The sequence below is a fragment of the Atlantibacter sp. RC6 genome, from assembly GCF_014193285.1.
Lineage (GTDB): Bacteria > Pseudomonadota > Gammaproteobacteria > Enterobacterales > Enterobacteriaceae > Atlantibacter.
Window position 1 is genome coordinate 681473 of sequence record NZ_JACHZE010000001.1, and the last position, 57671, is coordinate 739143.

General features: G+C 57.4%; 53 protein-coding genes (2 of these 53 running past the window's edge). 24 read left to right on the forward strand and 29 right to left on the reverse strand.

Translation table 11 applies throughout. The annotated features are described in order from the left end of the window. The 6 genes from FHW74_RS03315 to artJ all read left to right on the forward strand — a co-directional run. Nucleotides 1–202, forward strand: partial view of a lipoprotein gene (locus FHW74_RS03315; protein WP_183169133.1) — the end only. 335 nt of this gene lie to the left of the window's left edge; only the last 202 of its 537 coding nucleotides appear in the window; its start codon lies off the left edge, out of view; it ends in the stop codon at nt 200–202. A 215-nt stretch (nt 203–417) separates the two neighbouring features. Then, entirely contained in the window at nt 418–1146 is a 729-nt protein-coding gene (gene artP / locus FHW74_RS03320) for an arginine ABC transporter ATP-binding protein ArtP (protein WP_125291747.1), read from the forward strand. A gap of 20 nt (nt 1147–1166) precedes the next feature. Then, nucleotides 1167–1898: an arginine ABC transporter substrate-binding protein ArtI gene (gene artI, locus FHW74_RS03325; protein WP_161661512.1), complete on the forward strand. Its 732-nt coding sequence runs from the start codon at nt 1167–1169 to the stop codon at nt 1896–1898. Between the two features lie 7 nt (nt 1899–1905). After that, entirely contained in the window at nt 1906–2622 is a 717-nt protein-coding gene (gene artQ / locus FHW74_RS03330) for an arginine ABC transporter permease ArtQ (protein ID WP_183169134.1), read from the forward strand. Then, nucleotides 2622–3290 carry an arginine ABC transporter permease ArtM gene (gene artM, locus FHW74_RS03335; RefSeq protein ID WP_183169135.1) on the forward strand — a complete coding sequence of 223 codons (669 nt, stop codon included), beginning with the start codon at nt 2622–2624 and terminating at the stop codon, nt 3288–3290. Before artQ ends, artM begins: the two co-directional genes overlap by 1 nt. A gap of 208 nt (nt 3291–3498) precedes the next feature. After that, nucleotides 3499–4233 (forward strand): arginine ABC transporter substrate-binding protein ArtJ, encoded by a 735-nt coding sequence (gene artJ, locus FHW74_RS03340; protein WP_183169136.1) that lies wholly within the window; start codon nt 3499–3501, stop codon nt 4231–4233. Between the two features lie 726 nt (nt 4234–4959). Here artJ and rlmC read toward each other — a convergent pair. The 10 genes from rlmC to FHW74_RS03390 all read right to left on the reverse strand — a co-directional run bounded on the left by rlmC (nt 4960) and on the right by FHW74_RS03390 (nt 13812). Then, nucleotides 4960–6087 (reverse strand): 23S rRNA (uracil(747)-C(5))-methyltransferase RlmC, encoded by a 1128-nt coding sequence (gene rlmC, locus FHW74_RS03345; RefSeq protein WP_183169137.1) that lies wholly within the window; start codon nt 6085–6087, stop codon nt 4960–4962. Nucleotides 6088–6128: 41 nt separating this feature from the next. Further along, complete coding sequence (locus FHW74_RS03350; RefSeq protein WP_183169138.1) at nt 6129–6599, reverse strand: YbjO family protein; 471 nt, start codon at nt 6597–6599, stop codon at nt 6129–6131. Nucleotides 6600–6680: 81 nt separating this feature from the next. After that, nucleotides 6681–7526 (reverse strand): putrescine ABC transporter permease PotI, encoded by an 846-nt coding sequence (potI, locus tag FHW74_RS03355; protein WP_183169139.1) that lies wholly within the window; start codon nt 7524–7526, stop codon nt 6681–6683. Continuing rightward, entirely contained in the window at nt 7523–8476 is a 954-nt protein-coding gene (gene potH, locus FHW74_RS03360; RefSeq protein ID WP_183169140.1) for a putrescine ABC transporter permease PotH, read from the reverse strand. The genes potI and potH overlap by 4 nt, the downstream gene beginning before the upstream one ends. 9 nt (nt 8477–8485) lie before the next feature. Beyond that, nucleotides 8486–9619: a putrescine ABC transporter ATP-binding subunit PotG gene (potG, locus tag FHW74_RS03365; protein ID WP_183169141.1), complete on the reverse strand. Its 1134-nt coding sequence runs from the start codon at nt 9617–9619 to the stop codon at nt 8486–8488. A 118-nt stretch (nt 9620–9737) separates the two neighbouring features. Beyond that, nucleotides 9738–10850 (reverse strand): spermidine/putrescine ABC transporter substrate-binding protein PotF, encoded by a 1113-nt coding sequence (potF, locus tag FHW74_RS03370; RefSeq protein WP_183169142.1) that lies wholly within the window; start codon nt 10848–10850, stop codon nt 9738–9740. A 371-nt stretch (nt 10851–11221) separates the two neighbouring features. Beyond that, nucleotides 11222–11701: a YbjN domain-containing protein gene (locus FHW74_RS03375; RefSeq protein ID WP_183169143.1), complete on the reverse strand. Its 480-nt coding sequence runs from the start codon at nt 11699–11701 to the stop codon at nt 11222–11224. Between the two features lie 134 nt (nt 11702–11835). Then, nucleotides 11836–12738 (reverse strand): 30S ribosomal protein S6--L-glutamate ligase, encoded by a 903-nt coding sequence (rimK, locus tag FHW74_RS03380; protein WP_183169144.1) that lies wholly within the window; start codon nt 12736–12738, stop codon nt 11836–11838. Nucleotides 12739–12815: 77 nt separating this feature from the next. After that, nucleotides 12816–13538 (reverse strand): oxygen-insensitive NADPH nitroreductase, encoded by a 723-nt coding sequence (gene nfsA, locus FHW74_RS03385; RefSeq protein WP_183169145.1) that lies wholly within the window; start codon nt 13536–13538, stop codon nt 12816–12818. After that, nucleotides 13522–13812, reverse strand: a complete 291-nt coding sequence (locus FHW74_RS03390) for a DUF1418 family protein (protein ID WP_183169146.1) — start codon at nt 13810–13812, stop codon at nt 13522–13524. The genes nfsA and FHW74_RS03390 overlap by 17 nt, the downstream gene beginning before the upstream one ends. Nucleotides 13813–14008: 196 nt before the next feature. On the opposite strand from FHW74_RS03390, the gene FHW74_RS03395 reads away from it, so the two are divergent. Beyond that, on the forward strand, nt 14009–14275 hold the full coding sequence (locus tag FHW74_RS03395; protein ID WP_125291731.1) for a GrxA family glutaredoxin: 267 nt from the start codon (nt 14009–14011) through the stop codon (nt 14273–14275). A 39-nt stretch (nt 14276–14314) separates the two neighbouring features. On the opposite strand, the gene ybjM is transcribed toward FHW74_RS03395, so the two are convergent. Beyond that, nucleotides 14315–14677 carry an inner membrane protein YbjM gene (gene ybjM / locus FHW74_RS03400; protein WP_183169147.1) on the reverse strand — a complete coding sequence of 121 codons (363 nt, stop codon included), beginning with the start codon at nt 14675–14677 and terminating at the stop codon, nt 14315–14317. Nucleotides 14678–14966: 289 nt separating this feature from the next. Between ybjM and FHW74_RS03405 the strand changes: the two genes are divergently transcribed. Next, nucleotides 14967–16655, forward strand: a complete 1689-nt coding sequence (locus tag FHW74_RS03405; protein ID WP_183169148.1) for an aspartate:alanine antiporter — start codon at nt 14967–14969, stop codon at nt 16653–16655. A 162-nt stretch (nt 16656–16817) separates the two neighbouring features. Here FHW74_RS03405 and FHW74_RS03410 read toward each other — a convergent pair whose 3' ends face one another. Then, nucleotides 16818–17378, reverse strand: a complete 561-nt coding sequence (locus FHW74_RS03410) for a TetR/AcrR family transcriptional regulator (RefSeq protein WP_183169149.1) — start codon at nt 17376–17378, stop codon at nt 16818–16820. Between the two features lie 88 nt (nt 17379–17466). Here FHW74_RS03410 and FHW74_RS03415 point away from each other — a divergent pair, with 88 nt between their 5' ends. Together FHW74_RS03415 and FHW74_RS03420 are read left to right on the forward strand one after the other, a co-directional pair. Further along, on the forward strand, nt 17467–18678 hold the full coding sequence (locus tag FHW74_RS03415; protein ID WP_183169150.1) for an MFS transporter: 1212 nt from the start codon (nt 17467–17469) through the stop codon (nt 18676–18678). Beyond that, entirely contained in the window at nt 18675–19487 is an 813-nt protein-coding gene (locus FHW74_RS03420) for a Cof-type HAD-IIB family hydrolase (RefSeq protein WP_183169151.1), read from the forward strand. Before FHW74_RS03415 ends, FHW74_RS03420 begins: the two co-directional genes overlap by 4 nt. A gap of 28 nt (nt 19488–19515) precedes the next feature. Here the strand turns inward: FHW74_RS03420 and FHW74_RS03425 are convergent, their stop codons facing one another. Beyond that, entirely contained in the window at nt 19516–20751 is a 1236-nt protein-coding gene (locus FHW74_RS03425) for an MFS transporter (RefSeq protein ID WP_183169152.1), read from the reverse strand. 280 nt (nt 20752–21031) lie between these two features. Between FHW74_RS03425 and ybjG the strand changes: the two genes are divergently transcribed. Next, complete coding sequence (ybjG, locus tag FHW74_RS03430) at nt 21032–21640, forward strand: undecaprenyl-diphosphate phosphatase (RefSeq protein ID WP_183169153.1); 609 nt, start codon at nt 21032–21034, stop codon at nt 21638–21640. Between the two features lie 81 nt (nt 21641–21721). Beyond that, nucleotides 21722–22486, forward strand: a complete 765-nt coding sequence (gene deoR, locus FHW74_RS03435) for a DNA-binding transcriptional repressor DeoR (RefSeq protein ID WP_183169154.1) — start codon at nt 21722–21724, stop codon at nt 22484–22486. A gap of 41 nt (nt 22487–22527) precedes the next feature. Here deoR and dacC read toward each other — a convergent pair whose 3' ends face one another. Next, a complete protein-coding gene (dacC, locus tag FHW74_RS03440; RefSeq protein ID WP_183169155.1) occupies nt 22528–23739 on the reverse strand; it encodes a serine-type D-Ala-D-Ala carboxypeptidase in 1212 nt (403 codons plus the stop codon). Nucleotides 23740–23998: 259 nt separating this feature from the next. On the opposite strand from dacC, the gene FHW74_RS03445 reads away from it, so the two are divergent. Continuing rightward, nucleotides 23999–24625, forward strand: a complete 627-nt coding sequence (locus FHW74_RS03445) for a glutathione S-transferase family protein (RefSeq protein WP_183169156.1) — start codon at nt 23999–24001, stop codon at nt 24623–24625. Here FHW74_RS03445 and FHW74_RS03450 read toward each other — a convergent pair whose 3' ends face one another. Both FHW74_RS03450 and FHW74_RS03455 read right to left on the reverse strand, forming a co-directional pair. Further along, nucleotides 24626–25735 (reverse strand): PQQ-dependent sugar dehydrogenase, encoded by a 1110-nt coding sequence (locus FHW74_RS03450; protein WP_183169157.1) that lies wholly within the window; start codon nt 25733–25735, stop codon nt 24626–24628. Between the two features lie 101 nt (nt 25736–25836). Further along, complete coding sequence (locus tag FHW74_RS03455) at nt 25837–26220, reverse strand: biofilm formation regulator BssR (RefSeq protein WP_183169158.1); 384 nt, start codon at nt 26218–26220, stop codon at nt 25837–25839. Between the two features lie 189 nt (nt 26221–26409). Between FHW74_RS03455 and FHW74_RS03460 the strand changes: the two genes are divergently transcribed. Then, nucleotides 26410–27327, forward strand: coding sequence for a LysR family transcriptional regulator (locus FHW74_RS03460; RefSeq protein WP_183169159.1), 918 nt, complete (start codon nt 26410–26412; stop codon nt 27325–27327). 24 nt (nt 27328–27351) lie between these two features. On the opposite strand, the gene FHW74_RS03465 is transcribed toward FHW74_RS03460, so the two are convergent. Further along, nucleotides 27352–27534 (reverse strand): hypothetical protein, encoded by a 183-nt coding sequence (locus FHW74_RS03465; protein WP_183169160.1) that lies wholly within the window; start codon nt 27532–27534, stop codon nt 27352–27354. 161 nt (nt 27535–27695) lie between these two features. Here FHW74_RS03465 and rimO point away from each other — a divergent pair, with 161 nt between their 5' ends. Next, nucleotides 27696–29021, forward strand: coding sequence for a 30S ribosomal protein S12 methylthiotransferase RimO (rimO, locus tag FHW74_RS03470; RefSeq protein WP_183169161.1), 1326 nt, complete (start codon nt 27696–27698; stop codon nt 29019–29021). A gap of 40 nt (nt 29022–29061) precedes the next feature. Here rimO and gsiD read toward each other — a convergent pair whose 3' ends face one another. From gsiD to iaaA, 5 genes are read right to left on the reverse strand one after another with little or no spacing between them, the layout of a single operon-like run. Continuing rightward, entirely contained in the window at nt 29062–29973 is a 912-nt protein-coding gene (gene gsiD / locus FHW74_RS03475) for a glutathione ABC transporter permease GsiD (protein WP_183169162.1), read from the reverse strand. Nucleotides 29974–29975: 2 nt separating this feature from the next. Beyond that, the gene (gene gsiC, locus FHW74_RS03480) at nt 29976–30896 is read right to left on the reverse strand and encodes a glutathione ABC transporter permease GsiC (protein WP_183169163.1); all 921 of its coding nucleotides are present in this window, start codon (nt 30894–30896) and stop codon (nt 29976–29978) included. Nucleotides 30897–30941: 45 nt separating this feature from the next. Continuing rightward, on the reverse strand, nt 30942–32480 hold the full coding sequence (gene gsiB / locus FHW74_RS03485) for a glutathione ABC transporter substrate-binding protein GsiB (RefSeq protein ID WP_183169164.1): 1539 nt from the start codon (nt 32478–32480) through the stop codon (nt 30942–30944). 38 nt (nt 32481–32518) lie between these two features. After that, nucleotides 32519–34417 carry a glutathione ABC transporter ATP-binding protein GsiA gene (gene gsiA, locus FHW74_RS03490; RefSeq protein WP_221192214.1) on the reverse strand — a complete coding sequence of 633 codons (1899 nt, stop codon included), beginning with the start codon at nt 34415–34417 and terminating at the stop codon, nt 32519–32521. Beyond that, a complete protein-coding gene (gene iaaA, locus FHW74_RS03495; protein WP_183169166.1) occupies nt 34362–35324 on the reverse strand; it encodes a beta-aspartyl-peptidase in 963 nt (320 codons plus the stop codon). Before iaaA ends, gsiA begins: the two co-directional genes overlap by 56 nt. A gap of 206 nt (nt 35325–35530) precedes the next feature. Here iaaA and moeA point away from each other — a divergent pair, with 206 nt between their 5' ends. Together moeA and moeB are read left to right on the forward strand one after the other, a co-directional pair. Continuing rightward, on the forward strand, nt 35531–36763 hold the full coding sequence (moeA, locus tag FHW74_RS03500; protein WP_183169167.1) for a molybdopterin molybdotransferase MoeA: 1233 nt from the start codon (nt 35531–35533) through the stop codon (nt 36761–36763). 2 nt (nt 36764–36765) lie between these two features. Next, complete coding sequence (gene moeB / locus FHW74_RS03505) at nt 36766–37515, forward strand: molybdopterin-synthase adenylyltransferase MoeB (RefSeq protein WP_183169168.1); 750 nt, start codon at nt 36766–36768, stop codon at nt 37513–37515. Here the strand turns inward: moeB and FHW74_RS03510 are convergent. Next, nucleotides 37512–38582, reverse strand: a complete 1071-nt coding sequence (locus FHW74_RS03510; RefSeq protein ID WP_183169169.1) for a LacI family DNA-binding transcriptional regulator — start codon at nt 38580–38582, stop codon at nt 37512–37514. The two genes, moeB and FHW74_RS03510, sit on opposite strands and share 4 nt — an antisense overlap. 300 nt (nt 38583–38882) lie before the next feature. Here FHW74_RS03510 and FHW74_RS03515 point away from each other — a divergent pair, with 300 nt between their 5' ends. After that, nucleotides 38883–40184, forward strand: a complete 1302-nt coding sequence (locus FHW74_RS03515; RefSeq protein ID WP_183169170.1) for an MFS transporter — start codon at nt 38883–38885, stop codon at nt 40182–40184. A gap of 14 nt (nt 40185–40198) precedes the next feature. Beyond that, a complete protein-coding gene (locus FHW74_RS03520; RefSeq protein ID WP_183169171.1) occupies nt 40199–42565 on the forward strand; it encodes a TIM-barrel domain-containing protein in 2367 nt (788 codons plus the stop codon). Nucleotides 42566–42602: 37 nt separating this feature from the next. Here the strand turns inward: FHW74_RS03520 and asmA are convergent, their stop codons facing one another. From asmA to udk, 3 genes are all read right to left on the reverse strand, one after another. Beyond that, complete coding sequence (gene asmA / locus FHW74_RS03525) at nt 42603–44447, reverse strand: outer membrane assembly protein AsmA (RefSeq protein ID WP_183169172.1); 1845 nt, start codon at nt 44445–44447, stop codon at nt 42603–42605. 23 nt (nt 44448–44470) lie between these two features. Beyond that, the gene (gene dcd, locus FHW74_RS03530) at nt 44471–45052 is read right to left on the reverse strand and encodes a dCTP deaminase (RefSeq protein ID WP_144130456.1); all 582 of its coding nucleotides are present in this window, start codon (nt 45050–45052) and stop codon (nt 44471–44473) included. A gap of 89 nt (nt 45053–45141) precedes the next feature. After that, complete coding sequence (udk, locus tag FHW74_RS03535; RefSeq protein ID WP_125291704.1) at nt 45142–45783, reverse strand: uridine kinase; 642 nt, start codon at nt 45781–45783, stop codon at nt 45142–45144. Nucleotides 45784–46121: 338 nt separating this feature from the next. On the opposite strand from udk, the gene FHW74_RS03540 reads away from it, so the two are divergent. After that, complete coding sequence (locus FHW74_RS03540; RefSeq protein ID WP_183169173.1) at nt 46122–49451, forward strand: diguanylate cyclase; 3330 nt, start codon at nt 46122–46124, stop codon at nt 49449–49451. Here FHW74_RS03540 and alkA read toward each other — a convergent pair. Beyond that, complete coding sequence (gene alkA / locus FHW74_RS03545; RefSeq protein ID WP_183169174.1) at nt 49433–50287, reverse strand: DNA-3-methyladenine glycosylase 2; 855 nt, start codon at nt 50285–50287, stop codon at nt 49433–49435. The two genes, FHW74_RS03540 and alkA, sit on opposite strands and share 19 nt — an antisense overlap. Before the next feature lie 131 nt (nt 50288–50418). Between alkA and yegD the strand changes: the two genes are divergently transcribed. Beyond that, nucleotides 50419–51771 carry a molecular chaperone gene (gene yegD, locus FHW74_RS03550; RefSeq protein WP_183169438.1) on the forward strand — a complete coding sequence of 451 codons (1353 nt, stop codon included), beginning with the start codon at nt 50419–50421 and terminating at the stop codon, nt 51769–51771. A 22-nt stretch (nt 51772–51793) separates the two neighbouring features. On the opposite strand, the gene FHW74_RS03555 is transcribed toward yegD, so the two are convergent. Next, nucleotides 51794–52090, reverse strand: a complete 297-nt coding sequence (locus FHW74_RS03555; RefSeq protein WP_370527947.1) for a helix-turn-helix domain-containing protein — start codon at nt 52088–52090, stop codon at nt 51794–51796. 2 nt (nt 52091–52092) lie between these two features. After that, nucleotides 52093–52440, reverse strand: a complete 348-nt coding sequence (locus FHW74_RS03560) for a type II toxin-antitoxin system RelE/ParE family toxin (protein ID WP_183169176.1) — start codon at nt 52438–52440, stop codon at nt 52093–52095. A gap of 227 nt (nt 52441–52667) precedes the next feature. Here FHW74_RS03560 and FHW74_RS03565 point away from each other — a divergent pair, with 227 nt between their 5' ends. The 3 genes in view from FHW74_RS03565 to mdtC are tightly spaced (each overlapping or abutting the next) and all read left to right on the forward strand, a layout consistent with a single transcriptional unit that may run on beyond the window. Beyond that, a complete protein-coding gene (locus FHW74_RS03565; RefSeq protein WP_183169177.1) occupies nt 52668–53906 on the forward strand; it encodes an MdtA/MuxA family multidrug efflux RND transporter periplasmic adaptor subunit in 1239 nt (412 codons plus the stop codon). Beyond that, nucleotides 53906–57028: an MdtB/MuxB family multidrug efflux RND transporter permease subunit gene (locus FHW74_RS03570; protein ID WP_183169178.1), complete on the forward strand. Its 3123-nt coding sequence runs from the start codon at nt 53906–53908 to the stop codon at nt 57026–57028. The genes FHW74_RS03565 and FHW74_RS03570 overlap by 1 nt, the downstream gene beginning before the upstream one ends. After that, on the forward strand, nt 57029–57671 hold the start of the coding sequence (mdtC, locus tag FHW74_RS03575; RefSeq protein ID WP_183169179.1) for a multidrug efflux RND transporter permease subunit MdtC. Its footprint extends 2447 nt past the window's final position; 643 of the gene's 3090 nt are visible here — the first part of the coding sequence; it begins with the start codon at nt 57029–57031; the stop codon falls past the right edge of the window. It begins immediately after the preceding gene.

Below are 57671 nucleotides of genomic sequence, written 5' to 3' on the forward strand. Positions count from 1 at the left end.
GTCGACTATCCCGAATACCGATGCACGAAATATTCCGTTACGCGTGGCGTTAAACCAGGGTAGCGAGCGTTGGCAGGATGAAGTGCTGATGATCCGTGAAGGCCAGTGCTGGGCGGTGGACGATGTACGCTATCTTGGCGGTTCGGTGCATGCCCCGGCCGGTACACTACGCCAGTCGGTTGAGAACGATCTGCGCAGCTAGCCGAGGCTGCCAGCGGGATGGGAACGGCGGGTTTGAAAATAGTCTGACTTTACTGCATAAACTGGATTTTTATTCTCGCCTCCCTTCCGCCCCGTTATTTTGTGCTAAGTTTAAGGCGCAACAGGGGATATTTTTAAGTTTTAACCCACAAATATTGCATAACTATTCTGCTAACGTTACTATTCGCGGTCTCAATTGCTATTCAACAGTTTCGCATGAGTATTCAACTAAACGGCATTAATTGCTTCTACGGCGCACATCAGGCGCTGTTTGACATCACCCTACATTGCCCTCAGGGCGAAACGCTGGTGCTGCTTGGTCCAAGCGGTGCGGGTAAAAGCTCGCTGCTGCGCGTACTCAACCTGCTTGAGATGCCGCGCTCCGGGCAGCTCACTATCGCCGGTAATCACTTTGACTTTGTCAAAACGCCGGACGATAAAGCGATTCGCGAACTGCGCCAGAACGTAGGCATGGTCTTTCAACAGTACAATCTGTGGCCCCATCTGACGGTGCTGCAAAACCTGATTGAAGCGCCGTGCCGCGTGCTGGGCCTTAGCAAAGCGGACGCCCGCGCCCGCGCTGATAAACTGCTGGAGCGCCTGCGCTTAACGCCGTATGTGGATCGCTATCCGCTGCACCTTTCCGGCGGCCAACAGCAGCGCGTGGCGATTGCCCGCGCCCTGATGATGGAACCGCAGGTGTTGCTGTTCGACGAACCGACCGCGGCGTTGGATCCGGAGATCACCGCGCAAATCGTCAGCATCATCCGCGAACTTTCACAAACCGGGATCACCCAGGTTATCGTCACCCATGAAGTTGAAGTGGCACGCAAAACCGCGAGCCGCGTGGTGTATATGGAAAACGGCCATATCATCGAGCAGGGGGATGCGAGTTGCTTTACCCACCCGCAGACCGATGCGTTTAAATACTACTTATCTCACTGATGTTGATCGGGACAATGACAATGAAAAAAGTACTGATTGCCACGCTGCTTGCCAGCATGAGCCTGTCCGCCGCGGCGGCGCAGACTATTCGTTTTGCCACGGAAGCCTCTTACCCTCCGTTTGAATCCATGAACGACAAAAACGAGATTGTCGGTTTTGACGTGGATCTGGCGAATGCCCTGTGTAAAGAGATCGACGCCACATGTACCTTTACCAACCAGGCGTTCGACAGCCTGATCCCGAGCCTGAAATTCCGCCGTTTCGACGCGGTGATGGCGGGTATGGATATCACCCCTGAGCGTGAAAAGCAGGTGCTGTTCACCAACGCCTATTACGATAACTCCGCGCTGTTCGTGGGCCAGCAGGGTAAAGTCGCCAGCATCGACCAGCTGAAAGGCAAAAAAGTGGGTGTCCAGAACGGCACCACCCACCAGAAATTCATTAATGACAAGCACCCGGAAATTACCACCGTGCCGTACGACAGCTACCAGAACGCCAAGCTGGATCTGCAAAATGGCCGTATTGACGCGGTATTCGGCGACACAGCCGTGGTGACCGAGTGGCTGAAGAGCAATGACAAACTGGCTGCTGTCGGCGATAAAGTGACCGACAAAGATTACTTCGGCACCGGTTTGGGTATCGCGGTTCGTCAGGGCAACACTGAACTTCAGCAGAAATTCAATACCGCGCTGGAGAAAGTGAAGAAAGACGGCACCTACGAAACTATCTATAACAAATGGTTCCAGAAGTAATATCTGAATGAACGAAATGTTTCCTCTAGCAAGCGCCGCCGGGATGACCGTCGGCCTTGCCGTTTGCGCGCTGATCATCGGCCTGGTGCTGGCGATGATCTTCGCGGTTTGGGAGTCGGCTAAATGGCGGCCTCTCGCCTGGATCGCCACCGGCCTGGTCACGATGTTCCGCGGGCTGCCGGAAATTCTGGTGGTGCTGTTTATCTACTTTGGCTCGTCACAGCTGCTGCTCCTGCTTTCCGATGGCTTCACACTTAATCTCGGCTTTGCACAAATCCCGGTGCAGATGCAGATTGAAAACTTCGACGTTAGCCCGTTCCTGTGCGGCGTGATTGCCCTGTCGCTGCTGTATGCCGCCTATGCTTCGCAAACCCTGCGCGGCGCGCTGAAAGCGGTGCCGGTGGGCCAGTGGGAATCCGGCCAGGCGTTGGGTTTGTCTAAAGTGGCGATTTTCTTCCGGTTGGTGATGCCGCAGATGTGGCGTCATGCTCTGCCCGGCCTTGGCAACCAGTGGCTGGTGCTGCTCAAAGACACCGCGCTGGTGTCGTTAATTAGCGTGAACGATTTAATGCTGCAAACCAAAAGCATTGCTACCCGCACTCAGGAGCCGTTTACCTGGTATATCGTGGCGGCGGCGATTTATTTAGTGATTACGCTTATCAGCCAGTACATCCTGAAACTGATCGATCGGCGCGCCACGCGCTTTGAGCGGAGACCAGGCTGATGCTGGAATATTTACCCGAACTTCTTAAAGGCCTGCAAACCAGCCTGACGCTCACCGTGGCGTCACTGATTGTGGCGCTGATCCTGGCGCTGCTGTTTACTGTGGTGCTGACCCTGAAAACGCCGGTGCTGTCGCTGGTAGTGCGCGGTTACATTACGCTGTTTACCGGTACCCCGCTGCTGGTGCAGATATTCCTGATTTACTATGGGCCAGGGCAGTTCCCGACGCTACAGGAATATCCGGGGCTGTGGCATCTGCTGTCTGAGCCATGGCTGTGCGCCCTGTTGGCGCTGTCGCTTAACTCGGCGGCGTACACCACCCTGTTATTCTATGGGGCGATCCGCGCCATCCCGGAAGGGCAATGGCAGTCATGCCAGTCGCTGGGCATGAGCAAGAAAGACACCCTGGCGATTTTGCTTCCTTATGCATTTAAACGCGCCCTGTCGTCCTACTCCAACGAAGTGGTGCTGGTGTTCAAAAGTACCTCGCTGGCCTACACCATTACGCTGATGGAAGTGATGGGCCACGGGCAACTGCTGTACGGTAGAACCTATGATGTGATGGTGTTTGGCGCCGCTGGCGTTATCTACCTGATCGTGAACGGTTTGCTGACGCTAATGATGCGTCTGATTGAGCGCCGCGCGCTGGCGTTTGAACGCCGTAACTGATGCGACATATCCGGCCCGCGGCAATTTTCGCGGGCTGGTTTATGGATAATTTCTCCCTGCGGTTTTTTGCCCCTTCTCTTTCATCCCCCCTCTCGCATTTAAATATAATTATACATTTTTATTGCATATAAATTCATTAACTGGCATGGTGTATTCACGCCGGGTAAACGGCGATCCAGAATAAAAATTGACAGACGGGAGCACTACAATGAAAAAGTTACTTTTGGCGGCAATCCTTTCTACGGTGGCGATTTCTGCGGGCGCAGCAGAGAAAATCAGCTTCGGCTCATCGGCCACCTACCCGCCTTTTGAATCGCTGGACGCCAACAACCAGATTGTGGGTTTTGATATCGATCTCGCGAAAGCGTTATGCAAACAAATGCAGGCGGAATGTACCTTCACCAACCATGCGTTTGACAGTCTGATCCCGTCACTCAAATTCAAAAAATACGATGCGGTGATTTCCGGTATGGACATTACGCCTGAGCGCAGCAAGCAGGTGGCATTTACTGCGCCGTACTACGCCAACTCCGCGCTGGTGATCGCGAAGAAAGACACCTACAAATCTTTCGAGGATCTAAAAGGCAAGCGTATCGGCATGGAAAATGGCACCACGCACCAGAAATACTTGCAGGATAAGCACCCGGAAGTGAAAACCGTGGCGTATGACAGTTACCAGAATGCGATTATCGACCTGAAGAATGGCCGTATTGATGGCGTGTTCGGCGACACCGCCGTGGTCAACGAGTGGCTGAAAACCAACCCGCAGCTGGGTTCTGCGACGCCGAAAGTGACCGACCCGCAGTATTTCGGTACCGGGCTGGGCATCGCGGTGCGTCCGGATAATGTGGCGCTGCTGAAGAAATTTAACGATGCGCTGGCGGCGATTAAAGCGGATGGGACTTATCAGAAGATTAATGATAAGTGGTTCCCGGAACAGTAATTGTTCTTTGTTCAGTGGAATTGTTCCGTTCGGTGGAATAGTTCCGTTTGGTGGAATTGTTCCGCGTTCAGTGGAATAGTTCCGTTCGCCAGGCGTTCGTGGCTCAACGCGATGCCGTAGCACGCGAACGGGCAAAGGGGGATTCCGCATCCCCCTTTGCAATCCCCGCTCCCGACCAGCAAAATCGCCGCTGCGCGGTTCCCTCGGCTCCATCTCCTCGCTTCAGGTCGGTCGGGATACGGCATCCTGCCTTTCCCGACCTCAGCCCCGCATCCCTGCGGGGCTGACCTGGCTCGTCAATTGCGCCTCGGCGATTTTGATGCCGGAACAACACCCCTAACTTTAAGCCTTTTATTTTTTACTGAGCAGTCTTTGTCGCTGTGAGTCTTTTTCATACTTTCAGCGCCATATTTGTTTCATTGAAAACCTGAACGTATCGCGGGGGTTTTCCTCCCCATCGAAATCGCCGAAGCGTTCGCGGGAGGCCGGGGCTGGCGGCATGGATGCCGCCAGAGGGCGAGAAAGGCAGGATGCCGTATCTCGCCCGACCCGGAGCCGGACGCGATAAGCTGAGGGCACCGCGAAGCGGCGATTTCGCTCGGGGGAGCCGGGGTTGCCAGGGGGGCGGCGGCGAGCCCCACTGGCCCGTTCGCGTACACTGGCGCCAGAGATTGACACGAAAGCCTGGCGAACGGAACAATTCCACCAAACAAAAACAATCCCCCTTTACCCCCTCTGTAACAGCGTCAGCACCTCATAATGCCCGGTATGCGGAAACATATCGAACAACTGCGTCCTGACAATCCGGTACCCCGGCAGCAGACGAATATCCTGCGCCATCGTCCGCGCATTACAGCTCGAATAAAGAATAGTCTCCGGCGCCATCGCCGATAAAAACTGGCACAGTTCCGCGCCAATCCCGCGGCGCGGCGGGTTAACCACCACCAGATCGGGTTTATCCTGCTGGGCAGTGGCGAAACGGGTCGAATCCAGCGCCTGAAAATGGACGTCTGTCAGACCCAGCATCGCGGCGGACTGAGTGGCGCTGGCGATGGCCTCGGGCGCAATTTCAATCCCGGTGAGACGCATCTGCGGCGTGGCACAGTGCAACCCAAACCCGCCCACCCCGCAAAACAGATCCCACATATGCTTCACCGGCAAACCGCGCACCCAGTCGCGGGCCGTGGCGTAGAGTTGACTCGCCACCTGCGGGTTGGTCTGGAAAAAGCTTTGCGGACGGATCCACAGCGGCACGCCGTTGAAATTCTCCGCCAGCGCGCGCTCGGCGGTGAACACAATCTCCCGCTCTCCTTCCATAATCGCCATATGCACCGGCTGGATATTGGCAGAGATCACCTTGAGCTGCGGTAATTGTTCCCGCAGCCACGGCAACGCCGCTTCAAGCTGGGAGAGTTTGGCGTCAGAGCGCAGCACAAAACGCAGCATCATGCCGCCATCGAGCGTGCTTTCGGTGAGCAGCAGATATTTCAGCTCGCCGCGCTTACGCGCCACGTTATACGGCGTTAATCCGGCGCGGGCGATAAACGGCTTCAGCACGGTAAACACCCGGCGGAACGCGTCGGAATAGAGCGGGCAGTCGGTTAAATCCACCGCGCTGCCGTCGCGGTTGAGAATGCCGAGCAGCGGTTTCTCCACGCTGCCGCTGACCACCATTTTGGCCTTATTGCGGAACGCGCGCTCCTCCCCCGCCACCGGGTCGCACCACTGGCCAACAGGGAGATCGCCAAGCAACTGGCGGAGATCGGTCATTTTGTCCTGGAGCTGTTGCTGCCGGGATTTTTCAATCCACGCGCAGGAGCGACAGCGCCCGGCATCATAAAGAGCGCACTGCATAGCGAAACCTTAGAAACGGAGGGCGCAGGATTGTACCACCGTTATTGCAACTGGAAAAACCGGCGGCTCTGCACAGGCAAAAACAGCAGTATCAGGATCATGATATCCGGGGTTTTCTGCATCACCAGCGAATGAAGGATCTCCCGTTTGGTTTCTCCGGCAATGCTGAACAGTTCAGGATACCCCCAGCCCAGCGACGCGGCCCACAGATAGCCGCTGGCGGCAATTTGCGAGATCAGGTAAATCCAGCGTCCCCAGTTACGTCCTTTGATAATGGCGAACGCGCAGCGAAACTCAACGCACAGCAGCAACAGGCTGGAGAGAAACACCAGCGTCAGGCTCCAGGTCTGGACGCTGCGGTGGATAAAATCCATCGCGCCGCGCAGCCCCAGCATATTAAACACCATCAGCAGATCGACGCAGCGGGTAGTGATAATGGCAATAGCCGCAATATATACCAGTGTAGGTACATTGAGACGGGCGTGATTACGGTGTGATCGGGTAAAGATCATCGCTATGGTTCTGGCATCCCTGAATCACAGTGCCGCGACGAACGCGGCACTGTTAGCTAATAATTTCAGATTTTAGAGTCTTCAGCCGGTTCTTGCACGTTGGATGTCTTTCTGGCGTTGTTTTTCGGAGCGCGCCATCAGATACCATGCGAGCAAACCGATGATTCCCACCACCCCGAGGATAATTGACGCCAGGGCGTTGATCTCCGGGTTAACCCCCATACGCACGCTGGAGAATACCAGCATCGGCAGGGTTGTCGCTCCCGGGCCGGAAACAAAGCTGGCGATCACCAGGTCGTCCAGCGACAGGGTGAACGCCAGCAGCCAGCCGGAAAGAATTGCCGGCATGATCATCGGCAGGGTGATCACGAAGAACACTTTTACCGGCGTGGCCCCCAGATCCATCGCCGCCTCTTCGATGGAGCGATCCAGTTCGCGCAGGCGAGCGCTGATCACCACCGCCACGTAGGCGGTACAGAAGGTGACATGCGCCAGCCAGATGGTGAGCATACCGCGCTCTGAGGGCCAGCCGATGGCGTGGCCCAGCGCCACGAACAGCAGCAGCAGCGACAGACCGGTGATCACGTCCGGCATTACCAGCGGCGCGGTCAGCATAAACGCAAAGCCGTTGGCGCCGCGAAAACGCCCAAAGCGCACCATCACCACCGAGGCAATCGTCCCCAGCACCACCGCCATGGTGGCGGCCAGGGCGGCGATGGTCAGGCTCAGCCCCACCGCGCTCATCATCGCGCTGTCCTGGAACAATTCGCTGTACCAGCGCGTCGACCAACCGGCCCACACCGTCACCAGTTTGGAGCTGTTAAAGGAGTAAATCACCAGCATCAGCATCGGCGCATACAGGAAGGTAAAGCCGATCAGCAAAATCAAAATGCGCCACGGGGAACGCACGACGGGTAAATTATTCATACGTGATCTCCCGTGGATTTGTTCTGGTGCTTGTGGAACCACATAATCGGCACAATCAGGATCACCAGCATAGTGATCGCCACTGCCGAAGCCACCGGCCAGTCGCGGTTGTTAAAGAACTCCTGCCACAGCACGCGGCCAATCATGATGCTGTCCGGGCCGCCCAGCAGTTCCGGGATCACAAACTCCCCTACCGCCGGGATAAACACCAGCATCGACCCGGCGATAATCCCGCCTTTGGTCAGCGGCACAATCACCGTGAAGAAGGTTTTCAACGGGCGCGCGCCCAGATCCAGCGCCGCTTCCACCAGCGAGTAATCAATACGCGTCAGCGCGGTGTAAATCGGCAGCACCATAAACGGCAGATAGGCATACACGATGCCGATATACACCGCGAGGTTGGTGTGCAGAATGGTTAACGGCTGATCGATAACCCCCAACCACAGCAGCACGTTGTTCAGCACCCCGTTTTCCTTGAGGATGCCCATCCAGGCATACACGCGGATCAGGAACGAGGTCCAGGATGGCAGGATCACCAGTAACAACAGGATATTGCGCGTCGACGGGCTACTGTGCGCCACCGCCCAGGCCAGCGGATAACCCAGCAGCAAACAGCACAGCGTTGAGATCCCCGCCACCTGCAACGACTGCAAATAAGCCTCGAAATAGAGCGGATCGTCGGTGAGTTGCAGGAAGTTGGCGAGATTCAGCATGATCGACAACTGCGAATCCTCGACGCTCACCAGATCGGTGTACGGCGGGATTGCCCGCGCCATTTCCGCCAGGCTGATTTTGAACACAATCAGGAACGGCAGCATAAACAGCAGGATCAGCCACAGGTACGGCAGCGCGATCACCAGTTTGCGGCCATGGGCCATCTGCATCCGCGCCAGCCAGGCCTTAAAGCCGGTGACGTGCTGGACCTCGCGGCGTTCAGGTAAACTACTCATCACGCCTCCTTAAACTGTCAGAACCACACAACTGTCGGCGTCCCAACACAGACGCACTTCGTCGCCCCAGGTTGGCGCGCCTTTGCGGTAGCGATAAGCGTTCTGTAACTGGGCGGTAATCATCTGCCCGCTTTTCAGGCGCACATGGTAGATCGACAGATCGCCCAGATAAGCGATATGCACCACTTCACCCACGGCAAAGTTATAGCCGTCGGCAGGCGGCTCTTCGCAGAGCATCACTTTTTCCGGGCGCAGCGCCACGTGTACCGGTACGCCGTCCACCACCGAGGCGTCGGGGTCGACTTTCAGCGGGTGCATCAGGCCAGGGGAGTCAATCACCAGGCCATCTTCCTCACGGGATTTCAGCAGCCCGTCAAACACGTTCACCGAGCCGATAAATTCCGCGCTGTAGCGGGTCGTCGGGTGTTCGTAAATCTCTTCCGGCTCGCCAATCTGCACAAACTTGCCGCGGTTCATAATGGCGATACGTCCGGCCATGGTCATGGCCTCTTCCTGATCGTGAGTCACCATCACGCAGGTCGCGCCGACGCGCTCCAGAATATCCACCACTTCAAGCTGCATCCGGTCACGCAGTTTTTTATCCAGCGCGCCCATCGGCTCGTCGAGCAGCAGCAGTTTCGGGCGCTTCGCCAGACTGCGCGCCAGCGCCACACGCTGACGCTGGCCGCCGGAAAGCTGATGCGGCTTGCGTTTGGCGAACTCCTGCATATGCACCAGCGTCAGCATCTCTTCGACCCGTGCGGCGATCTCGCCACGCGGCAGTTTGTCCTGCTTCAGGCCAAAAGCGATATTCTGCTCCACCGTCATATGGGGAAACAGCGCGTAGGACTGGAACATCATATTGATTGGGCGCTGGTACGGCGGTACGCGGGATAAATCCACGCCATCCAGCAAAATCTGGCCATGAGTAGGGATCTCAAAGCCCGCCAGCATTCGCAGCAGGGTTGATTTCCCGCACCCGGAGGCGCCGAGCAGGGCGAAAATTTCGCCTTTATAGATAGTCAGGCTGACGTCGTCCACGGCATGCTGGCCGTCGAAGGATTTAGTCAGGTTGCGGATTTCCAGCAGCGGGGTAAGCGCTTTGCGGGTTTTCGCCTGTGGGCGGGGGATAGCGTCGTTCAATTATTGCTCTCCGGCAAAAGCATGAATATTTGTGCGGCCCGGTTGTCGCACTAATAATGGGGCAGAGACGGGTCGCCTCTGCCCCACGCCAGGGCAGTCCTGGCGTGACTGGCGGGAATTACTTGCCGCTTTTTACTTTGGTCCACGCACGGGTGCGGACGCGGTCGATTTTCGGATCCTGCACTTTCAGCGTGAACAGTTTCGCCATCACATCCGCAGGCGGGTAGATGCCCGGATTGTCGCGCACCTCGGCGCTGACCAGCGGCGTCGCTTCTTTGTTAGCGCTGGCGTAGAACACATAATCGCTGATGTGGGCGATCACGTCCGGACGCATCAGGTAATTCAGGAACTGATAGGCTTCTTCTTTGTTTTTGGCATCCGTCGGCATGGCGAAGACGTCAAAGAAAGCCAGCGCCCCTTCTTTAGGAATGGTGTAAGAAACATTCACGCCGTTTTTGGCTTCTTTCGCACGGTTAGCCGCCTGCCATACGTCCCCTGCCCAGCCGATGGCCACGCAGATATCACCGTTCGCCAGGTCGTTAATGTACTGGGAGGAGTGGAAATAACGAATGTTCGGACGCAGCTTTAGCAGCAGTTCGGTCGCCGGGCCGGTGTAATCATCGGCTTTTTCGCTGTTCGGATCTTTGCCCAGGTAGTTCAGCACGGTGGCGAACACCTCTTCAGGCGCGTCGAGGAAAGAGACGCCGCAGCTTTTCAGCTTCTCAAGGTTTTCCGGCTTCAGCACCAGATCCCAGCTGTTCAACGGCACGTCGCCGCCCAGCGCGGCTTTGACTTTATCGACGTTATAGCCGATGCCGGTGGTGGCCCAGAGATACGGCATGGCGTATTTATTTTCCGGGTCGTGCTTCGCCGTCAGTTTCAGCAACTCAGGGTCGAGGTTCTTCCAGTTAGGCAGCTTGCTTTTATCCAGTGGCTGGAATACGCCGGCGGCTAACTGGCGCTCAAGAAAGCTGGCAGACGGCACCACCAGGTCGAAACCGGTACTGCCCGCCATTAATTTACCTTCCAGCACTTCGTTGGAATCGAACACGTCGTAAACCACTTTAATACCGGTTTCTTTGGTGAAGTTTTCGATGGTGTCCGGAGCAATATAGTCTGACCAGTTATACACATGCAGTGTTTTTTGTTCGGCAGCCATGACGCTTGCAGAGGCTGCCATCAGCGCACCGGCAACCACACCCGACAACCATTTTTTTCTTTGGGTGAACATATCTGTTTCCTTCTGAATAAAGGGTAAAAACTCGTTGTTTTCCGAGCTAAATTTACGCAATTACACATCTGCAATGAAACATATGCAATTTTCATGCATATTTGGTCATGCTGCACAGAAAAAGGATCGACCATCCTTCGGCAGACAATGCAGGCTTTTTTCGCTTCGCAAGAATAACTGTAGGATATGTCCAGGACTATAGCCCGGTAGAAAAAATGCGTTTTATCAATTTTTTAGACTGAATCGCTCTATCACCTCGGCTTAAAAGGGGATAAAGGCAGTGAAATGTTCTTTAACAGGCGGTTAAAGGCAGAATAATAAAATGTGATACGCAGTCGCCCTGGCAGCGACTGCGGCATGGATGGGCGCTGTTAGTGAAGAAAATGGGTATGCATTTCGACGCTATTTTTCTCTTCATCGTCGGCGGTAAAGAGTAAATGATGCGATCCCGCTTCCAGAATCACCATTGAGATCTGCTCTTCGCTCTGGCGGAAAAACGCGGCAAATTGCTCGAACGTCACGCCTACACTGGCAAACAGCGACTGGCACACGACCATTTTCGGCATGTTGTCGTCCTGAATATCCAGGAACGCTTTTACCGTCAGAGAGCTGGCGTTAATCGCCGACAGATCGCAGGCTAGCGGCAGCAGCGCCGACGGTTTCACTTCCGCCAGCGCCGAAAACAATACGGTGTTATCCAGCAAATCGATTTTGGCATCAAAGATGCCGTCAAAATTTTGCATGTGGGGCAAATGCAACGCCTGGCAGGTATCGCACTCGAAAAAACTCACCTCTAACTGTTCAAGCCAGTGGCGCAGTGTGTCCAGACTGGGGACGACGAGTGAATCCATAAAAACTGAACCCTCTTAATTCGCGGTTCGCGAAGTGCGGTGAATGAAAGCTGGCCGATAGCTTACGCAAAAAGCCCCCCCGATACTACGTTTAAGGGCGCATCCTTTAATCTGACGCAAACCGGCGTGGCGCTTCAACCACCCATTTTTAGACAAAAACCCGGCCTGGCGTTTTTTTCAATCCACTGGATCATCAGGCTGGCGATATCAATACCGGTGGTGTTTTCAATGCCTTCCAGGCCTGGCGACGCGTTGACTTCCATGACCAACGGGCCGCGGTCGGAACGCAGGATGTCCACGCCCGCCACGTCGAGCCCCATGGTACTGGCCGCGCGCAAGGCGATCTCCCGCTCGCGCGGGGTGATATCCGCGACCCGCGCCACGCCGCCGCGGTGCAGGTTAGAGCGAAAATCCCCCTCTTTCGCCTGGCGTTCAATGGCGGCGACCACGCGATCGCCCACCACCAGGCACCGCACGTCCCGGCCTTTGGCTTCTTTGATGTATTCCTGCACCAGAATATGGGCGTTGAGGCCGCGAAACGCATCAATCACGCTCTCCGCCGCCTGGCGCGTTTCCGCCAGCACCACCCCGATCCCTTGCGTGCCCTCCACCAGTTTCACCACCAGCGGCGCGCCGCCGACCATATCGATCAGATCGCTGGTGTCATCTGGCGAGTGGGCAATCCCCGTGACCGGCAAATCAATCCCCTGGCGCGCCATCAACTGAAGGGAGCGCAGCTTATCGCGGGCGCGGGTAATCGCGACCGACTCATTCAGCGGATAGCTGCCCATCATTTCAAACTGGCGCAGCACGGCGGTACCGTAGAAGGTGATTGCGGAACCGATGCGCGGGATCACCGCATCATAATGGGGCAGCTTGCGCCCTTTGTAGTGCATAGAGGACGACAGGGGATTGATATTCATATAACAGGAGAGCGGGTCGAGAATTTCCACAAAATGACCGCGCCGCATTGCGGCTTCCCGCAGCCGCTTACAGGACCACAGGGTTCCATCCCGGGATAAAATGGCGATTTTCATCCTTCACCTCGCTCTCACTGGTATTAACCGGCACATCATACACGGCCCGTTACCAACTGCGTAGCGAGCCCGGACAATTAACGCGTGGCAAACCCCTGTTTATGCAAAAACTCAAGGATAAACGGGCGGTTCTCTTTAATGATGGTACGGCGAATATGGTCGCTCCAGGTATCACGGCGGGTATTGCTGTCGCGGGTGAGATAGTAGTGCGCCAGCTCCTCGTCATAGGCGGCCAGCGCTGCGCGATCCAGCGGCTGGTAGCGGTTTTCATGCACCACAATGGCGGTCGGCAGACGCGGTTTCACATCCGGATTATCGGCGGGCCATCCCAGACAAAGACCAAAAAGAGGCAGAACCTGTTGGGGAAGCCCCAGCAGCTCGGTTACCGCCTCAATATTGTTACGGATCCCGCCAATATAAACCCCGCCCAGCCCCAGCGACTCCGCCGCCACCATGGCGTTTTGCCCCATCATCGCGGTATCTACCACGCCTAACAGCAGCTGTTCGGCAAGGCCGAGCTGCGCGTCCGGGCTGATTTGCAAATGGCGATTAAAATCGGCGCAGAACACCCAAAACTCCGGCGCTTGCGCCACGTGCTTCTGGCCGCCGGTAAGCGGCACCAGCTTCTCGCGCAGCGCCGGATCGGTAACGCGGATAATCGAGCTGCACTGTAAAAAACTGGAACTGGACGCCGCGCGGGCCCCGGCAAAGATCGCCTCGCGTTGCGCGTCGGTAATCGGCTGGTCGGTAAAATGGCGGATCGAGCGGTGCGAACACAGTAGCTCAATGGTTGGCGTCATGATGTGAATCCTTTTCTTGCGATGATTTTGATTTTGCAGAGGGTTTAAACAGCAGCGGCGCCATGTTTTGGCCCATGTTCCACACCAGCGCTACGGCGGCGGGCAACATCAGCAGCACGCCGAGGAACACCATCACGATGCCCCAGGTCGCGCTGTTAAACGGCGCCGGCAAGTCGACATACCCTTTCAGGGAGAGCCAGGCCGTACCCAGCACGACCATGCCTATGGCCTCCAGAATCAGCACCGGTTTGGGTAAGGCACCCAGTGAGCGCATTGGGTTTCTCCTGCGGTTAAAAAAGGGAGTATAACCTGAAAACCACGCTGCCCTTTTTAGCCATAACGGCGCGATAAAAAATAGCCAATGAAAGATGACAGGTATCAAACTAAGAGGCGTAACCTGCTTTTCATTACTTCGCGTTATGGCATGATAGCCGCATTCGCCGTCAGGCACTCGTTATCAAGGAGTTATCATGTTTGCAGTTATTTTTGGTCGTCCGGGCTGCCCTTACTGCGTTCGCGCTAAAGAACTGGCTGAGAAACTGACCGCCGAGCGCGACGATTTCAACTTCCGTTACGTCGATATTCATGCAGAAGGCATCACCAAAGCTGACCTGGAAAAAACCGTTGGCAAACCGGTAGAAACCGTACCGCAGATTTTTGTGGATTCCACCCACATCGGCGGCTGCACCGATTTTGAAGCCTGGGCGAAAGCGAATCTTTCTCTTTATACCGCCTGATTCATCGCGCAAAAAAACCGGCTCACTGAGCCGGTTTTTTTATTCTGACAGTTTTAACAGCTTTCGCGCGAACAGATAACAGAGCGCACCCAGCCCGCACCAGAATACCGCACCAAACAGCCAGGCCACTTCCTGAAACAGCGAACGTTCAGGGATGGGCGTAGTAAACACCAGCAGCAAACATAACGGCGCCGCCAGCATCGCGCCCAGCAGCGGTTTAAACAGGCGATCGTCTCGTGAGAAGAAACTGGCAATCATTCCCGGCAGAATAAAACACAGCATGCCGAGATCGAGATGCTTCTGTACCGGATAATATCCCGACACCGAAAGCTTATGAAGAATAAATACGACCAGAAAGAGTATGAAGCTGCATACTGTTCCCGGCCAAAAAGGCGCTTTCATCACCGATATCCCCTGACATTGCCCATATCAAACTAAAAACAATCACCCGGAAATACGGGTTACCCAGTTAGAATAAGCACTGCGGCAATCCTTGCCTGAAACGATTCATAACACTATTTCTCGCTAGCCGCCCACCGGTAATCCGATTAAACTACCGGCCATCGCGTGTTTTGTCCGAGATATTAATGTGATGAATGAACAATCAGCATATCTTCGATTATGGGCCAAAACAGTAGCGTAAAACATCACCCATTTCAATAGGTTACTGGTAAACGAGAAGTTAGCCGCCGTGAATATAAACGTCGCAGATTTGTTAAGCGGGAATTACATCCTGTTATTATTTGTTGTACTGGCTTTAGGACTCTGTCTTGGCAAATTACGGCTCGGTTCTGTCCAACTGGGTAATTCTATTGGCGTTTTAGTCGTCTCGTTATTATTGGGCCAGCATAATTTTTCGATTAACACCGACGCGCTGAATTTGGGCTTTATGCTGTTTATTTTTTGTGTCGGCGTGGAAGCCGGACCTAACTTTTTCTCTATTTTTTTTCGCGATGGGAAGAATTATTTAATGCTGGCCACGGTGATGGTCGGCAGCGCTCTGTTGATCGCACTCGGCCTTGGCAAACTGTTCGGCTGGGATATCGGCCTCACGGCGGGGATGCTGGCCGGTTCGATGACCTCGACCCCGGTGCTGGTCGGCGCGGGCGATACGCTGCGCCATTCCGGGATGGAAGGCGCATCGCTCAGCAGCGCGCTGGATCATCTTAGCCTCGGCTACGCCCTCACCTATTTGATTGGCCTGGTCAGCCTGATTTTCGGCGCGCGCTACCTGCCAAAATTACAGCACCAGGATTTGCAGACCAGCGCCCAGCAAATCGCCCGCGAACGCGGGCTGGATACCGATTCCAACCGCAAAGTCTATTTGCCGGTGATCCGCGCCTACCGCGTCGGGCCGGAACTGGTGGCCTGGGCCGATGGCAAAAATCTGCGCGAGCTGGGGATTTACCGCCAGACCGGCTGCTATATCGAACGTATCCGCCGTAACGGTATCCTGGCGAATCCGGATGGCGATGCGGTGTTGCAGGTAGGGGATGAAATCGCGCTGGTAGGTTATCCGGACGCCCACGCCCGCCTCGACCCGAGTTTCCGCAACGGTAAAGAGGTGTTTGACCGCGATCTGCTGGACATGCGCATCGTAACCGAAGAGATCGTGGTGAAAAACCATAACGTGGTGGGCCGCCGGCTCGGCCAAATGAAGCTGACCGATCATGGCTGCTTCCTGAACCGCGTGATCCGCAGCCAGATTGAAATGCCGATCGACGATAATATCGTGCTCAACAAAGGGGATGTGTTGCAGGTGAGCGGCGACGCGCGGCGCGTGAAAACCATCGCCGACCGTATCGGCTTTATCTCGATTCACAGCCAGGTCACCGATCTGCTGGCCTTCTGCGCCTTCTTTATTATCGGCCTGATGATTGGGATGATCACCTTCCAGTTCAGCTCGTTCAGCTTTGGCGTCGGTAATGCGGCAGGTCTGCTGTTCGCCGGGATTATGTTGGGCTTTTTGCGCGCCAACCACCCCACCTTCGGCTACATTCCGCAGGGTGCGCTGATGATGGTGAAAGAGTTCGGCCTGATGGTATTTATGGCGGGCGTGGGATTAAGCGCAGGTAGTGGTATCGGCCACAGCCTGGGGGCAGTGGGCGGGCAAATGCTGATCGCCGGGCTTATCGTCAGCCTGTTGCCGGTGGTGATCAGCTTTATGTTCGGCGTCTGGGTGCTGAAAATGAACCGCGCGCTGCTGTTTGGCGCGCTGATGGGCGCGCGTACCTGTGCGCCAGCCATGGAAATTATCAGCGATACTGCCCGCAGCAATATCCCGGCGCTGGGTTATGCAGGCACCTACGCTATCGCTAACGTCTTGTTAACATTAGCGGGAACGCTGATTGTCATCGTCTGGCCGGGCCTGGGTTGGTAGGACGTTAAAAAATTTTGTGATTTTTTTAACTTAGGGGCGAACTTTTGAAAGCATGCGTAGTCTGAATTAGTGCCACTGCTTTTCTTTGATGTCCCCAATTTGTGGAGCCCATCAACCCCGCCGTTTTGGTTCAAGGTTGATGGGTTTTTTGTTGCCTGAAATTCAGCTTACGCGCCCCTCTTCCCCGGCAATCCTCCCCAATAACTCACGCAACTGCTCACGCCCCAGCGGCGCGCTATCGGTCACATAGTGCAGCGTCATTCCCTCGATGAACGCGTCCAGCGCCCGGGCGGTAACCGGGTCGAACCAGTGCTCCAGCAGCGTCTGGCTGCGGCGCATCCACGCCTGCATCACCAGCTTTAAACCGGGACGACGCGCGGCGTAGGCGTACAGCTGGTACATCAGTTCCATATTGCGCGGCGTGGTCATATAGGCCCCGCAAATCAGATCGGCCAGCGCATCGCACGCCATCGCGGGGTTGGTTGCCTGCCCCATATGATGAATAAAGCTCTCCGACATCCGGTCGGCAAACCGGCAAAACGCCTCTTCGAGCAGATCGTCGATGCCGGTGAAATAATAAGTCATCGACCCCAGCGGCACCCCGGCCAGCGCCGCGATTTTGCGATGGGTGACGCCGTTAATGCCATGCTCCGCAACGGCATCCAGCGTGGCGTCTAAGATAATGTCTCGCCGCCCGCTGGGGGCGGATTCAGATTTCATCATCCCTTCCTCGGGGTCATAAATGTGAGTTGTACAAATGTACACTTCCTTGCTAGTGTTGTCTTACCTTTTCCGGAAACCAGGTTAGTAAATGCCGTTAACCGCACGTCAGGCCCTGCGTCGCCGCACCTGGGCATTGTTTATCTTCTTCTTTTTACCCGGTTTATTGATGGCCTCATGGGCTACCCGCACCCCTGCTATCCGCGACGGTCTCGCTGTGTCCACCGCCGAAATGGGCGTAGTGCTATTCGGGTTGTCGATTGGCTCAATGAGCGGCGTGCTTAGCTCCGCCTGGCTGGTAAAACGCTTTGGCACCCGCATCGTGATCCGTAACAGTATGATCCTGGCGATAGCCGGCATTATGTTGATGAGCGGCGGGCTCGCCATTTCCACTGCTTTTGTATTTGCCAGTGGTCTGGCGCTGTTTGGTGCGGGTCTCGGTTCGTCGGAAGTGGCGCTGAATATTGAAGGCGCCGTGGTTGAACGCGAAAGCAATAAAACCATTCTGCCGATGATGCACGGCTTCTATAGCCTCGGCACGCTGGCGGGCGCGGGCGTCGGTATGGCGCTGACCGCAATCAATATCCGCGCCGACGGGCATATTCTGCTGGCCGGGCTGGTCACCGTCGCGCCGATGATTTACGCCATGCGCGCCATTCCTGACGGCGTGGGCAAAGAGTCAAAGCAGGAAAAACAGGCCAATGCCCAACAGCGGTTGCCGTTTTACAAGGATTTCCAGCTGCTGCTGATTGGCGTAATCGTGCTGGCGATGGCCTTTGCTGAAGGTTCGGCTAACGACTGGCTGCCGCTATTGATGGTGGATGGTCACGGTTTTAGCGCTACTTCCGGCTCGATTATTTATGCCGGCTTTACCCTGGGCATGACCCTGGGCCGCTTTACCGGCGGCTGGTTTATTGACCGCTACAGCCGCGTGGCGGTGGTGCGCGCCAGCGCCGTGATGGGCGCGCTGGGCATCGCGATTATTGTGTTTGTTGATAACCCCTGGCTGGCGGGCGCGTCGGTGCTACTCTGGGGGCTTGGCGCGTCGCTTGGCTTCCCGTTGACCATTTCCGCCGCCAGCGATACCGGCCCGGATGCCGCGTCACGCGTCAGCGTGGTGGCCACCACCGGTTATCTGGCCTTCCTGGTGGGGCCGCCGCTGTTAGGTTTCCTGGGGGAACACTACGGGCTGCGTAGCGCCATGATCGTGGTACTGTCGCTGGTGATTATCGCCGCGCTGGTGGCTCGGGCGGTGGCGAAACCTGAATCTCATATTGAAAGTTCAACGGAGCAATGCAGATGAGCGTGAAACTGATCGCTGTCGACATGGATGGCACCTTTCTGGATGACGTAAAGCAATACAATCGCCCACGCTTTTTAGCGCAGTACGCCCGGATGAAGGAGCAAGGCATCCGCTTTGCGGTGGCGAGCGGCAACCAGTATTACCAGCTGTATTCGTTCTTTCCGGAAATCGCCCAGGAGATCGCCTTTGTTGCCGACAACGGCGCCTGGGTGGTGTGCGAGGGCGAGGACATGTTCAATGGCGAATTCACCGTCCAGCAATACAACACCGTCGTGGATCACCTGCTGACCCTGCCGGATGTTGAAGTCATCGCCTCCGGCAAACAGTGGGGCTATATCCTGAAAAGCTACGATCCCGCGTTTAAGCTTATGGCGGCGCGCTATTACCACCGCCTGAAAGAGGTGGACAGCTTTACCGGTATCGACGATGTGTTCTTTAAATTCGCGCTCAATCTGCCGGACGATATTCTCGCCGAAACCATGATCGCATTAGGTGAATCGCTGGAGGGCATTGTGGTGCCGGTAACCAGCGGGCACGGCTCTATCGATTTGATTATTCCTGGCCTGCACAAAGCCAACGGCCTGCGAATCGTTCAGAAGCGCTGGGGCATTGAAGACCATGAAGTGGTGACGTTTGGCGACGGCGGCAATGATATCGAAATGCTCACCCAGGCAGGATATGGCTTTGCGATGCAAAACGCGCCGGAGAATATTCGCGCCCTCGCCCGCTATCAGGCCGGGCATAATAACCATCAGGCGGTGCTGGATGTGATTGATAAGGTGCTGGATCGCGACGCGCCCTTTAATTAACCGTTCGCCCTCAACAGAGGGCGATTTTTTACTGCGGCTGTAACCCGCTGCCGACCGTTTTATCCTTCAGAAACACCACCATCAGCCCCAGCCACAATAGCCCGTTAGCGAGGTTAAACAGGCTGAACAGGCCGTTACCGCCCAGCAGCCACGCGTGTTTGCTGAGCTCAATACCGACAGTGAAGATCAGCATTTGCAGCATCCCCATGGCGGCGGAGACCGTGCCTTTACTCATGTCGCTGGCGAACAGCGTCAGGCGCACCAGCCCGGCGTTGGCAAGGCCAATCCCAAACGCGTAAATGCTCAACCCGGCGGTCATCCATAAATAAGCGTGGGACGAAACGACCGTCGCCAGCGCAGCCACCGCCAGGCCAATCATAATCGGCCAGCCGCCCATAATAATCAGCGCGCGCACGGTGCGGCGCGAGGTTAAGCGCGCCAGCACCAGGTTGCCGATAATCAGCGCGCCGAAAATGGGCACCTGTAACAGCCCATACTCGTAGGTGCTGAGCTTTTCACCGCTGATGATCAACACCGGCGACTGGGCAATCCAGGCCAGTAGCGGCAGGCTGACAAAGCCAATCGACAGCGCGCCCGCCACAAAACGCACGTTTTTCATCACTTCACGGTAATCGCGCCCAAGCTCCTTGATCGACAGTTTGTCGCCAAGGCGGGTGGCGGTTTCCGGCATCGCGCGCCACAGCCCTAAAAAGGCGATCGCCGCCAGGACCGCGAACAGCACAAACATGAGTTCCCAGGGTGCGACGTGGATCCAGGCCGCGCCCACCAACGGGCCAAGCAGCGGCGCGATCAGCGCCACATTCGCCATCAGCGCGGTGATTTTGATGCACACCGCCTCTTCGAACGACTCCTGGATCGCCGCATACCCCACAGCGCCAATAAAGCACAGGCTGATCCCCTGGAGAAACCGCAGAACAGTGAATTGTTCGATATTTTGCGCCAGCAGCGTCGCCAGGCAGGTAACAATAAACCACACCACGCCCCACAGCATTACCGGGCGGCGGCCCACGCGGTCAGAGAGTGGCCCCAGCAACCACTGCAAAAACATCCCGCCCGCCAGATAGGCGGTCATGGACGTCGGCACCCACTCCACGCCCGCCTGATACTGCGCGACTACCGTCAGCATGCCGGGTTGGATCATATCGTTGCCGATATAAGTCGAGAATTCATAAAGCACCAGACAGAGCGGGAACAGCAGCGCCTGCCGCCCCAACCGTTTGGCTGAAGAAGTTGTTGTTTGCATGCGTGAAAGTCATCCATTAAAAATCGCGCAGAGTGTAATGAAACGGCGGCGATACAGATAGTGAATTGTGCGCGAAGGGACCGGAAAACGCACGTTTTCGCGTGGCGTTAAGGTTTTATTCAGGATCGGCGGTTTTAAATCAGGTGCAAGGTTATCCATTGTTACACAACATACCGATAACTAAGACTATGCCCCTTTACCGGCCAGCGCTGCGCTTTTATGTTTATCCCCTTTCGCGCCGCACCCTGGCGACAATCGCGGGACCGTTAAGGACTGGATTATGATGGAAACCCTGAACCTGTCACTGTTTAACCTGATCAACGCCACCCCGGCGTCCCCCGCCTGGCTGATTCAGGCCGCGATTTTTATCGCCAAAGATTTCATTCATATCGTGCCGGTGTTGATTGTGGCGCTCTGGCTGTGGGGGCCGCGCCATCAGGTCGACTACCAGCGCCATCTGGTGATCCGCACCGCCATCGCCCTCGCCGTCAGCATGTCGGTCTCCTGGCTGCTGGGGCAGGCTTTTCCCCATGAACGCCCGTTCGCCGAGGGGATTGGCTATAACTTCCTGCATCACGCTCCGGACTCTTCATGGCCCAGCGATCACGGCACGGTGATTTTTACCTTCGCGCTGGCGTTTTTGTTCTGGCATCGCCTGTGGTCAGGCGCGGCGCTATTTATCATTGCCTGCGCCGTGGCGTGGTCGCGGATTTACCTTGGGATACACTGGCCGCTGGATATGCTCGGCGGCCTGCTGGTCGGCCTGCTGGCTTGCCTTACGACCCAGATTGTCTGGAGCCTGTGCGGCGCTGCGTTGTACCGGTTTTTGTGCCGTGTTTATCGATTCTGCTTCGCGTTGCCCATTCGTAAAGGTTGGGTGCGTGACTAACGCGCCATCGACGCGTAAAATTGCCCGCTGGCGGTGAAGGCCGTGGCCCACAGACAGGGTAAACACAACAGCAGAGGTGATATGGAAACACGGCGTGGCGATCGAATCGGGCAGCTGTTGCAGGCGTTAAAGCGCAGCGACAAACTCCATCTCAAAGAAGCGGCGGCGCTGCTGGGCGTCTCGGAAATGACTATTCGCCGGGACCTGAGCGGCAATAACGCGCCGGTGGTGCTGTTGGGCGGCTATATCGTACTGGAACCGCGCAGCTCCGCCGTGAGCCATTATCTGCTAAGCGATCAGAAAACCCGGCTGGTGGAAGAAAAGCGTAAGGCCGCCCGTCACGCCGCGGAACTGGTCCGCCCGCACCATACGCTGTTTTTCGACTGTGGCACCACCACGCCGTGGATTATCGACGCGCTGGATGATGATCTGCCCTTCACCGGCGTCTGTTATTCCCTGAATACTTTCCTGGCGTTACAGGAAAAACCGCTGTGCCGGGTGATCCTGTGCGGCGGCGAGTTCCACGCCAGCAACGCTATTTTCAAGCCGCTGAATTTCCAGGAAACCCTGCGTAATTTGTGCCCGGATATCGCTTTCTTTTCGGCGGCGGGCATCCACATTCGCCACGGGGCGACCTGTTTCAATCTGGATGAGCTGCCGGTGAAACACTGGGCGCTGGAGATGGCCCAACGGCATGTGCTGGTGGCGGATGCCAGTAAATTCGGAAAAGTGCGCTCGGCCTGCATGGGCCCGCTGACAGCGTTCGATACGCTGATCACCGACAGCCGCCCGGATGACGAGTTTGTGCGTTACGCGCAGGAAAAAGACATTACGCTGGTGTGGTAATAAGAAGGGCTTCCCGCCGCTAAGCGGGAAGCGTTCAAAGATTAAAACCAGCCGCCAAACCACTGGTGGAATTTCATCAGCACGAAATCCCACATCCGGCTAAAGAAACCGCCCTCTTCCACCGCTTCCATCACAATCAGCGGACGCTGTTCAATCGATTTGCCGTTGAGCTGGAAATCAATATTGCCGACGACCTGGCCTTTTTTCAGCGGCGCAGTGAGCTGCGGCTCGGTCAGCGTATACGTGGCCTTGAGATTTTTAAGCTGGCCTTTCGGGATGGTCACTGACCCCGCTTCCCCCGCGCCCAGCTTCACCTCGGATTTATCGCCAAACCAGACGCGCTGGTTAACAAAGGTGGCGTTTGGCTTAATCGGCGTCACGGTTTCAAAGAAGCGGAAGCCCCAGGTCAGCAGTTTTTCCGATTCGCGAAAGCGCACGCCGTCGGTTTTCGCCCCCAGCACCACGGAAATTAACCGCATATCGCCCTGCGTCGCAGAGGCCACCAGGTTATATCCGGCCCCGGCGGTGGTGCCGGTTTTCATACCGTCGACGTTCATGGTGGTGCTCCACAGCAGCCGGTTGCGGTTCGGCTGGCGGATCTTATTGAAAGTGAACTCTTTCTCTTTGTGGATCGCGTACTCTTCCGGCACATCGTGGATCAGCGCCTTGCCCAGCAGCGCCATATCCCGCGCGGTACTGAACTGGCCCGGCGCATCCAGGCCGTGCACCGTTTTGAAGGTGGTATTAGTCAGGCCGAGTTTGGCGGCATAGCTGTTCATCAGGCTGACGAATGAATCCTGGCTACCGGCCACATAGTCGGCGATCGCGATGCTGGCGTCGTTACCCGACTGGATAATCACGCCTTTGTTGAGATCCGCCACCGAGACCTGATCCCCCGGTTTCAGGAACATCAGCGAGGAGCCGCGCAGCGCCGGGTTACCCGTCGCCCAGGCGTCTTTGCCCACGGTGACCATATCGTTAAGATGAATTTTTTGCGCCTTCAGCGCCTGGCCCACCACGTAGCTGGTCATTAGCTTGGTGAGGCTGGCCGGGTCGAGCTTTTCATCGGCGTTGCCTTCAGCGAGCACTTTACCGCTGGCGTAATCCATCAGGATCCAGGCCCTGGCTTCCACCGGCGGCGCATCGGGTGTTTGAACCTGTTCCGCGGCATAAGCTGCCGTGGTAGAAATCAATAACAGTGCAGAGCCTGCGGCCCATACACGCAGAGTTGTCAGTCGCGTTTTCTGGTTCATAGGTACCACCCGAGTATCCTTTCAACAAAACAAGTTAAATCAAATGCATCGCAATGAGCGCTGAGTGTCCCGCACTCATCCGCGTAAAGAAACACTATGTTGGTAAAGTTTTTAAAGTTTATGCGAATTCAGGCGTTGCCGCCGCCGCGTCAGTGTTTTTTTTAGCTCGCGTTGAAGATTTGTTAGGGTGGTTTCACGCCGCAGGCGAACGTGGCAGAGTATGATGCTGACACTTTATTGCGCATCTAAGGAGCGAACCATGATTACCGTTTGGGGCAGAGAGAATTCCACGAATGTCAAAAAAGTCAGGTGGTGTCTGGAAGAGCTTGAACTGCCGTATCACGCCATTCCCGCGGGTGGCAAGTTTGGTCTCAACAACGAGCCGGAATATCTGGCGATGAACCCCAACGGGCTGATCCCCTGCCTGCGTGACGATGAAACCGGTATTACCCTGTGGGAGTCCAATACTATTGTGCGTTATTTAGCCGCGCAGTACGGGCAAAATCGTATCTGGTTTGATTCGCCCACGGTGCGCGCCCAGGGTGAAAAGTGGATGGACTGGGCGGCGTCAACCTTACCGCCCGCGCACCGCGTGGTGCTGTTCGGCCTGGTGAGAACGCCGCCGGAGCAGCGCAATATGGCGCAAATCAACGAGGGCATCGCCCAGTGCGATAAGCTGCTGGGCATGCTGGACGCCGAGTTGGGCCGTATGCCGTGGCTGTCGGGGGAGCAGTTCGGACCCGGGGATATCGCCGTTGCGCCCTATGTCTACAATCTGTGGAATATCGATATTGAGCTGACGCCGCGCCCCCATTTGCAGCGCTGGTATCAGCAGCTCAGCGAGCGCCCGGCGTTCCGTCATACCGTGATGATCCCGGTAAGCTGATTAGCGTTTCGGCGACACTTTCAATAGCTGGCCGTCGGATTCGTCGGTCAGCACATACAGATAGCCGTCCGGCCCGACGCGCACATCGCGGATCCGCTGTTTGCGTGAATCCAACAAACGCCCGTCCTCTTTAACGCTGTTACCGTTGACGGTCATTTCGATCAGGTTTTTATCTTTCAGCGCCCCGATAAACAGTTTGTTTTTCCACTGCGGGAAGGTGTCAGCGTTATAGAACGCCATACCGCTGAGCGCCGGAGAGTGCTCCCACCAGAAAATCGGCTGCTCGGTGCCTGCTACTTTGCCGCCTTTGGCTTCCGGGATCTTTAACCCGCTGTAGTTGATGCCCCAGGTGGCGAGCGGCCAGCCATAGTTTTTGCCACGCTCGGGAATATTAATCTCATCGCCGCCGCGCGGGCCGTGTTCGTTAAGCCACAGCGCGTTGCTCCACGGGTTCATCGCCAGCCCCTGTGGGTTGCGGATGCCGTAAGCCCAGATTTCCGGTTTCGCGCCAGGCTGATTCACAAATGGGTTATCGTCCGGCACCTTGCCCTGATCGGTCAGGCGGATCAGTTTGCCCTGATGCTTATCCAGATCCTGCGCGGTGGGTCGCTGGTTGTTCTCACCTAACGCAATAAACAGATAGCCTTTGCCGTCAAACACCATGCGCCCGCCGAAGTGATTGCCGGTAGAGAGCTTTGGATGCTGGCGGAACACCACGGTGAAATTTTCCAGCCGTTTCAGGTCATCGCTCAGGCGGCCATAACCCACGGCAGTGCCCGCTTTACCGTCGCTGCCCGCTTCGGAATAGCTCAGCCATACCCGGCGGCTTTGGGCAAAATCCGGCGCCAGCACCACGTCCAGCAGCCCGCCCTGCCCTTCGGCCCAGACATCCGGCACGCCGACAATCGGATCGGAGAGCCCTTCTCCCGGCTGCCAGCGTTTAAGCTGACCGTCGCGCAGCGTGATCAGCATGCCCTGATTATCCGGCAAAAACGCCAGTGACCAGGGATGGTCGAGTTTGCTTTGCAGGACCTCAACATTGACGTCCTGCGCCTGCACGGAAACGCTAACGAATAACAGGGCGGCAAGAACAGACGCGCGCGGTTTCATGGCTCTCTCCTCAGTTTTCGATAAGGTTAGCCAGCGTGCCGGCGGATGACGGGAATTTTACAAAACCTTTAACAAATCGGGGGAGCTGCGCTCCCCCGGGTTCAGGCCTCTGCGGGAGCCTGATGGTGGGTGAGTTGACGAATGCTCAGGTTCAATGTGGTGATGGCGCGCTCCAGCTTATCGGCATCCACCGAAATATAGAGCGGGCAATCATGGCTGCCGGTCATTAAACACACCGCCGCGCTGGAAATCGCATCCAGCCCGCGGTGTAATGCCGCCAGCTCATCTTCGCGCAGCGCCAGTTTCAAACGCGGGTACTTGTCCCGCCAGAAGGCGCATAAATCAAACAAACTATCGCGCAGATGATTGCTCTCAGCCACCGACATATATCCCTTCGCTCTTCTCAACTTCAGGTACGCAGAAAGTGCATTTCTGGCCACGATCAGTTTCTGGTAAAGATCGTGTTTGAGTCTGGCAACGGACATAACGGTATCCTCCCTGTGCGACATCTAACATGCACAGACAGAGTATGGCTAATTTTTAAGCGATCACATGTTTTAAATCAAATTTCCATCACACATTAACATTATTTACATTGACACAACGTCAGCGTCACGCGGCGGTTCTCTGCTATGGTTAAAAAACCCTTCGGCAACGTATTTTCTTAGGCCGCTATGTCGATCCACTCCGTTTCAGACAAAATTTGCGCCCTGACCAAAATCGATCTCAATCTGCTGACGCTGTTCAGTTTGATCTACAGCGTGGGCAGCATCAGCAAAGTCGCCGATATGCTGGATATTTCTCCCTCCGCCGTCAGCCAGTCATTACGTAAATTGCGCGAACTGATGGGCGATAATCTGTTTGTGCGCAGCGGGAATATTTTGCTGCCCACCGTTTACGCCGACGAGCTGTATGACAATATTGTTCCGGTGCTCGATGGCCTGGCGAATTTATTGCCGCTTGCTACGCTGGTGAAAAAGAAGCGGCTGACGCTGTATACCGAGTCGTTTATTTCGCCGCTGATCATTCCCGACCTCACCGAAAAGATCCTCGCCAGCGACGCGGATATCAGCCTGCTGCACCGCACCAGCGATCTGAACGAGCATAAAATTATCGAACTGTTGAATATGCGCCAGGCGGATGTGGTGTTTTCTACCTTCTCGGTAGAAAACAGCCATATTCAGTGCCAGAAAATTAGCGATATGAAACTGGTGCTGATCGCGTCGCAGGCGAACGAACGGTACGGCGACACCATCAGTGAGGAGATGTTCAGAGAAGCCAGCCTGGTGGGCTATAACACCAAAAATGAAAAGATAATCTACCACCGCAGTATTGTGGATAAGAAATTCCGCGCCAGCGAGCGCTGCCTGCTCACCACCTCGTTTTCATCCATTATGCTGATCGTCTCTAAGACCCGCTGTCTGGGCATTCTCCCGGAAAAGGTGTTTGCGACATACGGGCCAATGTATCAGCTCAGAAAAGTCTCCACGCCTTTCCCGCTGCCGCAATTCAGCATCTTTTCCTCTTCCAGAAAGGAAATTAATCAGGCGCTGTTTTCGCTGCTGATCGATTTACTGCATCCCTCACCCTGAATACCGGGTGAGGGAAACACCGGGTTACAGCATGCGGTATTTTCTCGCGGCGCGCCGGGTGACGCGGTCTTTAGCGATCAGTTTCAGCTCAGACATAATTCTCGGGCGGGATAACCCGGTGGCCATAGAAATGCTGAGCAGATCGACGCCGTGTGAGTGAAGGGTTTTTGCCATGGCTAATTTGGACTGCAAATAAATATCTTTCATTGGTGGATACCTCAGGTTGGTTGCGACTGGCCACAAGGTACCCTGAACGTTACTGCTTCCCCATTAGTGAAGCCTAAAGCCGGAATAAGTATTACTAACGGGCAGAAAAACCCGTACAATCCTTGCCCTGACCATTCGATAACTGACTATTTTTTGACCTTATGAGCAATGTATCACACCAGCCGAAAATCGGCTTCGTCTCTCTGGGCTGCCCGAAAAACCTGGTGGACTCCGAACGCATCCTGACTGAACTGCGTACCGAAGGGTATGACGTGGTGCCGAGTTACGACAACGCCGATATGGTGATCGTCAATACCTGCGGCTTTATCGACAGCGCGGTGCAAGAGTCCCTGGAAGCCATCGGCGAAGCGTTAAACGAGAACGGCAAGGTGATCGTGACCGGCTGTCTTGGCGCGAAAGAAGATCAGATCCGCGAAGTGCATCCGAAGGTGCTGGAAATCACCGGGCCGCACAGCTACGAGCAGGTGCTGGAACATGTGCATCACTATGTGCCGAAGCCGAAGCACAACCCGTTTTTAAGCCTGGTGCCTGAACAGGGCGTCAAGCTGACCCCGCGCCACTATGCGTACCTGAAAATTTCCGAAGGCTGCAACCACCGTTGCACCTTCTGCATTATCCCGTCAATGCGCGGCGATCTGGTCAGCCGCCCGATTGGCGAGGTGCTGTCAGAAGCCAAACGGCTGGCGGACGCAGGCGTAAAAGAGATTCTGGTGATCTCCCAGGATACCTCCGCTTACGGCGTCGATGTGAAACACCGCATGGGCTTCCACAACGGCGAGCCGGTCAAAACCAGCATGGTGGGCCTGTGCGAGCAGCTGGCGAAACTGGGTATCTGGACGCGTCTGCATTACGTGTACCCGTACCCGCATGTCGACGATGTGATCCCGCTGATGGCCGAAGGCAAAGTGCTGCCTTATCTCGATATCCCGTTACAGCACGCCAGCCCGCGCATTTTAAAACTGATGAAGCGCCCAGGTTCTGTCGACCGCCAGCTTCAGCGCATCAAGCAGTGGCGCGAGATTTGCCCGGATCTGACCCTGCGCTCGACCTTTATTGTCGGCTTCCCTGGCGAAACCGAAGAAGACTTCCAGATGCTGCTGGATTTCCTGAAAGAGGCCCGTCTGGATCGCGTTGGCTGCTTTAAATACAGCCCGGTTGAAGGCGCTGGCGCTAACGACCTGCCGGATCAGATCCCGGAAGAGGTGAAGGAAGAACGCTGGAACCGCTTTATGCAACTCCAGCAGCAGATTTCCGCTGAGCGCCTGCAAGAAAAAGTGGGCCGCGAGATCATGGTGATCATCGATGAGGTGGACGAAGAAGGCGCGATTGGCCGCAGCATGGCGGACGCCCCGGAAATCGACGGCGCGGTCTACCTGAACGGCGAAACCGACGTGAAACCGGGCGATATTATCCGCGTCAAAGTGGAAAACGCCGACGAGTACGATCTGTGGGGCAGCCGCGTTTAAGCGCGCTTGCTGTGAAAAAGGCTGCCTGAGCAGCCTTTTTTTAGCCTTTTATTTTGGGATCCAGCGCATCGCGCAGGCCGTCGCCCAGTAAATTAAACGCCAGCACCGTCAGGAAAATCGCCAGGCTCGGGAACAACGCCACGTGCGGCGCAATCACCATATCAGCGCGGGCCTCGTTGAGCATGGCGCCCCACTCCGGCGTGGGCGGCTGCGCGCCCAGACCGAGGAACGACAGGCTGGCGGCGGAGATAATCGAGGTGCCGATACGCATGGTGAAATAGACCACTATCGACGACACGGTACCCGGCAGAATATGGCGGAACAGGATGGTGAAATCCGATGCCCCGATGCTGCGCGCCGATTCGATAAAGGTTTGCTGCTTCAGCACCAGGGTATTGCCGCGCACCAGCCGGGCGAACGCCGGAATACTGAAAATCGCCACCGCGATAATCACGTTGGTCATCCCGCTGCCCATCACCGCCACCACGGCAATCGCCAGCAAAATGCCCGGAAAAGCGAACAGCACATCGCAGATGCGCATGATGATGCGATCCCACCAGCCTTCGTAATACCCCGCCAGCAGACCGAACACCGTGCCGATGGCCGCGCCGACCAGCACCGCCAGCACCCCGGCGGCCAGTGAAATACGCGAACCCACCAGGACGCGGCTGAAAATATCGCGCCCCAGAGAATCGACGCCGAACCAGTGCATCAGCGACGGGCCGTCGTTAAGCCGGTCATAATCGAAGTAATTTTCCGCATCAAACGGGGCCAGCCAGGGGGCCGCCACCGCCAGTACAATCAGCAACAGCACAAAGCCGCCGGCGATCATCGCTACCGGCTGGCGCTTTAACCGCCGCCAGAATTCCGACCACGGCGTGCGCACCTGATGAGGATGCAGAGTTGGCATCGCGTTAAGTACCGCCTGTCGGCGCCAGTTAAAAAGTCGCATCCTTACTTGTACCTGATAGCCGGGTTAATGGCGGCGTAGAGCACGTCCACCACTAAGTTGATAAGAATAAACTCCAGAGAAAACAGCAGCACCTCCGCCTGGATCACCGGGTAGTCGCGCATTTCCACCGAATCCACCAGCAAGCGCCCCAGCCCCGGCCAGTTGAACACTTTTTCCACTACGATCGAGCCGCCAAGCAGGAAACCGAACTGCAAACCCATCATGGTGACCACCGGGATCATGGCGTTGCGTAGCGCGTGTTTCATCACTACCCAACGTTCAGTCACGCCTTTGGCCCTGGCAGTACGGATATAATCCTCCCCGAGTACATCGACAAACGACGCGCGGGTAAAGCGCGCCATCACCGCCGACACCGCCGCGCCCAAAGTGATGGACGGCAGAATGTAGTGCTGCCAGCTATCGGCGCCCACGGTGGGCAGCCAGCCCAGCTCTACGGAAAACACCTGCATCAGCAGCATCCCCAGAGCAAACGCCGGGAAGGAAATACCGGATACCGCCAGGGTCATACTCAGCCGGTCCGGCCAGCGGTTGCGCCATACCGCCGCAATCACCCCTGCCGCCAGGCCAAACAGCACCGCCCAGACCATACTGGCGAGGGTTAACCCTAGTGTGGGCATAAAGCGGCTGGCGATCTCCTCGGAAACCGGACGGCGTGACACCAGCGAGGTGCCGAAATCCCCCTGTAGCACATTGCCCATATAGCTTAAAAACTGCGACCACAGGGGTTTATCGAGCCCCAACTGGCTGCGCACCATTTCAATCACCTGCGCGTCGGCCTCCGGCCCGGCAATCAGCCGCGCCGGATCGCCGGGCAACAGGTGAACAAATAAAAACACCAGCACCGCCACAATAAACAGCGTCGGGATTAATCCCAGCAGGCGTTTCACCACATAACTGAACATCGCGATCCTTGAGCCTGGGCTTCCCCCGTTGCCGGGGGAGCGCCGTTATTTAATATCCGCTTCTTCAAAACTAAAGCCGGTGTCCGGCATCATGTAAAACCCGCTCAGGGATTTGCTGTGCGCGGAAACCAGTTTTTCCACTACCAGCGGTACCCACGGGGATTCTTTCCAGATGATTTCCTGAGCGTTTTTATACAGGCTCGCTTTTTGCGCGTTATCGGTGGTTTTCAGCGCGTCGGCGAGGTCTTTATCCACCTGCGGGTTGCTGTAGAACGCGGTATTGAACAGCGTCGGCGGCCAGTTCTGGGAAGCGAACAGCGGCGACAGCGCCCAGTCGGCCTCGCCGGTTGACGCCGACCAGCCGGTGTAGAACATTCTCACCCCGCTCTCTTTCTGGCCTTTACCTTCCACTTCCGCCGCGCGCTGCCCGGCGTCCATGGCGGTGAGTTTCACCTTCACGCCCACCTGCGCCAGCTGCTGCTGGGTAAACTGCAACACTTTTTGCGCGGTGCTGTGGTTATGGGACGACCACAGGGTGGTTTCAAATCCGTTCGGATAACCCGCCTCTTTCAGCAGCGCGCGCGCTTTGGCCGGATCGTAAGGCCAGGCTTTAAACGGCTCGGCAAAGGCGATAGCGGGCGGCACCACGCCGGTTGCCGGCGTCGCGAACCCGGCAAAGGCCACTTTCACCAGCGCATCGCGGTTGATGGCGTAGTTAATGGCTTCACGTACTTTCGGGTTGTCGAACGGTTTCTGGGTGACGTTCATGCTGATGTAGCGCTGCATAATCGACGGCGTGGTCACCAAATCCAGTTTGGCGTTCTTCTGGAGCACCGCGGCCTGCTCGTAAGGGATCGGGAAGGCGAACTGCGCCTCGCCGGTTTGCAGCATCGCCGCGCGGGTATTGTTGTCGACGACCGGGCGCCAGGTGATGGTGTCGAGCTTCGGCAGCCCCTGCTCCCAGTAGCTGGCGTTTTTCTTCACCTTGACGAAATCGGTCTGGTTCCAGGTCTCCAGCGAGTAAGGGCCAGTGCCGACCGGATGGAAGCCGATCTCTTTGCCGTATTTCTCCAGCGCCGCCGGGGAAATCATCGCCGTCGCCGGATGGGCGAGGATATTGATAAACGCCGAGAACGGCTGTTTGAGGGTGATCTTCACGGTAGCCGGGTCCACCGCCTCGGTGCTGGCGATGTTTTTGTACAGATTGTAGCGCTTGAGTTTGTTATCCGGATTGCTGGCGCGGTCGAGGTTCACTTTCACCGCGGCGGCGTTGAAGTCGGTGCCGTCCTGGAATTTAACGCCCTGGCGCAGTTTTACGGTATACACCAGCCCGTCATCGGAAACGGTGTAGCTTTCGGCCAGCACGTTTTTCACTTTCATCTCTTTATCCAGGCCAAACAGCCCCTGATAAAACGATTTGGCGACCTGCTGGGACAGGGTGTCGTTGGCGTCGTACGGGTCGAGCGTCGTAAAGTTCGACGCCACCGCCACGGTGACATCTTTTGCGGCGAAGGCTGAACCGGCGAACAGCGCCGCGCTGATGCTGGCCGCGGCCAGTAACTTACGGGTGATGGGTTGTGTCATGTTATTTCCTCATTATCCCTGCATTTTTATTGTTGGATTTACGCGTTGCCGATGGGATGGCGCGCCACAAAGTGATCAGGCCCGACCGATACCAGCGGAGCAACAAAGGGGTTATCGCCGCGCCTGCGGGTGGCACTGGGGATGTCATCGGATATCAGCACCGGCTGGCGACGCCGGTGCGCCGGGTCGGCCACCGGCACGGCGGCCATCAGTTTGCGGGTATACGGGTGCTGGGGGTTCTCAAACACCGCCTGGCGTGGGCCGATCTCGACAATCTGCCCGAGATACATCACCGCCACGCGGTGGCTGATGCGCTCCACCACCGCCATATCGTGCGAAATAAATAAAAAAGCGATGCCGAATTCCCGCTGCAAATCGAGCAACAGATTGATGATCTGCGCGCGAATCGACACATCCAGCGCCGAGACCGATTCATCGGCAATCACCACTTTGGGATTGAGCGCCAGCGCCCGGGCGATGCAAATCCGCTGGCGCTGGCCGCCGGAAAACTCATGCGGATAGCGCCAGGCGTGTTCCGGCTTGAGCCCCACGCGCTCCAGCAGCCAGGCCACCCGCTGGCCGGCGGCCTCGCCCTTCATTAAGCCGTGCACCAGCAGCGGCTCCATAATCGAATAGCCTACCGTCAGGCGCGGATCGAGCGAGGCGTAGGGGTCCTGGAAGATAAACTGGATATCCCGGCGCACCGGCTGCATTTCCGACGGTGACAGCTTATCAATGCGCTTGCCTTCGAAGGTGATGCTGCCGGACTCACTCTCCACCAGCCGCAACAGTGAACGCCCGATGGTGGATTTCCCGCAGCCGGATTCGCCCACCAGCGCCAGCGTCTCGCCGGGCCACAGATCAAAACTGACATGCTCGACGGCGTGCACCTCCCGCGTAATGCGGTTGAGAATACCGCTGCGCACCGGAAAGCGTGTCACCAGGTCGCGCACCTGCAAAATCGGGCCTTCATCGGTAATGACCGTATCGCGCTGCGGCCGTTTCTCGTCGCCGGCGGCATCATTAAGCAGCGGGAATTTACGCGGTAGCGGGTGGCCCTTCATCGAACCCAGACGTGGCACCGCCGCCAGCAGCGCTTTGGTATAAGGGTGCCGGGGATGGCTAAAAATCTCGTTAACCGGGGCGGTTTCTACCGCCTTGCCCTGGTACATCACCAGCACCCGGTCTGCCAGATCCGCCACCACGCCCATATCGTGAGTGATAAAAATCACCCCCATGGACATTTCCTGCTGCAACACACGGATGAGCTGAAGGATTTGCGCCTGGATAGTGACGTCCAGCGCGGTCGTCGGCTCGTCGGCAATCAACACCGCCGGTTTACAGGAGAGCGCCATGGCGATCATCACCCGCTGGCGCATCCCGCCAGAGAGCTGGTGCGGATAACGGGATAAAATCGCCTGGGATTCGGGGATGCGCACCAGATCGAGCATCCGCTTCGCCTCCGCCAGGGCGCTTTTATGGCTCAGCCCCTGATGCAGGCGAATAGATTCGGCGATTTGCTCGCCCACCGGAAAGACCGGATTCAGGGAGGTCATCGGCTCCTGGAAAATCATCGCCATATCGGCGCCGCGCACGTCACGCATCCGGCCCTGGCTGGCGGTAGCCAGATCCAACACCTGCCCGTTGCGCCGCCGCAGCCGCATCGGCCCACTGGACACCTCGCCGCCCGCCTGTTCGATTAAGCGCATCAGCGCCAGCGCGGTCACCGATTTCCCGGAACCGGATTCGCCGACAATCGCCAGGGTTTCTCCGCGTCGCAGCGAAAAATTCAGCCCGCTGACCGCCTGGGTAACGCCCTGCTCCTGACGGAACGCGATGTTGAGATCCTCAACCGCGAGCACCTCGTCGTCCGTCAGTAATTCATTCTGTGACACCAGCGCCTCCTGCTTCCGGGTAAATGCCCACCGTGGGCGCATCGCCAACATAGCCGTAGCCGCGGTACATACCTTCGCTGTTAAACGGCATCGCCACGTTGCCTTCCCGGTCGATGGCGATCAGCCCGCCGCTGCCGCCGAGCGCCGGGATCTTCTCCATCACCACCCGTTGCGCCGCCTCGGGTAAACTCAACCCGGCATACTCCATCAGCGCGGCGATGTCATAGGCCGCCAGCGCGCGAATAAACACTTCGCCGGTGCCGGTGCAGGAGACCGCCACACTGGCATTGTTGGCATAGCATCCCGCGCCCGGCAGCGGCGAATCCCCTACCCGGCCCGGCAGTTTATTGGTCATCCCGCCGGTGGAGGTTGCCGCGGCAAGATTGCCGTGGCGATCCAGCGCGACCGCGCCGACGGTGCCCATTTTGCGCTGCTCATCCAGCGGCGCGCTGTGATCAAGCTGAACGGCGTTCTGTTGTTGCGCCTGCTGCAACTGCGCCAGCCGCTCCGGGGTGGAAAAAATCTCCGGCGAGACGCTTTCCATGCCGTGCTGATGAGCGAAAGCTTCCGCCCCGTCGCCAATCAGCAGTACGTGCAGGCTTTTTTCCAGCACCAGCCGCGCCGCGAGCACCGGATTGCGCAGATGGCTAACACCCGCTACCGCGCCCGCCTTTAAGGTATGGCCTTCCATCACGCAGGCGTCCAGTTCGTGGGTGGCGTCCCGGGTAAACACCGCGCCGATCCCGGCGTTGAATAACGGGCACTCTTCCAGTAAACGCACGGCTTCGGTAACCGCATCCAGCGCGCTGCCGCCCGCTTCCAGAATCGCCTGCCCGGCCTCAATCACCGAGCCTAACGCGGCGATATACTGGCGCTCCCGCTCCGCGCTCATGCTGGCCCGGGCAATCGCCCCTGCGCCGCCGTGTATGGCAATAACCGCTTTTCCCATGCTCTGTTTATCCTGCATCAATAAGGTATTGCCACGTTTTCTTTATAAATATCATTATCGTTGCAATTTATTCATATCGAATTTGAATATAGAAAGTGCCACATGTGATGTAAAGCGCCCCGGCTCCCCTCCCCCCAGATGGGGCATCCCGCTGAAGTGCGATTTCTGACATAATGCACCCTTTATTTCCCGCCAGGAGAGAGCTCATGGATTTCAACGCTGGATTGATGGCGCTTGATGACGCCCTTGGACAGATGCTTGCCCGTATCACGCCGCTGACCGATACCGAAACCTTACCGCTGCAACAGGCTTTTGGCCGGGTGCTGGCGCGCGATGTCACCTCGCCGATGGACGTTCCCGGATTCGATAATTCAGCGATGGACGGTTACGCGGTACGCCTGGACGATGTGAAAGACGGCGCGGTACTGCCGGTGGCGGGCAAAGCCTTTGCCGGACAACCGTTCCAGGGCGAATGGCCGCAGGGCACCTGCATCCGCATCATGACCGGCGCGCCGGTTCCAACCGGCTGTGACGCGGTGATCATGCAGGAAGAAGCCGACGCCAACGACGCGGGCGTGCGTTTCCCGCATCCGGTGCGTCCGGGGCAAAACATTCGCCTGCGCGGGGAAGATATCCAGCGCGATGCGGCGGTGCTCACCGCCGGAACCCGCCTCACCGTGGGTGAACTGCCGATGCTGGCGTCGCTCGGCATCCCTCATGTGGAGGTGGCGCGTAAAACCAGAGTGGCGATTTTTTCCACCGGCGATGAGCTACAACTGCCAGGCCAGCCGCTCGGCGACGGCCAGATTTACGACACCAACCGCCTTGCGGTGCACGTGATGCTGGAGCAACTCGGCTGCGAGGTGATCAACCTTGGGATAATCCCGGACGATCCGGATGCGCTGCGTGCCGCGTTTATCAAGGCCGACAGCGAGGCAGACGTGGTGCTCAGCTCGGGCGGCGTCTCGGTAGGCGAAGCCGATTTCACCAAAACGCTGCTGGAAGAGCTGGGCGAAATCACCTTCTGGAAACTGGCGATCAAGCCGGGCAAACCTTTCGCGTTTGGTCGTCTGCCGAATAGCTGGTTCTGCGGCTTGCCGGGTAATCCCGTTTCGGCGGCGCTGACCTTCTACCAGTTGGTGATCCCGCTGCTGGCGAAGCTGAACGGCCAGCACTCGCCGTCTCTGCCGCAAACCCTGCGGGTGCGCGCCGGAGGTCGCTTTAAAAAATCGCTGGGACGCCTCGACTTCCAGCGCGGCATTTTGCAGCGCGGCGCGGACGGCACGCCGGAAGTGGTTACCACCGGCCATCAGGGATCGCATATTTTCAGCTCGTTCAGCCACGGCAACTGTTTTGTGGTGCTGGAGCGCGAGCGCGGCAATGTCGAAGCCGGTGAATGGGTCGAGGTTCAGCCCTTCAATCATCTGTTTGGAGGCTAACCATGGAACAGCTCACCGACCAGGAGATGATGCGCTATAACCGGCAAATCGTGCTGCGCGGATTCGATTTTGACGGCCAGGAGCGTCTGAAAGCCGCGCGGGTATTGATTGTCGGGCTCGGTGGGCTGGGCTGCGCCGCCAGCCAGTATCTGGCGGCGGCGGGCGTCGGGCAGTTAACGCTGGTGGATTTTGATACGGTTTCCGTTTCCAATCTGCAACGCCAGACGCTACACCGCGATGCCACTGTCGGCCTGCTGAAAGTGGATTCGGCGCGTGAACAGCTCGCCGCCATTAATCCCGGCGCCGTGATTGATACCGTCGCCACCCTGCTGGACGACGCGGCGATGGCAAAACAGATCGCCGCGCACGATCTGGTGCTGGACTGCACCGATAATGTCGAGGTGCGCAATCAGCTTAACCGGCTGGCGTTTGCTCAAAAGATCCCGCTGGTTTCCGGCGCGGCGATCCGCATGGAAGGGCAGATCACGGTATTTACCTGGGGCGACGACGAGCCCTGCTACCGCTGCCTGAGCCGGTTATTCGGCGACGGCGCGTTAAGCTGCGTGGAGGCAGGCGTCATGGCCCCGCTGGTTGGGGTGATTGGCGCGATGCAGGCCATGGAAGCGATCAAAATCCTCGCCCGGTACGGTAAAACCGCAGCGGGCAAAATTGTGATGTACGACGCCATGACCTGTCAGTTCCGCGAGATGAAGCTGGCGCGCAACCCGCAGTGCGACGTCTGCGGCCATTAATCATCATATAAGCTATTGTGCCGTGCCCCGGCGGCGTGTTTGCCGCTGCGGATACGGCGCACCGACTCCCTGACCGCCAGAGAGCCGTGCAACAGCAGCGTACCGCAGGCCGCGTGGGGCCGGATCAGCCGCTGTTGCAGCATCAACACCGCCTCTTCCCCTAACTCATCGCGCGGTACGTGCATCGCGGTGAGCGGCACATCCTGAATCGCCGCCAGATTAAAGGCGTCAATACTCATCACCGAGATATCCTGCGGCACCCGCAAACCGGCTTTTTGCAGCGCGGTGACCGCTCCAGCCGCCATAAAATCGCCGCCCGCCAGAATGGCGCTGGGCAACGGGCCGTCAGCATTCGCCAGAAAATCGCCGATCAGCGTCTCGCTCTCTTTTGCGCTAAAGCTGCTGGCGGCGATGAGATGGCGGGATTCATCAAACGCCAGGTTGTGCGCCTCCCAGCTCTCTTTGATGCCCGCCAGCCGCAAGTCCATGGTATAGCGCCGCAAACACAGCAGGTTAACCACCTGCTTATGCCCCATCTCAAACAGATAACGGGCGGCGGCTTCGCCGATGGAACGGTGATCCGGCGCGACTGCCGGGAGGCGCATTTTCGCGTCGCGGCAGTTAATCAGCATGCAAGGTTTGCCGGACTCCGCCGCCAAATCGTGAACATGGGCGCTGTCGATACCCAGCAGGATTGCGGCCTGGGTTTCCGGCTCGTTGATCCGCGCCAGAAACAGGCTGGCGTCGCTGTCCTCTTCCTCCAGCGCGCAGTAGCGTAGCCGTACATCATGAGGAGCCAGCGCCTTATTGATGCTCTGGATCACCCGGTAATAAAAGATATCGGAACGCTCGTCGAAGGCGCGCTGCGGCGCGAACACCAGCAGGTTATTAAGCAGTAACCGGCCTGCCGCCATATCGTCCAGCACGCCGACTTGACGGGCGCAGGCTAAGACGCGCGCCCGCGCCGCGTCGCTGGTGTTCGACTTCCCTGCCAGCACGCGGGAAACCGTACTGATCGACAGGCCAGTTTGCCGGGCAATCAGGCTGATTTTAAGGTTTTTGCTCATTATGTGATCTACGCCCAATCGTCAAATGAAAAAATTTTCATGGAATAAATAGTAGTAATTTCAGCAGTTAAATCAGCGTAACGTCACATTGCGCAGATTAATGAGAAATTTTGCACAATTTCCACTTTTTTCACGCCAGCCCCTTATCTAGTCTCAGATTGGTCAACCAATACGCTACAGGACCTATCGATAGCAACACTATTTCAAAGGAAGATGAAATCTGCGCGGTGCCGTCCGGTTAACCCCCGCTCCGCGAGTTGTCATACCAATCAACCATATTAACGCTGTCTGGAGACCGTTATGAGTCAGGGTGTGAACGAGCCGTTAGCGACCGGAAAAACCCGGCGCGTTGTGAAAAATCTGCGCTGGTGGGTGCTGGTCCTGTTTTTGATGGGGGTGACGGTTAACTACATCACCCGTAATTCGCTGGGGATCCTCGCCCCGGAATTGAAAGCGAGCCTGGGCATCACCACCGAGCAGTATTCGTGGATTGTCGGCGCGTTCCAGCTCGCCTACACGGTTTTCCAGCCGATTTGCGGCTGGCTGATTGACGTGATCGGCCTGAAAATCGGTTTTCTGATCTGCGCCTCGATCTGGGCGCTGACCTGTATTTTTCATGCCGGCGCGGGCAGTTGGCTACAGCTGGCGATCCTGCGCTTTGTGATGGGCGGCGCAGAGGCCGCAGCCACTCCCGCTAACGCCAAAACCCTGGGCGAATGGTTCCCCAAAAAAGAGCGCCCGGTGGCTGCAGGCTGGGCTGGTGTGGGCTTTTCGATTGGCGCGATGCTGGCGCCGCCGATTATCTACTTCGCCCACGCGTCGTTCGGCTGGCAGGGCGCATTTATGTTTACCGGCGTGCTGGCGCTGCTGTGGGTGCTGCTGTGGTGGCTGTTTTACCATAACCCGGAAAAGCACCCCAATCTGAGCAAAGACGAGTTGGCCTATATCCAACAGGATAACGAACCGCCCGCCGTCAAACTCCCCTTCTTTACCGCGCTGAAAACCGTGGGCAACAACAAACGCTTTTACGGTATCGCCATCCCGGCGTTTATGGCTGAACCCGCCTGGGCGGTGATGAGCTTCTGGGTGCCGCTGTATCTGGCTAAAGAGCACGGCATGGATCTCAAGCAGATCGCTATGTTCGCCTGGCTGCCGTTCCTGGCCGCCGACCTCGGCAGCGTCGCCAGCGGCTATTTAACCCGTCTTTATACCCGCCTGTTCGGCTGTAGCCGGGTCAACTCGGTGGTCGCCAGCTCGGTAACCGGCGCGTTTTTGATGGTTTCGCTGGCTATCGTCGCCCTGACCCGCGATCCGTATATCACCATCATCCTGATCTCCATCGGCGGCTTCGGGCACCAGATCATCTCCTGCATGCTCAGCGCGCTGGTGGTGGAGTCGTTTGATAAAGGCCAGATGGCGACCGTAAACGGGATGCGCGGCTCCTGCGCGTGGATCGCCAGCTTTCTGTTCTCGCTGCTTATCGGCGTCACCGCCGACAAGATCGGTTTTAACCCGCTGTTTATCGCCATGGGCTTCTTCGATCTCATCGGGGCCTTTTTCCTGGTGGTATTTATCGCTGAACGCCGCGCGCGTCGCGCCTGAAGATAAGGGACGTTATGAAAACACTGAAAAACTGGACTCTGCTCAACGCAGACCAAAGCCATGTCACGCTGCAACTCGATCAACGTTATCGCCTGGCGCTGTACGTGCTGGAAAAAGGGCTATTTCGGGTAGCGATCTCCCGCAATACCGGCTGGGCGCTGGATAAAACCTGGAGCATTGCCCCCGAACAGGACGTCCCCTGGGAAGGACGCAGCCGCGATGATTTGAGCGGCTTTTCCCTGCCGGGCTTTAGTGTTGAGGAACAAGACGATCGCCTGGTTATCGCCACCGACACCTTGCGCGTGACGGTACACCAGCCGCTGTGGCTGGAGTGGCATTACCAGGATGACCAGGGCGAGTGGCAACTGTTGGCCAGCGACCGCGCCACCAGCGCCTATCTCATCAACGCCCACGGCGACGGCGTGGCGCACTATCAGCACCGGCTGGAGGGCGACCGCTATTACGGGCTGGGGGAGAAAGCCGGGCCGCTACAGCGCAACGGCAAACGCTATGAAATGCGCAACCTGGATGCCATGGGTTACAACGCTGCCCATACCGATCCGCTGTACAAGCATATTCCGTTTACCATCACCCAACGCCCCGGCGTCAGCTTCGGGCTGTTTTACGACAACCTGAGTAGTTGCTGGTTTGATATGGGTAATGAGATCGACAACTACCATCGCCCTTATCGCCGCTGGCAGGCAGAGGCCGGAGATATCGATTACTACCTGTTCGTCGGCAAGCGGGTGCTGGATATCACCAAAGCCTTTGTGCGGCTGACCGGGAAAACGATTTTTGGGCCGAAATGGAGCCTGGGCTATAGCGGCTCGACCATGCACTACACCGACGCGCCCGACGCCCAACAGCAGCTGATGAATTTTATCCGGCTTTGCAAAGCGCACGCCATTCCGTGCGATTCGTTCCAGCTGTCGTCCGGCTATACCTCCATCAACAATAAGCGCTATGTGTTCAACTGGAACTACGACAAAGTGCCGCAGCCGAAAGTGATGAGCCAGGCGTTTCACGATGCGGGGCTGCGGCTGGCGGCTAATATCAAACCCTGCCTGTTGCAGGACCATCCGCGCTATAACGAGGTGGCGGAACAGGGGCTGTTTATACGCGATTCTGAGTCGGCTAAGCCGGAGCGTTCCAGCTTCTGGGACGACGAAGGCTCTAATCTCGACTTCACCAACCCGGACACCATCAAATGGTGGCAGAACGGCGTCACCACCCAACTGCTGGAAATGGGTATTGATTCCACCTGGAACGATAACAACGAGTTTGAAGTGTGGGATGGAGAAGCGCGCTGCCACGGCTTCGGCAACCCCATCGCCATCAAATACATCCGGCCGGTGATGCCGCTGCTGATGATGCGCGCGTCGCTGGAAGCCCAACAGCGCTTCGCGCCGGAAAAACGGCCCTATCTGATTTCCCGTTCCGGTTGCGCCGGCATGCAGCGCTACGTACAAACCTGGAGCGGCGATAACCGCACCAGTTGGGAAACGCTGCGCTTTAACACCCGCATGGGCGTCGGCATGAGCCTGTCGGGGCTGTATAACGTCGGCCACGATGTGGGCGGTTTTTCCGGCGATCGTCCGGACCCGGAGCTGTTTGTTCGCTGGGTGCAAAATGGGGTGATGCATCCGCGTTTCACCATCCACTCCTGGAATGACGACCATACGGTTAACGAACCCTGGATGTACCCGGCCATCACGCCCGCTATCCGTAGCGCCATCGAACTGCGCTACCGTCTGCTGCCCTGGTTCTATACCCTGCTGTGGCAGGCCCACGCCGATGATGAACCGATGCTGCGCCCGACATTCCTCGATCATGAGCACGATGCGCAGACGTTTGAAGAGTGCGATGAGTTTATCCTCGGAAAAGACCTGCTGGTGGCCAGCGTCGTCGAGCCCGGCGCCCGTGAGCGCACTCTGTGGCTGCCCGCTAACACCGATGGCTGGTATGACTTTTACACCGGCAACTGGTACAGCGGCGGGCAATGGATCACCCTGGCCGCCCCGCTGGAAATGCTGCCGCTGCTGGTGCGTGCGGGCGCGGGCCTGCCAATGAGCGCGCGGCTGGCGTATACCAGCCCGAAAGACGACACCTATCGCGAGCTTAAACTGTTCCCATTGAAGGGCTGCGGGAACAGTCATGGCCTGCTGTTTGAAGACGACGGCGAAAGCTGGGGCTATCTGGAGGGCAATGCGCTGTGGCTGGAGTGGGAAATGACCTGTGAGGCGAACGTCATTCGTCTGGATATCACCACCCGTGGCGATTATCAGCCTGCGTGGCGTGAGCTTAACGTTAGCCTGCCGCCTGACGAACACCGCACACTGTTGATCAACGGCGAAGCGCGCCATAACTGGCAAGCCCGCTGATCGAAAAACCAACGGGGCCCATCGGCCCCGTTTTTGATTACAGCTTTTTCAGCAACTCTTTCACGTCCTTCGACTTGCTGCTGTCTTTATGGCGCTCGGCCCAGTCGTTTAGCCGCCGCTTAGCTTCTTCCTGCAAATGCTTACGCAGTATCTGATCAACCTGCAACGAGTAGTTCAACTGCTTCCAGGAGCCATAGACCCGCAGGGGGATCGGCGTTTGCTTCAGGAACTCCACCAGGCTGCCCTCGCCTTTCCAGCCATCGACAACCCGCACCTGGAACAGGGTATCGCACTGTTCAGTGACCAGGTCCATGGTGCCTTCGCCATTCAGCGCCAGCATTGAGGAACGTCCTTCCATTTGATTCAGCGTCAGCTTGCCGTGGTCGAGCGAAACGTCTGTCGTAAACTGTTCCAGTTTGGTCGCGTTCTCTTCGAACTGCTGCGCCTGCACCGAACCGTTATTACGCGCCACCGCCTGCTGGATCATCTGCTGGAAGTTCATTCCCTCGAGACGCGAGTTGGTCATCTCGACGCTGGCCTCGCCCTGCCAGTTCTGACGAAACGCGTTGGCATCGATTTGCGTCCCGGAAAAATCACCGGTCATCGACAGCGCGCCGCTCAGGGCAATCGGATAATCAAACGCCTTCAGCACCTGGCTGATTTCGATGTTCTGGATGTTCGGGATGAACTTCGCCTGCGCCGGTTGCTGTTTGGTATTCAGACTGCCCGGCAGAGAAATATGGCCCGCGCCTAAGTTGCCTTCCAGCGTGGAAATGGTCAGCAAGCCGCTGTTATTTGCCAGCGCCGCGCGCACTTTGGTGAAATTCAGCCCGCGCCACAGCACACTTTCGGCACTGATATTGGCCCGGGCGTTAAAACCGCGCAGCATAGAATAATCCTGCTCAGAAGCATTGTCGGCAATCACCGGGCGCGGCAGCACCGGCTGGCTTTGCGCCTGCTGGGCGACCGGCGCGGCGGATGCCGTCTGAGTGGGCAGCAGATTTTCCAGATTCAGTTTGCTAAAAGCCAGATTCAGCAACCAGTCAGGATCCTTTTGCAGCGCCACGCTGCCGTTACCGCTTAACTGGCTGTCATTGGCAGTGAGTTGCAGCTCGCTAAAGCTGAGCTTTTTCTGCCCTTCCTGCCAGTTGGCATTAAACGCGCCCTGGCCTGTGATGCCCTGAGCGGGTAAATCGGCGCCTTTCAGTTGGTATTGCAGATTGCTGATGCTGGCGGCGAGATCTTCCGGATAATTGGCGACGTTAAGTGCGGCGTTGAAAGAGAGATCCAGGGTACGCTGATCGCGCAGTACCCGGGCGCTGAAATCTATTTGCGCCCGGCGCTTTTCATCCTGATCCATCTGCAGGTTCAGATTGCGCACCGTGACCTGCTCATCCCCTTCATGCTGGAAAACCAGCACACTGTCGGCCACTTTCAGGCGGGAAATATCAAAGCTCCAGCCGCGATCGCTGTCGCTGGGCGCAGTGCCGCCCTGTGGGCCAATCGGCGCATCTTTGGGACGACGCGCTTCGCTCTCGGGGGTCAACTGAACCACCGCGCCTTTCAACATCACCTGGCGGACATGTAGCTGGTGCGAGAGCAGCGGCAGCAGCTTAACGTCAAGGCGCATATTATCGGCGGTCACCATCGGCTGAGACGCGCCCGGCGCAGTGAGGTTCATGCGCCCGGAAAGAATGCTTAACTGAGGCCAGACGTGCCAGCGCAGCGGCCCTTCCAGCTTAAGCTGGTATCCACTGCGCGCCTCAACCTGGCGAACCATATAGTCGCGAAAATCGTTGGGATTGACCAACAGCACTAATGCGGACAGGCCGGCGATGATGACCACCAGCAATATCATTAGCGTCGTCAGAAGTCGTCTCATGGCATCCTCAGTCAGTAACCGGATTAGTCTTTATCGATACGGCTGGCTACCGCACCTTGCTGATCCCGATACTTGGCATCTTCACGACGATTGTAAGGACGGGCGGCCGGCCCGGAGAGCGGCTCGAAACTCAGCGCGCCGATCACCATCCCCGGACGCAGCGCCAGCGGCAGCTTGCCGGAGTTATAGAACTCAAGCACGATGCAGCCCTGCCAGCCGGGATCGATGCGGTGCGCGGTCACGTGGACCATCAGCCCCAGACGCGCCAGTGAAGAACGCCCGTCCAGCCAGCCCACCAGATCCGCCGGTAAAGTCACCGACTCCAGCGTCACCGCCAGGGCCAACTCGCCTGGATGGAGGAAAAAGGCATCGCCGTCCGCCAGCACGATTTCATCGCTCATTACGCGATCCAGCGCGGCGCTGACTTCCGCCTTCGGTCCGCTTAAATCAATAAACGCAGCGGTATGGCCGCTGAAGGTGCGGAATTTGTTGCCCAGACGCACATCCACCGTCGCGCCATTGATGCGCTCTACCGGAGGACGCGGGGTAATCGCTAAACGGCCATCATCAAGCCAGGCTTCAATATCACGGTCGCAAAGACGCATCGCACGCTCCTCTGTTGTGCTTGAATTCCCGACCGCTGCGGGCCGGGAAATACATAATGACTCTTAGAACGGTACACGCTAACTGCGTGTTATTCAAAGAATTGGCTGATTTTCGCTTTGAGAATATCAATCGCGATACGGTTTTTACCGCCGCGCGGCACGATGATATCGGCATACTGCTTCGATGGTTCAATAAACTGCAGGAACATCGGGCGCACCGTTTTCTGGTACTGGGTCATCACCGAATCCATGGAGCGGCCACGCTCGTTCACGTCACGCTTAATGCGACGCATCAGGCAAATATCCAGCGGCGTATCGACGAAAATCGAGAAGTTCATCTCCTGGCGCAGGCGCGCATCGGTAAGCAGCAGGATCCCTTCCAGGATGATCACTTTTTTCGGTTCGATATGGACCGTTTGCTGGGTACGCGTATGTTCGACATAACTATAGACAGGCAGTTCAATCGGCTTGCCGGACTTCAGCGTTTGCAGATGCTGGAACAGCAGGCTGTGGTCCATGGCGTTGGGATGGTCATAGTTGGTTTTAACCCGTTCTTCCATGGACAAATGGGTCTGATCTTTGTAGTAGCTGTCTTCCGGAATAACACCAATGTGTTCGTCACCGACCTGGTCGCGCAGCTCCCGATAAAGTGTGCTGGCGATAAGGCTTTTGCCCGAAGCGGATGCGCCGGCGATGCCGATGATGACGCATTGATGAGACTTGTCAGTCATAAATGTAGCGACCTGGTTTTGAATAAGGGGAAGGACGACGCCGTAGCGCCAAACGCGGCAATTATAGGGACTTCGCCCCCCCGATACCAGTCGCAGGTGCGCTCACAGCCGGTTGTGAATAACTTTTTTTAAAGAGTGGCACCGGAACGCATTTTTTTAACCATAATCTCAGTTAATAATTCAGGCTATTGCGATTAATACAATAAAGCTTGCTGGAATGAGAATTTATCGGGCAGCAGCATAGGAATTGTAAATTGTTTGTACTAGCATAGCCCGATACGTCGAATAATACGTCCGGGCTTTGCTCCTGGCGGCAATGCCACAACGGATTAGCGGTAATGAATAAAAAGAACATGCGCGTTGAAGTTTCTACGCCTCATCCCGTATTACGGTTGCTAAGTCTGGGGCTATTAAGTTTTTTATTTACCCTGTTTTCTCTTGAGTTGACGCTGTTAGGCTCATCCCTTGCGCCGCTGTGGTTCCCCACCGCGATTATGATGGTGGCGTTTTATCGGCATCCGGCCTCTTTCTGGCCCGCTATCGCCGTGGTGTGCGTGGCCGGTAATTTACTTGCGTCACTAATTTTATTTCCCGCCAACCAAATTGTAATAACCTTTCCGGTTATCAATATTCTTGAAGCCCTGCTCGGGGCAATATTACTGCGCAAACTTCTGCCCTGCGCCAATCCATTACAAAATCTCAACAACTGGGTAAAACTGGCAGTCGGTAGCGCGGTTATTCCCCCCTTATTCGGCGCGGTTTTGGCGGTTATTTTTACGCCGAACGACGAGAATCTGCGGACATTTTTTGTCTGGGTGTTATCGGAGTCGATTGCCGCCATCGCGCTGGTGCCGATTGGGCTGCTGTTTAAATCCCACTATTTGCTGCGCCATCGTAACACCCGCCTGCTGGTCGAAACCCTGGGGGCGCTGTGCGTAACGCTACTGTTGAGCTGGCTGGCGCTGCATTATCTCCCCTGGCCGTTTACCTTTATTATCGTGCTGCTGATGTGGAGCGCCATCCGGCTGCCGCGTCTGGAGGCGTTCACCATTTTTCTGGCGACGGTGATGGTGGTCTCCCTGACGCTAACCCGTAATCCGCAAATGCTTGCCGCCCCGCATCCCCTGGTGATGCTTAACGCCCCCTGGCTGCCGTTTTTGCTGATCCTGCTGCCCGCCAATGTGATGACCATGGTGATGTACGCGTTTCGCGAAGAGCGCAAGCATATTTCCGAGAGCGAAACCCGTTTTCGCAACGCCATGGAGTACTCCTCCATCGGCATGGCGCTGGTATCCATTGATGGCCGCTGGCTGGAGGTGAATAAATCCCTGTGCCAGTTCCTGGGCTATACCCCGGAAAAAATGTGCAGCATGACATTCCAGCAAATTACCTGGCCGGAAGATTTACATGACGATCTGGAACAGCTGGAGAGCCTGATTAAAGGCGATATCAACAGTTACTCCATGGAAAAACGCTACTTTAACCAGGCCGGTGAAGTGGTATGGGCCCTGATGTCGGTTTCCATGGTGCGGGATAATAATGGCGTGCCGCTCTATTTCATCGCCCAGATTGAAGATATTAACGATCTCAAACATACCGAATGGATGAATAAGCGTTTAATGGAACGCATTACGCTTGCGAATGAAGCTGGCGGCATCGGCATTTGGGAATGGGAGCTGGGGCCGGACATTATTAGCTGGGATAAGCGAATGTTCGAGCTGTACGATATTCCGCCGCATATTAAGCCCACCTACCAACTCTGGGCATCCCGGGTGGTAAAAGAAGATCTCGGTTCGGTAGAAATGACGATCCGCGATGCGCTAAAAGCGCGCGTCCCGTTTAAGATCGAATTCCGTATTCAGGTCAGCGAAGGCATTCGCCATATTCGCGCCCTCGCCAATCGCGTGATGAATAAGCAGGGCGATGTAGAACGTCTGCTGGGCGTGAATATGGATATGACCGAAGTTAAGCAGCTTAACGAGGCGCTGTTCCAGGAAAAAGAGCGTTTGCATATTACGCTCGACTCCATCGGCGAAGCGGTAATTTGTACCGACGTCGAGATGAATGTGACTTTTATGAACCCGGTGGCGGAAACCATGAGCGGTTGGTCGCAGGAACAGGCTATGGGGCAACCGCTGCTCTCGGTCCTGCGCATTACCTTCGGCGATAAAGGCCCGTTGATGGAAAATATCCACAGCGGGGACGTCAGCCGTACCGCCATCGAGCAGGATGTGGTGCTGCACTGCCGCAACGGCGGAAGCTACGATATTCACTACACCGTGACGCCGCTCAGCACCCTGGACGGGCAAAATATCGGCTCGGTGCTGGTGATCCAGGACGTCACCGAATCCCGCAAAATGCTGCGCCAGTTGAGTTACAGCGCTTCACATGACGCCCTCACCCATCTGGCGAACCGCGTCAGTTTTGAAAATCATCTTAAGCGCCTGCTGCAAAGCGTGGGCGAAAGTCATCAGCGCCACGCGCTGGTGTGCATCGATCTCGATCGCTTTAAAGCGGTGAACGACACCGCAGGCCATGCGGCGGGGGATGCGCTGCTGCGCGAACTGGCGTCGTTGATGCTGGGCATGCTGCGCACCACCGACATTCTGGCACGTCTCGGCGGCGATGAGTTTGGCCTGCTGTTGCCGGACTGCGGCATCGAAAACGCCTATACCATCTCTACCCGGCTGATTCAGGCGGTGAACGACTATCACTTTATGTGGGAAGGCCGCCTGCACCGCATCGGCGCCAGCGCCGGTATCACCCTGATCGACGCCAATAACAATCTGGCCTCGGAAGTGATGTCCCAGGCGGATATCGCCTGTTACGCCTCGAAAAATAAAGGGCGCGGCATGGTAACGGTTTATGAGCCACAGCAGCAGCACTTGCAACAACAGCGCACGCTGCTGGCCCATGAAGAGCAGGCGCGGATGATTAACGACAATCATATGATGCTGCTGGCCCGTGCCGTGGCGTCGCCGCGTATTCCTGAATCCACCAACTTCTGGCTGCTGTCGCTGCGGCTGTGGACCAGCGAAGGCAATGTACTGGAGGAGTCGGCGTTTCGCTCCAGCCTGACCGACCCGGCATTGTCCTGCGCGCTCGATCGCCGCGTGTTTACTGACTTTCTGCGCAACCACGCCACCGCCGTTGCTCTGAAGGGTTTTGGCGTCGCCCTGCCCTTGTCACCCCATGGGATCGCCAACGATGAGACCATCAATGAACTGCTGGCGGCATTGAGCACCAGCGCGCTGCCGCCGCGCTTGCTGCATTTCACCCTCCACAGCGACGTGCTGCTGACGGATGACGATCGTGCCAAAAACAACATGATTAAACTGCGCAACGCCGGTTGCCGCATTATCGTCAGCCAGGTCGGGCGTGATATGGAGATCTTTAACCAGTTAACGCGCCAGATCTGCGACTACATAATGATTGAGCCGGAACTGGTCACGGATGTGCATACCAATCTGATGGACGAGATGATGGTGACCATTATTCAGGGTCACGCCCAGCGGCTGGGGCTGAAGTGTATCGCTGGCCCCGCCGATCAGGCGCTCATTATGGACACGCTTTCCGGCATCGGCATCGATATGATCTGGGGCGATACCATCGCCCAGACCCAGCCGCTGGATATGCTGCTCAACCAGGGTTACTTTGCGATTAACTGATCCGGCTGCCAGCCGTGGTTGTACCAGATGTGCAATAACGCATACGAGCGCCAGGGCGACCAGCGCTCGGCGTAGCGGCGAATTTGCGCGGGAGTCATGCCGGGGAAGCGCAGTTTGATGGCGTAGTCATCCGGCAAAAACACGTCGGGGCTTTGCCAGCCGCGCAAGGCGAAATAGCTGGCGGTCCAGCGACCAATCCCTGGCAGTTTCATTAACGCTTTAATGCCCTGCTCGACGTTTTCCGGGCGTGACAGCATCAATTGCCCGTCCAGACACAGCTGCGCCAGGTTGATGATGGCGTCTGCACGCATTTTCGACATGCCCAGGGCTTTTAAATCCTCCCAGCGGGCACGGGCAAGGATCGTCGCATCCGGAAAACAACGCCAGCCCGGTTGCCCTTCCAGCGGTTCCCCATAAGCCTGCACCAGTTTACTGGTCAGTTTCGCCGCCATGGCGACGCTCACCAGTTGGCCTAACACCGCGCGGATCATCTGCTCAAAGGGATCGACGCAGCCGGGCAACCGCAAACCCGGTATCGGCGCGGCGAGTTCGCCCAGTGTGTCGATAATCGGTTGCGGGTCGGTATCGAGATCCAGCCAACGGCGCAACCGCGTCAGCGCCTCGTCGGCAACCGGCATGAGACCGTCGCTCAGCGTGACGCGCAGCTGATTATTACCGGCGATGTGAATTGTCGCCACTCCCCGGGCACCGTCAAACGCCATCACCCGCTGCAGGCTGTCATCGTTAATGATTTCAACGCCCTCGACGGTACGGTGGCGTAAAAAGCCGCACATCCAGGGCCAGTCGTACGGGCCGCGGTAATCAATAATGAACATGCTATCTCCTTGAAATACTGGATTCAGAGTAGCCCGATCCTGCGAGTTTCGCCTTGCTTTCATATTCCGTTTGCCGCCAGCACCACATTCGGCTAAAGTCGCCCCCCTTCTTCACAGGCATGGGGATGAAAATGTTTATTGGTTTTGATTACGGCACCGCGAACTGTTCGGTGGCGATAATGCGTGATGGCGCGCCGCAGATGCTAACGCTGGAAAACGGCTCGCCGCTGCTGCCGTCGATGCTGTGCGCCCCTACCCGCGAGGCGGTGAGCGAATGGCTGTACCGCTGTCATGATGTCCCGACGCCGGGAGAGGAAAACAAAGCGCTGCTGCGCCGGGCGATTAACGCCAACCGCGAAGAAGATATTCGGGTCACCGACGCCAGCGTGCAGTTCGGCCTGGCGGCGTTGCAGCACTATATGGACGACCCGGAAGAGGTGTGGTTCGTTAAATCGCCGAAGTCGTTTCTCGGCGCAAGCGGCCTGAAACCGCAGCAGGTAGCGCTGTTTGAAGATCTGGTGTGCGCAACAATGCTGCATATCCGCAACACCGCCGCCGCGCAAACCCATAATGCCATCGACCAGGCGGTTATTGGCCGTCCGATTAACTTCCAGGGGCTGGGCGGCGATGACGCCAACGCCCAGGCGCAGGGTATTCTCGAACGCGCGGCGCAGCGTGCTGGTTTTCGTGATGTGGTATTTCAGTATGAACCCGTCGCCGCCGGGCTGGATTTTGAGTCCACCCTGACCCGTGAGACGCGGGTACTGGTGGTGGATATCGGCGGCGGCACCACCGACTGCTCGGTATTGCTCATGGGGCCGCAGTGGGCCATGCAAGCCGATCGCGAAGCCAGCCTGCTGGGCCACAGCGGTTGCCGCATCGGCGGCAACGACCTGGATATCGCTCTCGCGTTTAAACAGCTGATGCCGCTATTAGGCATGGGCGGCGAAACCCAGAAAGGCATCGCCCTGCCAACGCTGCCCTGGTGGAACGCGGTGGCGATTAATGATGTCCCGGCGCAAAGCGATTTTTACAGTGCGGCGAATGGCCGTTTGCTGCTCGATTTGATCCGCGACGCCAAAGCGCCTGACGATGTCGCCAGATTGCGCAAAGTATGGCAGCAGCGTCTGAGTTACCGGCTGGTGCGGGTCGCCGAGGAGAGCAAAATCGCGCTCTCTGCCGATGAAAACCACCTGGCGCGGATGCCGTTTATCAGCGACGACTTACAGGCCGCCATTTCGCAAATCGAACTGGAAACGGCCCTGACGCAGCCGCTGCAACGCATTATTGAACAGGTATCCCTGGCGCTGGAAGCCAGCCATATCACGCCGGAGGTGATTTATCTCACCGGCGGCAGCGCCCGCTCGCCGCTGATCCGCAATCTGCTGGCGGCCTATTTGCCCGGGACGCCGATTCGCGGCGGCGATGATTTCGGTTCGGTCACCGCCGGGCTGGCGCGCTGGGCAAACGTGGTGTTTCGCTAATACCTGAGCTGTCCGGGGATGTTTAGAGTGAAATCACTCGGCTTCCTTCGGGCAGTTCGATGCTGATCTTCAGTTCACCGCCTAACGCTTCTGCGTAGCGTTTCAACGTTGAGACTTTGATGTCATCTCCGCGCCGCTCCATGGCCGCCACCGCAGGCTGGGTTACGCCGAGTTTTTCGGCGAGTTCCTGTTGCGACATGGCGCGCATTTCACGCAGGGTCGGCAAGCCGTTTTCCGCGGCGAACTCTTCGGCCAGGCGTTCGATTTCAGCCCGACGTTCGGGGGAATACTCAGCTAATTTTTCCTGAAATGTTTTCATCATCACTCCTTTTTACGTGCGAGATAACGTGCAAAAATCGCGTCCACTCTCGCAATTAACCACGTATAAAAACGCTTTTTCTCGTCCTTTTTTCCGCCATACAACAGCACTGCGTTCTGGCTATAGCCAAAGGCAAAACCGATGCGCCAGGGATTGCCGGCATACTGCACCCGCAGTTCTTTCATATTCGGGTAGTGCGATCCCACAAGCGTATCAACATAAGGCCGCCCCAGGTTCGGCCCACTGATCTCAAGGAGAGTGACCATGGTATCGATACGAATCTGTAACCCATGCTCCTGCTGATCAAACCATTGCTCGTATTCTGGCGTGAGCACAACCGTCCATGTCATAACCACCTCATAAAGTGTAATTTATATTTAATGCCTGAACCACACTCTATACTGTCGAAATTTGTACTGCTGATTCCCGTCTCGATCCTGCGAGAAATCTCGAACAAAAGCGCTGATTAGGAGGAATCCTGACGTTGTTCCATATTTCCTCCATTTTTCCCCCGTCGCTCATCACTAAACTAGTATCATTACGCCTAATCGTTTCAGGATAAGAAGACGTTTAACTTATGAAAGGTACTGGTTTATCGCGTTGGATGTGGCCCATCATTATTGTTATCGCCATCGTAGCGGGCTTGTGGTACTGGCACGCTCAAAAGCCAGACGCGGCGCCGGGTCAGCAGGCATCCGGCCAGCAGCGTAAAGCGGGCGGCGGACGCGCCAGCATGCGCGGCGCGCTCGCGCCGGTACAGGCGGCAACCGCCGTCAGCGCAGCGGTTCCCCGCTATCTTTCGGGGCTGGGCACCATCACCGCCGCCAATACCGTTACCGTGCACAGCCGGGTTGACGGGCAGTTGATGGCGCTGCACTTTCAGGAAGGGCAGCAGGTGAAAGCGGGCGATCTGCTGGCGGAAATCGATCCCAGCCAGTTTAAGGTGGCGCTGGCCCAGGCCGAAGGCCAACTGGCCCGCGATAAAGCCACCCTTGCCAATGCCCGGCGCGATTTAGCGCGCTATCAGCAATTGAGCAAAACCAACCTGGTGTCGCGCCAGGAGCTGGATGCCCAGCAGGCGCTGGTTAACGAAACTCTCGGCACTATCAAGGCCGACGAAGCCGCCGTCGCCAGCGCGCAGTTGCAGTTAACCTGGAGCCGCATCACCGCGCCAGTGGATGGGCGCGTCGGCCTTAAGCAGGTGGATATCGGCAACCAGATCTCCAGTGGCGACACCACCGGTATCGTGGTGCTGACCCAAACCCACCCTATTGATGTGCTGTTCACCCTGCCGGAAAGCGATATCGCCACCATCGTGCAGGCGCAAAAAGCCGGGAAAACCCTGACGGTGGAAGCCTGGGATCGCACCAATAAGCAGAAGCTCAGTACCGGAACCTTGCTCAGCCTGGATAACCAAATCGACGCGACTACCGGCACCATCAAACTTAAAGGCCGCTTTGATAATCAGGATGACGCCCTGTTCCCTAACCAGTTTGTTAACGCCCGCATGTTGGTGGACACCCAGCAGGATGCCATCGTGATCCCTACCGCCGCGCTGCAAATGGGCAACGACGGCCATTTCGTCTGGGTGCTGAACAGCGAGAACAAAGTCAGCAAGCACACGGTGACCACAGGCATTCAGGACAGCGAAAAAGTGGTGGTGACTGCCGGGCTGTCGGCAGGCGATCGCGTGGTGACTGACGGGATCGACCGTCTGACCGAAGGGGCAAGCGTGGAAGTGGTGGAGGCGCATAACGCCCAGGCTGAGACGCCAAAAGAGGCTCCATCGCATAAACGGCAGGGAGCGCAGTCCTGATGCAGGTGTTACCTCCGAGCGCCACCGGCGGGCCGTCGCGGCTATTCATCCTACGCCCGGTCGCCACCACGTTGCTGATGATCGCCATTATGCTGGCAGGGGTGCTGGGCTACCGTTTTTTGCCGGTCTCGGCGCTGCCGGAAGTGGATTACCCCACGATTCAGGTGGTGACGCTGTATCCGGGGGCCAGCCCGGATGTGGTGACCTCGGCGATTACCGCGCCGCTGGAACGCCAGTTCGGCCAGATGTCCGGCCTGAAGCAGATGGCGTCGCAAAGCGCGGGTGGTGCCAGCGTGATCACCCTGCAATTCCAGCTTTCGTTAGCGCTGGACGTGGCGGAGCAGGAAGTGCAGGCGGCCATTAACGCCGCCACCAATCTGTTGCCCAACGATTTGCCGAACCCACCGGTGTACAGCAAAGTCAACCCGGCGGACCCGCCGATCATGACCCTGGCGGTGACCTCCACCGCGCTGCCGATGACCCAGGTGGAAGACATGGTGGAAACCCGGGTCGCGCAGAAAATTTCCCAGGTTTCGGGCGTTGGGCTGGTTACGCTATCCGGCGGACAGCGCCCGGCGGTGCGGGTCAAACTTAACGCCCAGGCGCTGGCCGCTCTCGGGGTGACCAGCGAAACCGTGCGTACCGCCATCAGCAATGCCAACGTCAATTCAGCGAAAGGCAGCCTCGACGGCCCGGAACGCGCCATCACCCTCTCCGCCAATGACCAGATGAAATCGGCGGATGAATACCGCAACCTGATTATCGCTTACCAGAACGGCGCGGCGATCCGCTTAGGGGATGTGGCGACCATCGAACAGGGCGCGGAAAACCGCTGGCTCGGCGCATGGGCTAACAAGCAGCAGGCCATCGTGATGAATATTCAGCGCCAGCCCGGCGCGAATATCATCGCCACCGCCGACAGCGTGCGCCAGATGCTGCCCACGCTGACGCAAAGTTTGCCGAAATCGGTGGAAGTGAAGCTGCTGGCCGACCGCACCACCAATATCCGCGCGTCGGTGACCGACACCCAGTTCGAGCTGATGCTGGCAATCGCGCTGGTGGTGATGATCATCTATCTGTTCCTGCGCAACGTGCCGGCGACGATTATTCCCGCCGTGGCGGTGCCGCTGTCGCTGGTCGGCACCTTTGCGGTGATGGTGTTTTTTGATTTTTCCATCAATAACCTGACGCTGATGGCGCTGACCATCGCCACCGGGTTTGTGGTGGATGACGCCATCGTGGTGATCGAGAACATCTCGCGCTATATCGAAAAAGGTGAGAAACCACTTGCCGCCGCGCTAAAAGGCGCGGGGGAGATCGGCTTCACCATCATCTCCCTGACCTTCTCGCTGATCGCGGTGCTGATCCCGCTGCTGTTTATGGGCGATATCGTCGGACGCTTGTTCCGCGAGTTCGCCATCACCCTGGCGGTGGCGATTTTGATCTCCGCCGTGGTTTCCCTGACGCTGACGCCGATGATGTGCGCGCGCATGTTGAGCCACGAATCGCTGCGCAAGCAAAACCGCTTCTCCCGCGCCAGCGAGCGCTTTTTCGAACGAGTGATTGCCAGCTACGGTCGCGGGTTAACGCGGGTGCTGAGCCACCCGTGGCTCACCCTCGGCGTGGCGCTCGGCACCCTGGCGCTGACGGTGGTCTTGTGGATGCTGATCCCCAAAGGTTTCTTCCCGGTACAGGACAACAGCATTATTCAGGGCACCTTGCAGGCCCCGCAGTCAGCGTCATTCGCCAGTATGGCGGAGCGCCAGCAGCGGGTGGCGGATGTGATTTTAAAAGATCCGGCGGTGGAAAGCCTGACCTCGTTTGTCGGCGTGGACGGCACCAACGCCTCGCTGAACAGCGCCCGCCTGCAAATCCATCTTAAACCGCTGGACCAGCGCGATGACCGTATCCAGCCGGTGATTGCCCGGCTCCAGCAGGCGGTGGCGAAGGTGCCAGGGGTGGCGCTGTACCTGCAACCGACTCAGGATCTGACCATCGATACCCAGGTGAGCCGCACCCAGTATCAGTTTACGCTACAGGCCAACTCACTGGAGGCGCTCAGCACCTGGGTCCCGGCGCTGATGGACAAGCTCGCCACCCTGCCGGCGCTGTCGGACGTGAGCAGCGACTGGCAGGATCAGGGGCTGGTGGCGTATGTCAATGTCGACCGCGACAGCGCCAGCCGTCTCGGCATCAGCATGAGCGATGTGGATAACGCGCTGTATAACGCCTTTGGCCAGCGGCTGATTTCCACGATTTATACCCAGGCAAATCAGTACCGCGTGGTGCTGGAGCATGACACCCGCGCCACGCCCGGCATCAGCGGGCTGGACAGCATTCGCCTGACCAGCGCCGACGGCGGTATCGTGCCGTTAAGCGCTATCGCTAACGTCGAGCAGCGCCACGGGCCGATGTCGATTAACCATCTCGATCAGTTCCCGTCCACCACCATTTCGTTCAACGTGACCGACGGTTATTCCCTGGAGCAGGCGGTAAACGCCATTCTCGAGGCCGAGAAAACCCTCGACTTCCCGGCGGATATCACCACCTCGTTCCAGGGCAGTACCCTCGCCTTCCAGTCGGCGCTGGGCAACACCATCTGGCTGATCCTGGCGTCGGTGGTGGCGATGTATATTGTGCTCGGCGTGCTGTATGAGAGCTTTATTCACCCGATTACGATTCTCTCCACGCTGCCTACCGCAGGCGTCGGCGCGCTGCTGGCGCTGATGCTGGCGGGCAGCGAGCTGGACGTCATCGCGATTATCGGCATTATCCTGCTGATCGGCATCGTCAAGAAAAACGCCATCATGATGATCGACTTTGCGCTGGCGGCGGAGCGTGAACAGGGGTTATCTCCTTACGACGCGATTTACCAGGCCTGTTTGCTGCGTTTCCGTCCGATCCTGATGACCACGCTTGCCGCGCTGCTCGGCGCGCTGCCGCTGATGTTAAGTACCGGCGTCGGCGCAGAACTGCGCCGACCGTTGGGCATCGGCATGGTAGGCGGGCTGCTGGTGAGCCAGGTGCTGACGCTGTTCACCACCCCGGTGATTTACCTGCTGTTTGATCGGCTGGCCCATTACACCCGGGCGCGTTTTAGCCGTAAAACCGGGGAGGCGTAAGTGCGATTTTACGCCCTGTTTATCTATCGGCCTGTTGCCACCATCCTGCTGACGCTGGCGGTCACGCTGTGCGGCGTGCTGGCGTTTCGCCTGCTGCCGGTGGCCCCGCTGCCGCAGGTGGATTTCCCGGTGATTATGGTCAGCGCCTCGCTGCCCGGCGCGTCGCCGGAAACCATGGCGTCATCGGTGGCGACACCGCTGGAGCGCGCGTTAGGGCGCATCGCCGGGGTCAACGAGATGACCTCGTCCAGCTCGCTCGGCAGTACTCGGATTATTTTGCAGTTTGATTTTGACCGCGATATCAACGGCGCGGCGCGTGACGTGCAGGCGGCAATCAGCGCCGCCCAGAGCCTGTTGCCAAGCGGGATGCCGAGCCGCCCGACTTATCGCAAGGCCAACCCGTCCGATGCGCCGATTATCATCCTGACGCTGACCTCCGATACCCTTTCGCAAGGGGCGCTGTACGACTTCGCCTCGACCCAACTGGCGCAGACCATCGCGCAAATCGACGGCGTGGGCGACGTGGACGTCGGCGGCAGCTCTCTGCCTGCGGTGCGCGTCGATCTCAATCCGCAGGCGCTGTTTAACCAGGGCGTGTCGCTGGACGCGGTGCGCACCGCCATCAGCGACGCCAACGTGCGCC

Bases quoted from the DNA above. Each gene is read 5' to 3' on its own strand.
- artP (WP_125291747.1), top strand. From the start codon at position 418: ATGAGTATTCAACTAAACGGCATTAATTGCTTCTACGGCGCACATCAG.
- artI (WP_161661512.1), top strand. From the start codon at position 1,167: ATGAAAAAAGTACTGATTGCCACGCTGCTTGCCAGCATGAGCCTGTCC.
- artQ (WP_183169134.1), top strand. From the start codon at position 1,906: ATGAACGAAATGTTTCCTCTAGCAAGCGCCGCCGGGATGACCGTCGGC.
- artM (WP_183169135.1), top strand. From the start codon at position 2,622: ATGCTGGAATATTTACCCGAACTTCTTAAAGGCCTGCAAACCAGCCTG.
- artJ (WP_183169136.1), top strand. From the start codon at position 3,499: ATGAAAAAGTTACTTTTGGCGGCAATCCTTTCTACGGTGGCGATTTCT.
- rlmC (WP_183169137.1), bottom strand. From the start codon at position 6,087: ATGCAGTGCGCTCTTTATGATGCCGGGCGCTGTCGCTCCTGCGCGTGG.
- FHW74_RS03350 (WP_183169138.1), bottom strand. From the start codon at position 6,599: ATGATCTTTACCCGATCACACCGTAATCACGCCCGTCTCAATGTACCT.
- potI (WP_183169139.1), bottom strand. From the start codon at position 7,526: ATGAATAATTTACCCGTCGTGCGTTCCCCGTGGCGCATTTTGATTTTG.
- potH (WP_183169140.1), bottom strand. From the start codon at position 8,476: ATGAGTAGTTTACCTGAACGCCGCGAGGTCCAGCACGTCACCGGCTTT.
- potF (WP_183169142.1), bottom strand. From the start codon at position 10,850: ATGTTCACCCAAAGAAAAAAATGGTTGTCGGGTGTGGTTGCCGGTGCG.
- FHW74_RS03375 (WP_183169143.1), bottom strand. From the start codon at position 11,701: ATGGATTCACTCGTCGTCCCCAGTCTGGACACACTGCGCCACTGGCTT.
- rimK (WP_183169144.1), bottom strand. From the start codon at position 12,738: ATGAAAATCGCCATTTTATCCCGGGATGGAACCCTGTGGTCCTGTAAG.
- nfsA (WP_183169145.1), bottom strand. From the start codon at position 13,538: ATGACGCCAACCATTGAGCTACTGTGTTCGCACCGCTCGATCCGCCAT.
- FHW74_RS03390 (WP_183169146.1), bottom strand. From the start codon at position 13,812: ATGCGCTCACTGGGTGCCTTACCCAAACCGGTGCTGATTCTGGAGGCC.
- FHW74_RS03395 (WP_125291731.1), top strand. From the start codon at position 14,009: ATGTTTGCAGTTATTTTTGGTCGTCCGGGCTGCCCTTACTGCGTTCGC.
- ybjM (WP_183169147.1), bottom strand. From the start codon at position 14,677: ATGAAAGCGCCTTTTTGGCCGGGAACAGTATGCAGCTTCATACTCTTT.
- FHW74_RS03410 (WP_183169149.1), bottom strand. From the start codon at position 17,378: ATGATGAAATCTGAATCCGCCCCCAGCGGGCGGCGAGACATTATCTTA.
- FHW74_RS03415 (WP_183169150.1), top strand. From the start codon at position 17,467: ATGCCGTTAACCGCACGTCAGGCCCTGCGTCGCCGCACCTGGGCATTG.
- FHW74_RS03420 (WP_183169151.1), top strand. From the start codon at position 18,675: ATGAGCGTGAAACTGATCGCTGTCGACATGGATGGCACCTTTCTGGAT.
- FHW74_RS03425 (WP_183169152.1), bottom strand. From the start codon at position 20,751: ATGCAAACAACAACTTCTTCAGCCAAACGGTTGGGGCGGCAGGCGCTG.
- ybjG (WP_183169153.1), top strand. From the start codon at position 21,032: ATGATGGAAACCCTGAACCTGTCACTGTTTAACCTGATCAACGCCACC.
- deoR (WP_183169154.1), top strand. From the start codon at position 21,722: ATGGAAACACGGCGTGGCGATCGAATCGGGCAGCTGTTGCAGGCGTTA.
- dacC (WP_183169155.1), bottom strand. From the start codon at position 23,739: ATGAACCAGAAAACGCGACTGACAACTCTGCGTGTATGGGCCGCAGGC.
- FHW74_RS03445 (WP_183169156.1), top strand. From the start codon at position 23,999: ATGATTACCGTTTGGGGCAGAGAGAATTCCACGAATGTCAAAAAAGTC.
- FHW74_RS03450 (WP_183169157.1), bottom strand. From the start codon at position 25,735: ATGAAACCGCGCGCGTCTGTTCTTGCCGCCCTGTTATTCGTTAGCGTT.
- FHW74_RS03455 (WP_183169158.1), bottom strand. From the start codon at position 26,220: ATGTCCGTTGCCAGACTCAAACACGATCTTTACCAGAAACTGATCGTG.
- FHW74_RS03460 (WP_183169159.1), top strand. From the start codon at position 26,410: ATGTCGATCCACTCCGTTTCAGACAAAATTTGCGCCCTGACCAAAATC.
- FHW74_RS03465 (WP_183169160.1), bottom strand. From the start codon at position 27,534: ATGAAAGATATTTATTTGCAGTCCAAATTAGCCATGGCAAAAACCCTT.
- rimO (WP_183169161.1), top strand. From the start codon at position 27,696: ATGAGCAATGTATCACACCAGCCGAAAATCGGCTTCGTCTCTCTGGGC.
- gsiD (WP_183169162.1), bottom strand. From the start codon at position 29,973: ATGCGACTTTTTAACTGGCGCCGACAGGCGGTACTTAACGCGATGCCA.
- gsiC (WP_183169163.1), bottom strand. From the start codon at position 30,896: ATGTTCAGTTATGTGGTGAAACGCCTGCTGGGATTAATCCCGACGCTG.
- gsiB (WP_183169164.1), bottom strand. From the start codon at position 32,480: ATGACACAACCCATCACCCGTAAGTTACTGGCCGCGGCCAGCATCAGC.
- gsiA (WP_221192214.1), bottom strand. From the start codon at position 34,417: ATGCGCCCACGGTGGGCATTTACCCGGAAGCAGGAGGCGCTGGTGTCA.
- iaaA (WP_183169166.1), bottom strand. From the start codon at position 35,324: ATGGGAAAAGCGGTTATTGCCATACACGGCGGCGCAGGGGCGATTGCC.
- moeA (WP_183169167.1), top strand. From the start codon at position 35,531: ATGGATTTCAACGCTGGATTGATGGCGCTTGATGACGCCCTTGGACAG.
- moeB (WP_183169168.1), top strand. From the start codon at position 36,766: ATGGAACAGCTCACCGACCAGGAGATGATGCGCTATAACCGGCAAATC.
- FHW74_RS03510 (WP_183169169.1), bottom strand. From the start codon at position 38,582: ATGAGCAAAAACCTTAAAATCAGCCTGATTGCCCGGCAAACTGGCCTG.
- FHW74_RS03515 (WP_183169170.1), top strand. From the start codon at position 38,883: ATGAGTCAGGGTGTGAACGAGCCGTTAGCGACCGGAAAAACCCGGCGC.
- FHW74_RS03520 (WP_183169171.1), top strand. From the start codon at position 40,199: ATGAAAACACTGAAAAACTGGACTCTGCTCAACGCAGACCAAAGCCAT.
- asmA (WP_183169172.1), bottom strand. From the start codon at position 44,447: ATGAGACGACTTCTGACGACGCTAATGATATTGCTGGTGGTCATCATC.
- dcd (WP_144130456.1), bottom strand. From the start codon at position 45,052: ATGCGTCTTTGCGACCGTGATATTGAAGCCTGGCTTGATGATGGCCGT.
- udk (WP_125291704.1), bottom strand. From the start codon at position 45,783: ATGACTGACAAGTCTCATCAATGCGTCATCATCGGCATCGCCGGCGCA.
- FHW74_RS03540 (WP_183169173.1), top strand. From the start codon at position 46,122: ATGAATAAAAAGAACATGCGCGTTGAAGTTTCTACGCCTCATCCCGTA.
- alkA (WP_183169174.1), bottom strand. From the start codon at position 50,287: ATGTTCATTATTGATTACCGCGGCCCGTACGACTGGCCCTGGATGTGC.
- yegD (WP_183169438.1), top strand. From the start codon at position 50,419: ATGTTTATTGGTTTTGATTACGGCACCGCGAACTGTTCGGTGGCGATA.
- FHW74_RS03555 (WP_370527947.1), bottom strand. From the start codon at position 52,090: ATGAAAACATTTCAGGAAAAATTAGCTGAGTATTCCCCCGAACGTCGG.
- FHW74_RS03560 (WP_183169176.1), bottom strand. From the start codon at position 52,440: ATGACATGGACGGTTGTGCTCACGCCAGAATACGAGCAATGGTTTGAT.
- FHW74_RS03565 (WP_183169177.1), top strand. From the start codon at position 52,668: ATGAAAGGTACTGGTTTATCGCGTTGGATGTGGCCCATCATTATTGTT.
- FHW74_RS03570 (WP_183169178.1), top strand. From the start codon at position 53,906: ATGCAGGTGTTACCTCCGAGCGCCACCGGCGGGCCGTCGCGGCTATTC.